Source organism: Micromonospora sp. SL1-18 (genome assembly GCF_047921505.1).
Lineage (GTDB): Bacteria > Actinomycetota > Actinomycetes > Mycobacteriales > Micromonosporaceae > Micromonospora.
In genome coordinates this window covers 54,970-111,015 of record NZ_JBLROA010000013.1, presented here as the reverse complement: position 1 = coordinate 111,015, position 56,046 = coordinate 54,970, and the positions used below count along the sequence as shown (strand labels likewise).

Sequence of the window (56,046 nt, the reverse complement as noted above, 5' to 3'; positions counted from 1 at the left end):
GGGCGACGCCGAACTCCTCGCCCTTCAAAAGTGCGATGACGGCCTGGAGATCGTCCTTCTTCTTGCCGGTGACCCGCAGCTGGTCGCCCTGGATCTGAGCCTGGACGCCCTTCGGGCCGTCCTCGCGGATCTTCTTGCTGATCGCCTTGGCCTTGTCCGAGTCGATGCCCTGGATCACCTTGGCGTCGATCTTGAAGACCTTGCCCGACGGGCGCGCGTCGCCGGCGTCCAGCGACTTGAGCGAGATGTTCCGCTTGACCAGCTTCTCCTTGAAGACGTCCAAGGCGGCCCGGACGCGCTCCTCGGTCTCCGCCTGCAGGCTGATCGCCTCCTCGCCCGACCAGGAGATCTCCGCGCCGGTGCCGCGGAAGTCGAACCGCGTCGCGAGCTCCTTCTCCGCCTGGCGGACGGCGTTGTCGACCTCCTGACGGTCGACCTTGCTCACGATGTCGAACGACGGGTTCGCTGCCATGCTCATGCTCCTGCTGTCCGGCGGTCTGTCCTGTTCCGTCCCCCACTGACCAGCGGTGGGACCCCCTGACGGTACCCGGTTGCGCCAGCCCCCGGGGCAACCGCTATTCTTGCTACCGCTGCCGCGCACAAGCGTGGTGGCAACGCCCTGGCGGGTTGCCCGAGCGGCCAATGGGAGCGGACTGTAAATCCGTCGCGAAAGCTACAGAGGTTCGAATCCTCTACCCGCCACCAGGTGCGAGAACGGCCCCTGACCAGCAGGAATGCGGTCGGGGGCCGATCTTGTTCGGTCCCACTGCGTCCCAGCAGTGCCGACTGTCGCTCAAAGTTCGGGGGCGTATCGGGGGGAGCCACGTGCTCGCTGCCCCGGCGCTGTGTGCCACCTCGGTACTTCTGCGAGGTTGTGACCGTTCCGCGGTTGACGACGCCGAGGCTTGCGGTAACGTCGAGACTGGCTGGGTCGTTACTCATCGCAGGTGAGGCGATGCGGTCAGTTGCGGACAAGGCGTGATGTCAGACCCTTCCCGTAGCGTTGAAAGCGTCAACCAGGCAACACCCCTCACCCTGGAAGGCGGAGAAGATGTCCCCAACCACAGCAGCAGTGGCGACCAACGACGAAGTACGGGCTTGGAGGCCCAGCAGATCCGAGTGGGACACCTTCGTTCAACGTGAGCTGGACAAGCTTGGCATCACCCGTGAGGAGCTTGAGAGGCAGGCCCGTGAGCGCGACTTTCAGTCGACTGACGCCCTGTCCCTCTGGATGATGATCGGGTGAGTGGACAGGACACACCGCGTTCTGTTGCTGAGGGGTTCGCGAAGGACCTGATCCGTCTACTTAACACCACCGTCTGTGACGACGCCTACATCGGCATAGTTGAGAGGCCGTTCGACGGCACCGTGTCCTTCGGTACTGGCTTGTGGCCAGGCACTGCCGTGCAGAACATCAGGATGCGGACAGTGGGGGATTGTGCGTGCTGGTTGCGAATCTCGGGCCTGCTGTTCCTCGATCCGGCCGGCTATCTGACCGTCTCCAAGTCCGCCTACGTGGTCTTGGCCGGCGACCCGGCAGTCGAGCTATTCCACTACGACTACGAGCGGGACAAGGCTGACTACCCGGACGCTCACATGCAGGTGTTTGCAGGCGGTGATGCGTGGGATGAGCTCTTGATTGCCTCAGGCAAGAGGGCGGACAGCTTGAGTAAGCTGCATCTGCCGGTCGGCGGGAAGCGGTACCGGCCAGCCCTTGAAGACATCCTCGAATCACTCATCGCCGAGGGCATCCTTGAGCCCAAGCCGGGATGGGAGCGGGTTCTGGACGACAGCCGGGCTGAGTTCCGCCGCCGGCAACTCAAGGCAGCAATCCGCCGAGATCCCGACACCGCCATGGCCGCGCTCCAAGCCCTTGGCTACAAGATCGTGGAGCCGGATCGCAGTGCCGACGTGCTGGAGTTCAGGAAGCCCAGCAAGCTGCGCAAGCAAAGAGGCCGTGGCCAACGGTTGTAGCCGTCCCGTTGCACAGGCAAGTGAAGCCTGCGGTTTACCAACTACCGTCAAGAAGGCCCCGGCCGACCTGGTCTATGGGGCCGAGCACGCATTGCCACCTGGGCAGACGTCGTCAGCAGTGGTGGTCGTTGGTCGCTCACAATCGGCCTCCGACGGCCTGGACCTGGTCCTCGTTGACCCGCCCGAAGCCGCGGGCCTCCGGCCTGCTCTGGCTTCTCGCTTACAAGCTCTGTGCGTCGCGTCCGCACGCGTCCGGGAACGGTCGCACGCTCGGAGCCTCGTCCATGCCAGCCTTCGTCAGCGTGCCGCCGTCCGGCGCCGTTGCTGTCAGCGTTGCTGTCGACAGCCGTTCCGCTCCCGACCCAGGTCGACCCCCGATGGGGGAAGGCCCCTCACGCAGGTGGGCACCCGTGAGCAGCGGCGAGCTGCTCCTCAGATAGCTTTAGCGGCCTCCCGCCGTTCACTCACAGGCTCCTCATCACCGTCCTGATCCTGGCTGCGCTTCACCAGCCGATCCAACTCCCACACGGCGCGCACCCGGGCCGGCGTCTGCCACCACCGACCGTCGAGGATCATCGCAATCTGTTTCGACAGATCATGAATCAGGCGCGCCTTGTCGTGGCGGGTACGGGTCGACAGCATGACCCCCTGCACGGTGCTGATGTACGACATAACCAGCTTCATCGATGGGCCGGGAAAGGTGCCGGCATGCCGGTCCATGGAGTCAACGAGCGCCTGCGCCTGGTCGCGCAACCGCTCGTATTGGCGTTTCCGCTCGGCGAGCAGGCTCTCCCTCACCTCACCCATGACGTCTTTCGGCATGTCGATGGAGAGGAATGCGGCGGGCAAAGCAATACTCGTGATGGCCGCCGACAGTTCCCGCCGGGAGCGGAGCGCTCCGAGGATTCGTTCTTTGCGGGCTTCGAGACGTGGTTTCGCCATATACTCGACGGCAAGGGTGACCAGGAGCGCAGTCACGGCGGATGTGGCGACGGTGTCCCAATTGATCGACGGCATGTGGGGAGTGTGCCGGTCGGAGCGCTTCCATGACCTGCGACACTCCCGTGCGAGACTGCTGCTGGCGGCGCCGTGTCGCCACGAGTCTTCATGGACATCCTCGGCCCCCTGGATCGCAGTGACCATGAACATGCACGGGCAAGCATGCCGGCGCTGCACTCCAACCCCCTGCCCGGTGGCCAGCCCGACCTCATCCTTGACCGCCGTTGGCGCTCGCCGGCGGAACCGACACGCAACCGGCACCCCCGGACCGCCCCGTGATGTCTAGCTTATAAGGCGATTTCGGCAAATATCGCAGCGTCCGCTGGTGTCCACGAGGTCCGGCCCGGAGGCGATATTCGTCCGCGCTGGTCCGGGCTGCCAGACGTCTCGTCTAGGTCGCGCAATGCCCCAACTCGAACCGGGCGCCGGGTTGCCTACTGAATCCACGCCGGCGAAGTCCTCGTTGTCGGAGAGGCGCGCTAGAGGATTCGCCGGGGTACAGTCCAGGACGGAAGCCCCTCCTTGGCAACGACGCGGCCGACGAGCCGTCCACTCGTAGTGGAGACGGTGACTTCGCCCGTATGGCTGATGTCCACCGTCAGTTCATCCTCGTGGAAGCCGGCGTCGATCGCCGCCCGACGGACGGCCAGCTCAGTGTCCCTGATCGCGTAGTTCCAATTGTCCTCGTTGGAGTCGGCGGAGATCTCGAACAGTGCTACGAGCTTCTCTTCTTGGGTCACCGGCAAATTTTGGCATGTCGCGACCTCGCCCGCTCTCTGGGCAGCCTCTGGGTCTGGTGGTCGACGCGTGGCCAGCCCGACAAGGCCCTGGACGCGGCCGACGCGCCATCGCAATCTACGAGCGGCCGTCTGACGCCAACCCGGACCGGCACGATCCCGACCTCGTCTATTCCCTCAACACTGCCGCAGTTCGGGGACCGACTAGCCCTTGTCGCCAACCATTACGGCCTTCGCCATCAGCTCTGCCTGACGGATGACAAGTTGGGTCGCAGCTTCTTGAGCGTTGGGCGGATAGCCATATCTTGCAAGGAGCCGACGAACAGTTCGTCGCATATCAGCTCTTACCGTTTCACGTTCAGTCCAATCCAGTGATGCCTTCGCCTTAATGCGATCGGATAGCTCCCGTGCGATCATCCTAAGCGCATCTTGCTGAAGAACCTCACGCGCCGACTCATTATCGGCGAGGGCGTCATAGAAGGCAACCTCCTCTTCGGTCAGCCCTGACTCCTCGCCCCGACTAACTGCCTCACGTACCGCACGGGCCAAGCTAATCAGCTCCTGCACGACTTGCGCGGTAGTAAGGGCGCGATTGTTATAGCGGACCAGCACTCCTTCGAGCGCCTCCCGAAACGTCCGCGACTGCACAAGATTGACGCGCTCACGCCCGGCAATCTGGTCGTTCAGCAGCTTGCGCAAGGTTTCTAGAGCCAGGTTCTGCTGCGGCATGGCCGCGAGACTGTCGAGAAATTCCTCGGATAGGATGCCAACGTCTGGCCGACGAATCCCCGCAGCACGAAACAGGTCGATCACACCATCCGACACAATGGCACCTGCAATCACTTGCCGGATTGCAGCCCGCGCATCCGTTTCCGGCGGGGGACCCTCGTCCGAAAGGCGCTTGCGGATCGCCGCTCGCACAGCCTGGAAGAAAGCAAGGGAGTCTCGGATGGCCTCGGCCTCCTCTCGCGGAACCGAGAGCGCAAAGGCCTTCGATAGGCCCGCAACGAGCCCCATGAACCGGCGCTTGCCGTCCCTTTGCTCGAACACCCAATCTGCGCCGGCGGCGACCGCCCGCAGTTGCTCCGCCTCGTCACCATTGGTAAAGCCGTTGTAGTCCAAGCCCTCGAAGAAATCCCGTAGCACCTCGTACTGACGCTCCATCACAGGAACAGCCGCGTCTTGAACACTCGCGACGGGAGCGCCGCTGCCGCCAGCTTGTGTATAGGTCTGAACCGCGTCTCGGAGTTGATCTGCGATCCCAAGGAAGTCGACGACCACGCCGCCCGGCTTCTCGCCGAAAACCCGATTCACCCGCGCAATGGCCTGCATTAGATTGTGCCCGGCAAGAGGCTTGTCTAGATAGATGGTATGCATAGGCGGACAATCGAAGCCCGTCAGCCACATATCGCAGACAATCACGAGCCGCAGATCGTCATCTGGATTCTTGAAGCGATCAGCAAGGAACCTTCGGCGCCCCTTCGAGCGGGCATGCCGTGCAATCCTGTCGCCCTCGCTCGAGGAACCAGTCATCACCACCTTTACAACACCGGAACTGTCGTCGTCTGAGTCCCACTGAGGCCGAAGGGCGACAATCTGGTCATATAGGTCCATGCAGATGCGGCGGTTCATGCACACCACCATTGCCTTGCCTTCGATCGCCTCGCGGCGCTTCTCAAAGTGCTCGACGATCTCCTTCGCCACGATCCTCAGCCGCCCCGCAGCCCCGATCAACTCCTCTAGCGGCACCGCGAAATCCTCGGAGAGGCTGTATCCCTGCCTTTCGGCATCTGTTGCGGCGCGAAGCTGCCGCTCGGCGTCAGCGATACCCTCTTCGTCGGGCAGGAGTTTTACGAGCCTCATTTCGTAGTAGATCGGAACCGTCGCGTTGTCTTCGACCGCCTGCCGAATATCATATGTATCGCTGTAATCGCCGAAGATGGCTGGCGTGCTCCGATCGTCACGCTCCAAGGGTGTGCCGGTGAAACCCACGAAGGTAGCGTTTGGAATGGCGTTCCGCATCCAGCGCGCGCCGCCCTCAAGAAAGCCGTATTGGCTGCGGTGCGCCTCATCCGCCAGTACGACGATGTTGTGCCGCTTACTTACCTCGGCGCCCCTCTCTTGAAACTTTTGGATGGTGGTGAAAACTACGCCGCCCGAAGCGCGGTTCAGCTTTGCCGCAAGGTCCTCCCGGCTTTCGGCCTTCTCGGGTGGCTGTCGTAGAAGTGCGTGGCCCGCAGCGAAGGTTCCGAAGAGCTGATCATCAAGGTCGTTTCGATCTGTGACGACAACAATGGTCGGATTGCCCAACTCCCGGTCGCCGATCAAGGCAGCAGAAAGCATTAGCATTGTCAGGCTCTTGCCGGAGCCCTGTGTGTGCCAGACGACCCCGCCACGTCCGTCCCCCGTTGGCTTGAGCGCCGCCTTGACCGATCGGCGTGCTCGCCGTACAGCTCGGAACTGATGATAGGCAGCTAGCTTCTTGACAATCGCACCAGTACGCGAGTCTTCATCGAAGGTCACACAATAGCGCAAATAGTCCAGCAACGAACCCAGCTTAAATAGGTCCTTGATTAGGACCTCAAGGTGTGAACGGTTCGATTGGTGCAGTTCTGAGATTGTTCGCCAAGGCGAAAACCAGTTCGAGTCTGCAGTTGTGGAGCCCACCCTCGTGGACTCGCCGTCGCTGATAACCATAATCTCGTTGTAGGCGAACAGTAGCGGGATGTCTTCCTTATACTCCTGGAGCTGCCGGTACGCCTTCCAAATGTCCGTCCGCTCATCAGTAAGGTCTTTGAGCTCTATGACGGCAATTGGCAAGCCGTTAAGAAAGACGACGAGGTCCGCGCGACGGGTCTTGCTACCGTTTCTTACGGTGAACTGATGGGCCACCATTAGGTCGTTGCGGTCCGGGTTATCGAAGTCAACCAGCCATGCTTTGGCGCCCCGGACTTCACCGTCCGCCGTTCGGTGCTCTACGTCCACCCCTTCGATGATCAGACGATGGAACCACCGGTTATTCTGCGCCAGCGTTGGCTCAGGCGGCCGCAACACCACACGCATTGCCTGCTCGATGGAATCTTCTGGAAGATCGGCGTTGATCTTCCGTAACGCCGCCTGAAGCCGTTTATCGAGGACAACGTCCTCGTAGGACCCCCGCAAGGGTGTCTCGGCACCAGGTGAGATATTCGCCCCAGTCTGGGTGTCGAAACCTAGCCACTCGAACCAACCAAGTGCTGCCTGTTCTACGACACTTTCGTTCATCACGAGCCCTCGGTAGGTTCAGCAGCAACGTTGTTTTGTTCCTGGTCCTGCCTAAACTGGACGAGTGCAGTGCGATACGCCTGAAAGTCCGTTCGGAACAGGGCTTCACTGGCAATCAGTGGTACGTCCAATACCTCAAAGGGTCCGTACTCGCCATCAATAAACTCGTCGAAATCTGGATGGTCACTATAGCGAAACCGCGAAAGCGGGTCGCGGCCTGCGGACTGGAGATGCGTCCTAAACAGTAAGCCGATCACGGCATCCGTCGCCCGAGCCATAATTTCGGCATAACGCGCGTCAAGGAGCGGCGAATACGCATCTGCGCCGTGAGCTGCCGACCCGTGGGCATTCCGAATTTCTACGATTCCCTGGGTTATGGAATTAAGGCCTCGGACGAGTGATTCTAAGCCGCTGCGCAACTTCGGATCTGCGACACCGTCCTCATCGTGGCCGAGTTTCAGGTATTTGAGGGACTCCTTTATTAGCTTAGGCGCTTCCCACTGGCTATCGATGCTAGCGCCGCGGTCGACGAGTATAGTTTTGCAAGTCGTCTCAATGATTGTCCGACAAAACGAGACGACTTGGCCGGGTCGGTCAGGCATGGCACTCTCGAGTGCCTCCACCTGCTCCCGGATACGGAGCGACTCAGAATGAGCATCAAGAAGTTCACGGCAGGCGATCAGGCGGAAGGGAACGCTGCCGGGATCACTATCCATTAGTGCTGCCCACCCTCGACGCTGGGCGCCCTAATTGCCCCCGAAAGCAACCTGGGAAGCATGGCATCTCGGGCCTCGGCCAGTAGAGACGACTCGGCTCGATTACTCGCGACCCTCAGGAATAACGGTTCGACTATCCGGACAAACGCGTCCCGAACCTCCTGGGGCGGTGCCACGATGAGCGTTCTCTCAAAATCCTTCGGACTTACCCGCTGGTGACTGCTCGAGGTCCCAGTCACCTTTTGGCGCAACTCCTCCCGGAATCGCCCGTTCGCGAATTGGCAGTATAGGTACCAGCGCGACCATCCCGGACGAGGCAGTGTTACAAGGAACTCGGTGGATGCGATCTGCCTTCTGCCTTGCTGTGCCGGGCTCGGGAGCCAGGTCCGCGCAATTCGCGGATTCAGCTTAGAGACCAGTACGGAATTTGGCGGCAGAATATACTTCGAGCTCTTGATCGATGCGCCGAGATCGGAGGCGGGTGACGGTCCCGAGTCAAACGCCGGAATGCTAAAATGCTCAAATACCTCGGTAGGATGACCTGCGGGATTGAGTGAGTCTCGGGATAGCGCCGCGATGTCGCCAATCTCCGCGACCTTCCACCCCGCCGGAATTGGTCCAATTTCGCTTTCGCTGAAGACGGCAGGCAGACTCTCGAAGACGTCTGAAGGTACGCCCCCAAAGCCGCCAGCGTCTATCGCCTTTGCTTTGACCGGGCCGAAGTCCACGAACCAGGCATTGAAGAGGGCCTGCGCAATGGCCTCAAGTGTGCTATTCGTTCGGGCATTCAACTCAATCTTGTCATCGAATGCGCCCAGGAAGTTGGCAATAGCGCGCTGCTCTTGGATGTCAAGCGGCACGCGAATACGCGCGAGATGCAGGTGATTTCGGTTGAGGCCCGGGACACTGCTCTTGTCGCTGTAAGCTAGGAAGTCCAGTGAACGTAGAAAGTATGAGATAAACCTCGGGTCGCTTCCCTTGAAGTCCTTTACATAGAGGGTGGTATTGAGGGGCCAAAAGTCCTCGACAAGATAATGAACTTCTCCCAGAGTTCCATACCGCCCGGTCACGACGCCGGGTCCCTTGACCTTGGCCTCTCTATGGCTGCCCGTAACCCCGGACGAAGAAACGACCGGGTATGGCCCAGGCTGCCGACTGGGTGTTGGCAAGTCGTACCCACGCTTCAACGTCAGTACTTCCCCGAGCGTGGTATCTATCCACTCACCCGCCATAGCCCAGGGCCTCCAAGCTAGACCGGATTCGCGCATCAAGCTGGTTCGCCTCTGCCAGCTGCTGGTTTAACTCCGAGGTCAACCGCCGCATCCTTGCTTCAAAGGGCTCGTCGTCCTCGTCAGCTTCCGCGGAGCCGACGTACCGCCCCGGCGTCAGGACATGGCCATTCGACCGGAGCTCTTCCAGGTTGGCCGACCTGCAGAAGCCGGGGACATCCTGGTATTCGCCGGCGCCGTCTTCGCCGCGCCAAGCGTGGTAGGCCCGGACAATCCGTCCGATGTCAGTGTTCGGCGTAGCCGGATAGCCGTTGACACCTGAAAGCACGCGCAATGTGCGTGTTTCCATGGTGCCCATTGCCCGCGCGTCGATGAAGAGGGTCTCACCTCGCCGGTCACGGCCACCCTTCTTCAAGTTCTTTCCTGTTTTGTCTCGAGTCACGAACCAGAGGCAAACCGGAATTCCAGTCGTCAGGAATAGCTGCGGAGGCATCGCGACGATGCAGTCCACTAGGTCGGCTTCGATGATGTTGGCCCGAATCTGGCCCTCGCCGCCTGTGTTAGATGAGAGTGAGCCGTTAGCCATGACGAAGCCGGCAATGCCACCGCCTCGGCCATCGGGCGGGGCGAGGTGGTGGATAAAGTGTTGGATCCAGGCGTAGTTTGCGTTGCCAAGCGGCGGCGTACCGAACTTCCAGCGAACGTCATTACGAACAAGATGGCCCGACCAGTCAGAAATGTTGAATGGCGGATTGGCGAGAATATAGTCAGCCTTAAGATCCTGGTGGAGGTCACGGACGAAGCTGTCCGAAGGCTGCTCGCCCAGGTTTGCCTCAATTCCTCGGATAGCCAGGTTCATGTGCGCCAAACGCCAAGTGGTGGGGTTGGACTCCTGGCCGAAGATTGAGATGTCGCGTTTGTTGCCGCCGTGGGCCTCAACGAACTTCTCCGACTGCACAAACATTCCGCCAGACCCGCAGCACGGGTCGTAGACCCGTCCCTCGTATGGCTCAATCATTTCGACCAACAGGCGGACAACCGATCTGGGAGTGAAGAATTCTCCCCCTAGCTTGCCCTCTGCAGCGGCGAACTTGCCCAGAAAGTACTCGTAGACGCGGCCGAGGATATCCTTTGCGCGTGCATGACGAGTGCCGATGGCGATGGAGGCGACTTGGTCAATCAGCCCCCCCAAACGCTCGGCAGCGATGCCACGACGAGCATAGTCTCTGGGCAGCTTGCCCTTGAGCTTTGGATTGTCCCGCTCGATTGCGTACATCGCGTCGTCGATGAGCCGGGCGATGTTGGGCTGCTTACCCTGCTCTTGGATACTGCTCCAGCGGGCCTCTCGTGGCACCCAGAAGACGCCTTCAGCGGTGTATTCGTCGCGATTTTCCAGCAGCGTCTCGGCTTGTTGGCCCGTGATGCCGTCAGATCTCAGCTCGTCGGCCAGCACCGCACGACGAGCTTCAAACGCATCCGAAATGTACTTCAGAAAGATCAGGCCTAGAACGACGTGCTTATACTCGGCCGCATCGATCGAACCACGCAGCTTATCTGCCGCCTGCCAGAGCGTTTCTGGATCAATGTCAAGCTCGCTGACGCCGCCGTCCGATGGCACCTCGGAGGTCTTAGCACTCAAAGACAAGTTCCACCCCTGTTGCAGGCCAAATCGCTATCACCTTGGATCTGGGGCCAAGCTTCGCCTGACACCTACGTGCACTCTTGATACGAATTTGCCAGAAAGGGTCCTATGAGACCCGCGATGGAGGGTGCGGGCTCGGTTCCCATGTGCTGCCATAGCCGTCAAGAGGCCATTCACAATAGTTCATCTTGCTGCCGTCCGCCGTCGCGCCATCCCGTATGCCGTCGACCCGCCCTCACGGGGAGCGGGCCGCCGCCCGACCCGCCACGTCAACCGGGCCTTGACGCACGTTCGGACGCTGGCGGGTCGGGCGGTGGTCTGCTCGGCTCGCCCGGGTCGATGGCAGGCGGGATGGCCTACCGCAACCACCCCCGGACCGTAACCCGCCGACGGAGCCCCGGCCATCCTGGAGCCGGAGCGCCCCCGCCGGAGGCGCTCTAACCGCAACCCCGCGACCGCCGCCAGCTCGCCGACGCGGCCGACGTGCCCTCCCCTACGCCGCGCGGGCTCGTGGCCGCGCGGCCCGGCCGGCTGTCGGCCCACCCCTCACCCGTCAACGCTCCTGTCGTTCTGCGGCGGCCCTCCGGGCTTCCCGCTCTCCGCGCCAGCCGCCGGGCATCAGGCGTGACGGCCGCAGAGCGACAGCGGCAGCGGCCGGCGCGCGCCCAGGCGGCGGCGCGTGCGGCCCGTCAAGGGCCGCCTTGAAGACGTACAGAAACTTTGAACCACTTCGCCGGCAGCCGGTCGGCTCGTACGTGTGTCCGAGTAGGCTGCTGCCGGTGGAGGTACGCGGGCGCTGGTGGAACGGGTCATGGGGTCGCATGGCCCGGCGGGACATCTGGCTGCTCTCCGACCGCCGGCTCTGGCGAGTCCGTGGCCGCCTCGGTGGTGACGAAGGGCAGGAGGTGTCGTACGACTTCCCGGACGAAGCCTCTGCCCGCTCGATGGTTGACCGGATGATGAAGACCTCGACCGGCACCTGGCGAGATCTCACGGAGGCGCTCCGGCAGGAGTCCAACCGTCGGCAGGCTCACTAGGTAGGCCGGTCGCCAGCCGGTAGCGCTCAACGGCAGGTATCAGGCCGAACGTGCACACCGCACCACGGCGGAAGGTCAGCGGCCCACACCCGCCAGCCGCCGGCGTCTCGCCGGGTCTCGAACCGCCATGGATGAGCTGTGCCGCTGAGGTTGATCTGTTCCTTCCACCAGGTCGGCTGGACCTGGGCCGTCACCGACGCGCGATCGCCGCCCTGGTGCTCGACGTCGATCGGTCCGACCGTCTCCAGCTTCGACGGAACATCGCCGCGCTGCATCTCGCCGCGGTACTGACGCCACTGCCGCAGCAAATCGTCATGACGCCTGCCGGCCAGCACCCGCGACAGGCCGATCTCCTCCCCACTGCTCATCTGTAGCACGTACACGTTTACGGCCGCGTCTGGCGTCGCCTCGCCTCGATCTGCCTCCGCCTGCTTCCAGACGGCCCAGGACATCGGCACGGCAACGATCCCTGTGCACAGAACAGCGACAACCGAGAGCACCACCCACGGCCAGTGACGCCGTGAACGAACCAGCGGCCTTCCGGACGCGGCACTGTGGCCTGGTAGAGCTAGCTCCTGCACCGGTCGCATGCCACGCAAGATAGGGCATATGTCGATCTTTGGCCACAGTGGCGGCTGAGGCCACAAGCTCAGACGGTCGACCTGAAGGAGAGATCTCGCAGAGCAACCGCTCGGGATTCGATGAGCTGCATGCGGAGCTTCCACTCCTCGGTTGCTGTCCAGTCGGCTTGTGCCGTGATCTGGTCGGGGTGCTTCCTGTACAGCAAGCCAGGTTCGGCGATGAAGAACCCGTCAGCGATGACTGAGGCCGCGAGCAACAGCCCTGTGTCCTCGCCCCCGGGCAGCGCCATCCAGCCGCCGAGGGCAAGCGCCAGCTCGCGCCGGATGCACAGGGTCGCTGGATGTACGGGCAGTCGGTAGCCGTTCTGCTGGAAGTAGCCCAGCACGTCATGCCGCCGCAGCGTTCCGCCGGGCGGGTCCGCGTGCTGCCATCCGACGGTCGTTCCGTCGGGCATCAGGTCCAGAACGCTCGACGTCGTCCATCCGACAGGTTGGCTGGTCAACGCCTCGATCTCGCGGGCCAACGCACCGGGGGTGAGTTGGTCGTCGGCGTCGAGAACGCGTAGCAGTGAACCGCTGCTACGCGCCATAGCCATGTTCCGGGCGACTCCCGGACCGCCCGGCTTTCCTGTCCCGACGAGCACGCGCGGGTCACGGGGTAGCGCGGCTTCCACGGCACCACTGAGGCCATCCTCCTGGACCAGCCATTGCCAGTCCCACCCGTCCGGCAACTGCTGCAACCGCAGAGACTCGTATGACTCCGCGAGGTACGGGATGCTGGGTGCATGCACCGGTGTGATGACGGAGATCAGGCCGCTCACTCAGACCACCGAGCCAGCTTGGTTGTGTAGACGAACTCGGTCCGGTCGCCGGGAAGTACCACGTTCGACACTTCGACCACGCGGTCGTTTGTGTCGATGGAGATCTTCCGAAGGATGAGCACTGACACGCCTGGCGGCAGGCTTAATGCCTCCGCTTCCTCAGGCCCTGGAGGGCGGGCGGAGATCTCGTCGACGATCCGGTCCAGTTCGATGCCGATGGTGAGTAGTTGGTGCTGGGTTCCGCCCGGCCAGGGCTCATTGTGGGCGTCGAGCAGCGCGGGGTTTTCCGCAGCCACGTCGTAAATCATGTATGAGGTGTTGAGGCTGAGCGGGACGTTCTCCCGGCGCGACCCGGTCCGGTAGATGCGTTGAAGCATCTTCGCGCCTGCCGGAACACCGAAGGTCCGCGCCAGGTCGGCGCTCGCGGGGACGGTGTGATACTCCGCCTCGAACTCCAAGTCCTGCATGGTCAGGCCGGTGTCGCGTTCCGTCGCACCGGTTCGGCGCCGCTGGGACTCGGGCAGCCGCGCGCGGTCCTTCTCCCACTGGTACCGATCGGGCGAGCGTCGTACGGGCTGACGTGGCGCTCGAACGAAGGTGCCTCGCCCGTGCAGTCGGTCAACCAGCCCTTCGGCTTCCAGAGTGTCCAAGGCCTGGCGGACAACCGGCAGGCTCACGCTGTACTCAGCCTTTAGCGCCTGCTCGTTTGGCAGCTTGGTGCCTGGCTGGAGTTCGCCGGCATGGATCTTTGCTCGCCAGTCTGCGGCGATCCGCTCCCACTTGGCCACGTCTCGACCCTCCCTCACGTCACTTACCAGTTTAGGTCTTCATGAAGTCTTGACGCAGCGCGCTGCGTCACCTTACGGTGTTCATGTCTTCATAAAGACATGAAGACGCCGGAAGTGCACCGATGTCCGGTGCCCCGAACGACAGGAGACAGGCGTGAAGCTGTACGTGGACACCAAGGCGAAGCAGGTGACGGTGTCGAAGGACCCGGAGCCGAAGAACGACCAGAACGGCAACCAGCGGTCGGAGAAGGGAACGGGCCGGCTCATGTGGTCCACCCAGGTCTTCGTTCTCGACGAGACGGGCGGTGAGGTCATCACCATCACCACGGCGGGTGAGAAGCCGGGCGTGATGGTGGGGCAGCTCATCGAGGTCGAGCAGTTGGAGGCTATTCCGTGGGCGACCAACGGGCGCAACGGCGTCGCGTTCCGTTCCGTGTCGCTGAAGCCGAAGGCTGGTTCGGCGGCCAAGTAGTCCTTCGCACAGCGTGCTGTGTGAAGCCTGCGGTGTCTCGCCTGAAGCGGCCCGAGGTCCGCTGACCTGAAACGAACGGTCCGGGAGTGGATCCGACTCCTACACTCCCGGCCTGGTCGCCACCTGTGGTGGTGACATCCCCGCAAAAGCTGGCGCGGGGTCGGTCCGACTCCTACATCGCCGACCCCGTGCCCTCCAACTCATCCACCCTCGTGCAAGGGAGGACTCGTCGTGTCCAAGTCTAGCCCTCGCCGCCCCTTCGGCGGGAAGTCCAGCGGAACGGTGACGGTCATCGAGGCCAGAGTCCACCGTTCCTCGGCGCGGAACGCCCGGCTGGCGTTCTACCTGACGGCGGTCATCGTCGGCCTGCTCTCGGCCGTGGTGGCCGCTTCCTACATGCACCCCATCGTGGCCCTGTTCGTGGGCGCTCTCATCGGCGTCCCGCTGGGCGTGTTCGTCTGGGTGCTGGTCCGTATCTGGCCGGTGCTGCGGCTGCTGTGGTGGTGGAGCACCGAGATCGTGTTCACCACCGGGGCCATCTCCTTCTGGGTGCAGCTGGCCAACCACACCGCCGCCCCGGTGACCGCCGGGGTGGTCGCCCTGGTCGTCGGCGTCCCGGCCGCTGTGCCGGTCATCCGCCGCACGGTGTTCGGCTGGTTCATGTGCCTGTTCGTGCGGCACCGGCTACGCGTGTGTTTCGCGCAGTTCATCATCTCCAACCGCTCCGGCAGCCTGCCGCTGATCCTTTGGGCCAAGCCCACCCCAGTCGGTGAACGGGTCTGGGTCTACCTGCGCCCCGGCCTCTCCCTGGCCGACCTGGAAGGCCGCCTCGACCGGATCGCGGTCGCCTGCAACGCCTCCACCGCTCTGATCGAGCGGGCATCGGACGGCAACGCCGCGTACCTGCGGTTCGACATCAAACGCCGCGAGGTGCTCACCGCAGAGGTGGGTTCCCCGCTGGTCGACGTCATCGACCCCGATAACACTCCGGCAACCGAGCGGATCACCGGCAGCGTGCCGACCGCTCTGGACCTGCCCGACGTCGACGTCCCCGCCGTCACCCTGCCGGCCCAACCGAAGAAGCCGCCGGCCACCACCGCCAACGGCAGCAAGCCCGCGGCTTCGACGTCGCCGGATGACGACGACGTCTCCGACTGGATCTGACCCATGACCCAGATCGAGTACGACGAGGCCACCGACGGCTTCTACTTCCACTGCTACGCCTGCGGCCGCGACGGACGGTCGCGGGACTACCGCCGTGACGCCGAGCTCGACGCCGACCGGCACGACGAGCAGCACGACGACGGCCTGATCTAACCCCGAACCCAACCCGGACGCGAGGAGCCCTGCGGGCTCGTTCGTGTGGCTTCTCGCGCCCACCAACGCCCAAGGAGGGCAACCATGACCGCCACGACACCCGCCCCGGCTGCCGGCATACCGGTGGGGCCTGGCCTGTCGATGTTCGACCCCATCTTCGTCGGCATCGACGAGTTCGGTCAGCACGTGAACATCACCCTCGCCTACCGCAACCTCCTCGCCGGCGGCGAACCCGGCGGAGGCAAGTCCGGCCTCCTCAACACCATCGCCGCCCACGCCGCCCTCTCCGTCGACAGCCGCTTGGTCCTGCTGGACGGCAAGCTAGTCGAACTGGGCCAGTGGGAGGACTGCGCCGATGCCTTCATCGGCCCCGACATCACCGCCGCTCTCACCGTGCTGAAGCGGCTGCAGGTCGTGATGAACAACCGCTACGCCTGGCTACGCGCCCACGGGCGCCGCAAAGTCACCGCCGCCGACGGCCTGTCCGTCATCACCGTCCTGGTCGACGAGATCGCCTTCTACTCCGCCACCGTCGGCTCCAAGCAGGAACAGGAAGAGTTCGTCGCTCTCCTGCGTGACCTGGTCGCCCGGGGCCGCGCCGCCGGCATCCCCGTCGTCGCCGCCACCCAGCGGCCGTCCTTCGACATCATCCCCACCAGCCTGCGGGACCTGTTCGGCTACCGCGCCGCCTTCCGCTGCACCACACCGAACAGCTCGAACATCGTGCTGGGCCACGGCTGGGCCGAGCAGGGCTACACCGCCACCGACATCCAACCCACCAACCAGGGCGCGGCCTACCTCATCGCCGAGGGCGGCATCCCCCGCCGCATCAAGGTCGCCTACCTGTCCGACGCCCAGATCGCCGGCATCGCTGACTACGCCGCCTGGATCCGCCGACCCCGGCCGTTACCGGCCCTCGTCCCCGACCTGATCCGTCTCGACGTGGGAGTAGCAGCATGATCAATCACCTGTCGGCACCACCGCACGAGTGCCACGAGTACGCCGAACTCGATGAAGCAGAGTACGGCGACCGTACCGACCGGGTTGAGGAAATCCAGTGGTGGCGGTGCAACTTCTGCGGAGGCGTCCGGAAGCAGATCTTCTGCTCCAACTACACCGAACTCGCCGACAGCATCGTCTACGACAACCACCACCCCCGCGAATGGCCGGCACTGAACGTCGTCGACATTTTCACCGACGTCATCAAGGCGCGAGCCACGGCAGACGACAACCACATCTGCCGAGACCACCTGCTCATCGAGTGGCGGGCCTACCTGCCCACCATCGGGGATCAGTACTACCTGCTCTGCTTCGTCTGCGGAAGTCGCGGCCTGGTCATCTGGCCCGACACCGACCCACTGCCACCCGCACCGCCCTACCCGTTGAGGCGGCCGGCATGACCACCCGGGAACGCGCCTACGCCCGCGCCAACAACCAACGGGCCGCGCAGTACACCGAGATGTGGATCGTCGGCAGTCCCGAGGACCTGGCCGCGATGCTCCACGCCGCCCGCAGTACCGGTCGGCTCGTCTACGTCTCCGCCCCGCACCAGATGGGCGGCGACGACACCCGACACCGCCGCTACCTGCGGCTCCGCACCCACTGATCGGCCGACAGGACCGGACTGGCCTCGCAAGCACGCCGGTCCTGCCGACCTTCGCCAACAGCCCTACCGAAAGGACGTGGCTGCCATGAAGGCTACCCACAACCCACCCTCTACCGCGCCGGTCACCCCTGCTGACCTGCTGCGGATGGCTGCCCTCTACCTGCGCCGGCATGGCTGGACCCAGGGCACCTACTACGCCACCGACGTTCCCGCCGGCCACCTGACGCCGCCGGCCTGTGCGGTCGGGGCCATCGGTATCGCCTGCGCCGGCCACCGGGTCAACCACTTCTCCGACCTCGACCTCGCCGACCAGCCCACCTACCTCGATGCCATCGCCGTCCTGACCGACTACCTCGATGAGCACTACCCGATCCCAGTCGTCGATGACGACGGCTACTGGATCAACGAGGTCGACGAGCACACCTCGCCCTACTCGTGGAACGACGACCCGCTCTGCACCGCCGAGCGCGTCATCGCCGCTCTAGAAGACGCGGCGAAGGACTGGGACCGCCTCCACACCCAGGGAGGCGAGAACCGATGAGCACCGTCAAGCCGACCTTGACGCCCTGCGTCCCCCGCCAGAAGCGGCGGGATGTCGTCGAGAACGACGAGTTCGCGGCCTTCGCCCGGCGCATCATCCGCGCCCACGGCCGCCGCGTCGCCACCGGCGACGTCGAAGCCCTCCGCGACCTGGTCGCCCTGTCGGCCAACCTCGACGACGCCATCGGTGAGGCCGTCATCGGTCTGCGGGCGTTCGGCTACTCGTGGGCCGAGATCGGCCAGCGGCTGGGGATCTCCCGGCAGGCCGCCCAGCAGCGCTGGGGAGGCCAGCCATGACCGCTGTCATCTATGACCCGGCCGGCACCCGAACCGGCTTTCCTACCTTCCCCTACCGGATGGCCCCTGACGGCCTGGCTACGCGTCGGCAACTGCGTGCCGCCGGCCTTCGCCCCGGAGGGCATGACCCGGTCGCGCAGATCGTCTGGTGGCGCGGCAAGCGCGTCGCCTACCTCTACCGCCTCGACCTCGCCGCACCCAAGCGGACCGCCACGCCCGCCCAGCGGGAGGCCATCGCCAAAGCCCTGCGCGCCCGGCGTACCTGCAGGCACTGCGGCCACGTCCAGCCCTTCTACATCCCTCGCCGTACCGGCTCCTGCCTCGACTGCACCCCGGGAGGTGCCCGATGACCATCGCCATCACCAACCTCGCCGCTGACGAGCGGATGACCCCGGACGACTACGCCGTGACCGCCCTCGCCGAATACTTCGCCGACCGCGGCCCCCTGTCCTACGAGCGGTTCCTGTCCGGCTACTACGCCGAATCCATCCGCCAAATCCAGGAAGCCCACCGCGCAGCCTGCACCGCCTCCGACGGCGAGCACTGCGCCACCTGCGACGCCATCCGCGTCGGCTGCGTCGGCCTGCTCGCCGAGCAGCGCACCGTCACCTCCGTCTACGAGAAGGCAGGCGACGATGTCCGCTACTGAACCCACCACCGGCACCCGTGTCGAAGGTGTCGTCCTGGTCCTCATCCTCCTCACCGTCGCCGGCTTCGCCGGTGCCGCCTCCTTCACCCACGTCAAAGACTGGACCCTTACCAACTCCCCGGACGGGACCGGGCAGTGGTTCGGCTGGGCCAACGCCGTCATCTCCGAACTCGTCCCCATCGCCTCCCTGCTGACCATCCGCCGACGCCGCCGCACCGGCGCATCCATCGGCTACCCGATGCTCCTGCTCATCGCCGCCGCCAGCCTCTCCCTCGCCGCACAACTCGCGGTCGCCAAGTCCGGACCATCCGGCTGGCTCCTCTCGGCCGTTCCGGCGCTGGCGTTCATGGCCCTGGTCAAGCTCGTTCTCGCTCCCGCACCGACAGTGCGGGAGGACACCGTGCCGCCGGCTGAGCCGGTCGCACCGATCCGCGTCCAGGTGGCCGAGCAGGTCACCGAGCCGGCACCGCCGGCCGCCATCACCCCCGCACCGCAACCGGCACCCGTCCCGGCCACCGAACCGACCATCACGCCGGCTGCCGCGCCGGAGCCTGTCACCGTGCCGGCCCCGGAGCCGGTCGACGTCCCTACCCATCTGCTGCCCATGGCCCGCTTCGCCGCCGTGCAGCACGAACAATCCACCGGCACCCCGATCACGCCGGCCGAGCTGGCCGACCGCCTGGATGTCGCCCCGGCCGTCGCCGGGCAACTCCTCACCACCCTGGCCGGTGGTGCCCGATGACCATCTACACCGTCGACATCGTGCACATCCTGCACACCTGCCCCGCCAACCCGGAGCCGCACCCGTACGACACCCGCCGGACCGTCGTCGACGTCATCCCCGGCGGACCCTGCCGGGCACCGGTCACCATCCGCTGCGGCCAGGTGACCACCACCGTCCCCTGCCACCAGCACGAGCCGGCCAAACGCCAATGCGGCGCCTGCCGGGTCATCGTGCGCGAGCGCACCATCACCACCCACCACCCTGACGGGGTGGCGGCTTGATGGCCTCGACGCTGGACCTCACCCCCCGCGCCTCCAAGGCCCGGGGGGTGGGCTCGAACGCCGATGTCCCGCCCGTCTACGGCTACACCGCCGCCGGCTCCGCCTTCGAACGCGCCACCCAACCCGACTACTTCGGCTGGATCGAGCACGTCCGCGCCGCCGCCGGCTGCACCCGCCCGATCCGGCTCGCCGGGCAGCTGCTCACCGTCGACCCCGCCACCGGCCGTGTCCTCGACCAGCGGCACACCGACGGCATGCCCGACGGCACGATCTACACCGCCTGCGGCAACCGCCGCGCCACCGTCTGCCCCTCGTGCGCGCAGACCTACCAGCGCGACGCCTTTCAGCTGCTCCGCGCTGGCCTGGTCGGTGGCAAGGGCGTCCCGGAGACGGTCGCCGAGCATCCGGCCGTGTTCGCCACGTTCACCGCACCGTCGTTCGGCACGGTCCACGCCCGCGTGGTTCGCAAGCACACCTGCGGCAACCGCAAGCGCTGCGACTGCCGCGCCGAACCATGCCACGCCCGCCGCGCCACCGACCCCACCGCCGGCCTCTGCCCCCACGGCCGACCCGCCGTCTGCTGGGCACGCCACGAGCCCGGAGACACCGTCCTCGGGCAGCCGTTGTGCCTGGACTGCTACGACCACGACCACCAGGTCGTCTGGAACCTCTCCTCCGGCGAGCTCTGGCACCGCACCAAGCAAGCCGCGGAACGCTGGTTGGCCAAACTCGCCCGCCGACGCGGCATCCCCAAGGTTGAGGTAGCCACCGCCTCCGGCAAGGTGCGAAAGGTCCCACCGGTGCGGCTATCGCCCGGGAAGGTCGCCGAACTGCAAGCCCGGGGAGCGGTCCACTTCCACGCCATCGCCCGCCTCGACGGCGTCAACCCCGACGACCCCGACGCCGTCGTCCCACCCCCGGCCGGGTTCACGGTCGCCGACCTCGTCGACGCGCTCCGCCACGCCGCCGCGCAGATCGCCTTCCACACCCCGCCACACCCCGACCGCCCCGAGGGCTGGCTCATCGCCTGGGGCGAGCAGGTCGACCTGGAACCGATCGCCACCGACGGCAGCGGTGAGGTCACCGATGGCATGGTCGCCGGCTACCTTGCCAAGTACGCCACCAAAAGCACCGAGGCCACCGGGCACACCTCCACCCGCCTCGACGCCGATTCGATCGGGGACTACGCCGACCCCGACGGCGACCACACCGCCCGCCTCATCGACGCCTGCTGGCGCATCGGCCGACCCACCAGCACCCCGCTCCCGCTCTCCGAGCGGCCCCGCCAGCCTCGACCCACGCCCGGCTTCGTCGACCGGTGGGAGTGCCCCGACTGCGGCACCCACACCCGCTACGCCGCCTGCCCCACCTGCGTCGCCCACCGTCAAGCCAGCCTTGACACCAAACCGACGAAACCAGCGACGACCAACCCCTACGCCCGGCTACGGCGATGGGCGCACATGCTCGGCTTCGGCGGCCATTTCCTCACCAAGGGCCGCCGCTACTCGGTGACCTTCCAACTCCTCCGCGACACCCGCATCGCCTACCGGCGGCACGAGGACCAGGCCCACGAGCACCGGGCCGCCAGCGGCCCACCCGCCGACCGCCTCGACGACGGCACGCCCCTGATCGTCGGCACCCTCACCTTCGCCGGAGTCGGCTGGCACACCACCGGCGACGCCCTCCTCGCCAACACCGCCGCCGCCATGGCCAGAGAGCGACGAACCACCGGCCGCGAAGAACTCGCCCACGAAACCGGATCCACCCCCGCCGCCGGCACGGTGCCGGCCGCCGCCTAGTAGCAAAGGAGGCAAGTTGAACAAGCTCCTCACGACGAAGGAGGTTCTCGTCCTGCTGGGAGATGTGCCACGGTCCACCTTTTATCGCTGGCGTCAGCTTGGCCTCGGGCCTCGGTCCATCAAGCTGCCTAACGGTGAGATCCGATACCGCCCAGCCGACGTCGACAAGTGGCTCCGCGACCACGAGGAGGTGGCCGCGTGAGCACCTACAACGTCAAGATCCATGACATCAGCAAGCGGGCTGACCGAGGGAAGAGCAAGGCCTACCGGGTTCGCTGGGCCGTTGCCGGCCAGCGCCGCGAGCGGTCGTTCATCACAAAGGCGCTCGCGGACCGCTTTCGGGCGGACCTCATGCAGGCGGTGAAGGTTGGCAGCCCATTCGACGAGGTGACCGGCCTGCCGGAGAAGTCCGCCGCCGAGCAGAGCCGCATGACCTGGTACGTGCATGCCTGCGATTACGTTGAGATGAAATGGCCGAGCTTAGCTGCGAAGTCGCGTCGCTCGGCTGTCGAGGCACTAGTGACCGTCACCGCCGCACTGGTCGCGGCAACCCGGGGCGCTCCGCAGCATGACATTCTTCGTGAAGCCCTTTACTCCTGGGCCTTCAATCCGAATCGTTCAAAGGATGCTCCACCGCCAAAGACTGCGGAGGCGCTGGCGTGGATTGGCAGGGCATCCCGTCCTGTCAGTGATCTTGCGAAGGCTGATGTCGTCCGACAAGCGCTGACTGCTTGTGCTCGCAAGCTTGATGGCAAGCCCGCAGCGGCCCGTACCGTCCAACGCAAGCGGGCGACCCTCTACAACGCGCTTCGCTTCGCAGTTGAGCGAGACCTCCTGGACTACAACCCCCTGGACAAGATCCAGTGGAAGGCGCCCGAGGTCGGCGAGACCGTTGACCGACGCGTCGTCGCCAACGCTGCACAGGTCGAGGCAATCCTGGCGGCAGTCCCAGACGTTGTTCGTGACGGTGGCAGGTTCGTAGCGTTCTTCGGCTGCCTCTACTACGCCGGCCTCCGGCCGTCGGAAGCGGCGAGCCTGCGCCAGATGGACTGTGCCCTTCCGTCAAGTGGCTGGGGCCGGATCGTACTGGTGGAAACCAACCCGTATGCCGGGCCGAGCTGGACGGAGACCGAAGACGGACGAGAAGTCCGAGGGCTGAAGCACCGAGGGCAGGGGGAGACCCGGACGATCCCGATCCCCCCAGAGCTGGTTCGGCTGATGCGCGAGCACCTGGAGCGCTACGGGACGACACCGGACGGGCGCTTGTTCCGGGGGCTGCGTGGCGGCCCGCTCGCCTCCTCAACGTACGACCGGGTCTGGAAGGAGGCGCGTGCCTATGCCCTAGCCTCCGAGATCACCGCCTCACCGCTGGCGCGGCGACCGTATGACCTTCGGCATGCTGCCGTATCGCTCTGGCTAAACGGGGGAGTGCCTGCAACCGAGGTCGCTCGCCGTGCCGGGCACAGTGTCGCCGTCTTGCTGAAGGTCTACGCCAACTGCATCGACGGAGAGGAGGAGACGGTCAATGACAAGATCAGTCGAGCGTTGTCGGCCAGCCGTGGACGGGGGCGCATCGGGGGGAAGAGTGCTCGCCCCCGCTCTGGTCGAAGCGGAAAGGCCCAGGTCAAGTGGGTCAGAAGTAGGCGGAACGGGGACGCCCTGTAAATCCGTCGCGAAAGCTACAGAGGTTCGAATCCTCTACCCGCCACCAGGTGCACAAAGAGGCCCCTGACCAGCACGAATGCCGGTCAGGGGCCTCTTTCGTTAGTCCCGCTCAGTCCCGCTCCAGCCCGCTCGATCTCGCTGGCTGTGTCGCAGAGATCATCGGGTGGCCGGGCGGTTCGTCAGGCGGCGTCATCGGTCGCCGTTGTGGCGGATTCGTCTGGCTATCCCGTGAGGTGCGGCGGCATGTCGTGGCGCGGTCCGGCGACACCGAGACGGGCAAGGTGCTGCGGTGGGAGTTCGCGACCGAGGAAGAAGCGCGTTCGATGGTTCAACGGCTCTTGCGGGACGGCGGCCAGTGGCGCGAGCAGCCAGCGAGGGAGCGCTAGCGGCGGCGGCTGGACCGGCTTACAACGAACCAGATGAGGCCGGCGAGCAGCGCCGCCGACGTGACAAGACAGCAGAGCACGGCGATGTGCCACGGCTTCAGTGCGCCCACGCTGCGGCACTGTACTGATCATCACTGGCCCGCGCCAGACAGCCTCGTGGCAGATGGGCGGCAACTACTCTCCGCCGAGTGCACGCTCCCAGCGAGCAACGGCTATGCATGTGGCTCGCGGCCACCGCAAGATCGATTTCGTGTAGCGTCCACATAGGGCCGTTGGCCGCGCCGTTCGCCACGGTGCAGGTGATAACCGAGGCGCCGTCGCAGGCCGCCGTTTCGAGTTCGGGGACGATCACCTACAGCAAGGCGTACCCGGCGAGCAACCCGGTGATGGAGTTGGTCATCTACTACAACAGCACGAACGGCGGCACCAACAGCGCCTGCGTCAACCACCTCGGTGCGGCGTACGGGAAGCCCGCCCGTACCTCGGTGGAGATCGCCCGGTGCGCACAGACCTCGGGTGAGAACAGGAGCTGCACGGCCACGGTGGTGTCCACCATTGACAACGGCATCTACTCGTACTACGCCGGCCCGCGCGGCGTCACCGGCACCGCCAACTACTGCGTGGCGGCGTACGGCGAATTGGACTGGAACGGCTACACGTACTACATCGCCAGCGGCACCCAGGGCTGCTGAGCGGCCGCGGTGACCGCGAGTGGCTGGCACCGCGCGCCGGGTGTGGGCGGACGATCCACGGGGCGTCCGCCCGCACCCGTCAGCTCGCTTACTCCAAACTCACCGCACACTTCTGGCCCGATGGGTCGAGTCTGAAGCACCTGCCGAGGTTGCGAGTTTTCCCTATCCGGGCCGTCCCTGTGGCCAGTCGGCCCCGGATCGGGGACAGGGTGTGACGGCTGGAGCTGGCTCTGGCCCACGGACGCCGGCAGCCTTCTTGGATTTGGTCCAAGCCAGGCCCCGTTTGGGCGAGAGAAGACCAGCTATGGTTGCCGATGGATGCTGGCCCAGAACAACCCCGCCGATAACCGTGAGTGATGGCTGCCTCGGCCTTGGCGTGAATCATTGATTGGCGGTATGACCGCCGTGATGTGATTTGGAAGGAACATCACTTTGGGCGAGGGGCGAGGGCCTAAGAGGACGCCCGCCCCGGTTGCCTGGCACGGCTCGGTTAAGGAACGGGGAACCCTGGCCGACGGCCGGACCGCACGGGCCTCTCTCGGCTTCCCCTGGGTTCCTATGGTGTGGCACCATCGTAGGAATTCAACTCCCGTGACACCTCTCTGACAGGAGTAATCATGTCTGGTCGAAGGCTGAGTCGACTGCTTGGCTCCCTCTTCATGCTCGCTGTCATCGCCAGCGTGGGCGTCCTCTCCACAACTGGCGACACGCCGGCCGACGTCATCTGGGGTGCGGGCACCTTTCGGTAGCCAGCGGTAGCCGTCACCGGGCCCGCGGAGCGGGCCACCGACGCAACCAGAGGGAGCCGCATGGCCAGGCGTGACACGCGACGTAGATCTACGGACTACGCCTGGCTCATCACAGGGCCGCTGGCTTTTGTCGCGGTTCTCTCCTGCACGGCTATCGGCATGATCTCCGACGAGGCCTTCGGGGAGTGGGGCCTGACGCTGGTGATCTTCCTGGCGATGGTCGGGGCCAGCATTCCAGTGCTGAATTTCATCGTCCGTCGCCAGTCGGTGGGTGTGACGCTGACCGAGATTCCGCTCGTTCTGGCACTGTTCTTTCTGCCGCCCCTGGCCGTGGTGCTGGCGTACACCCTCGCCTCGGTGGTTGTTTCAAGCGTCGTGCACCGACTCCCGCCGGCCAAGTTCTGGTTCAACGTGGCCAAGGCGGCGGCTGCCACGTCGCTGGCGAGCCTCATACTGCTCGCTCTCCCGCCCCTCGACAACATCAGACCTGGCGCGTGGGCCAGCCTCTTCCTCGCCGTCACCATCATCACCATGGTGAGCCTCACCTCGGTGGTTGGTGTCCACGTGCTCCTGCAAGGCTGGCAGGCGGGCAGGGAGGCGCTCCGGACGACTCCCTCCGTCCTTCTGACCATGGCTATCAACGCCGCCGCCGGCCTCCTCGTGCTGATCGCACTCCGGGCAACCTGGTGGTCGGTGCTGCTGCTTGCTGTCCTGTTCTCGGCGTTGGCGCTGGTCTACCGCTCGTACGCGCAGTTCTTCCGCCAGCACCGCACGTTGACTGGCATGTACGACCTGAGCAGGTTGATCACTACCAGTGGTCCCGAGAGCGCCTTGGTGGACGTGCTCCTCGACCGCGTCCGTGCCCTCATGCAGGCGGAGTACGCCACCCTCTGGCTCCCGCCTGAGCGGCGGCATCCAGAGGTCCTGTTGACCGCGCGGGTCGACGATCCCGGCCTGCTCGACGTCGCGCCGACGCCCGCGGCCTTCCGCGAACGGGCCCAGGAGTCGGGAAAGACGCTGACGGTCGGTAGGGCGTTGGGCGACGAGTCGGAGCTCCGCCGTTCCATGGGGGGAAACATCGTCAAGGACGCCATCGTCGTGCCGTTACGTTCCGGCCAAGCCGTGATTGGCACGTTGGAGGTCGCCAACCGGCTCAGCGACGTGGGTCACTTCACGCCCAGCGACATCCCCGTCTTCGAAACCATCGCCGCGCACGCTGCGGTCGCACTGGAGAATTCCCGGCTGGTCGACCGGCTGCGGCACGACGCCGACCACGACACGCTGACCAAGCTGCCCAACCGGCGGCGGCTGACCGCCGCGGTGGTTGAGGCGGTCAAGATCGGGGTGCCGGGCGAGGTGGTGGCGCTGCTGCTGTTCGACGTCGACCGGCTGCGCCAGGTGAACGAGTCGCTTGGCCACGCGGCCGGTGACAAGGTCCTCGTCGAGGTCGCCGAACGGCTGCGCGCCTGCGTACCCTCCTCGGCCCTGGTCGGTCGCGCCGGCGGCGACGAGTTCCTGGTGACGCTGCGGCTGGAGAGCGCCGAGGCAGCGCTCGAACTGGCCGGGCGGCTGCGGGAGCAGATTCGCGACGAGATGGTCTTCAACGCGCTCACCCTGGACGTGGACACGGCCGTCGGGGTGGCCGTACACCCGGACCACGGCAGCGACGCGGTGGCCCTGCTCCAGCGGGTGGACCTGGCGGCGACGGCGGCGAAGTCGGTCCCAGGCAGCGTCCAGCTCTACAGTCCGGCGTTGGAGTCCCGGTCGCTGCGTCGGTTGGGCCTCGCCGGCGACCTCCGCAGGGCCCTGGACGGCGGCGCGCTGGAGGTCTACTTCCAGCCCAAGGTGACGCTGCGGGACCGGCGCCTGGTCGGGGTGGAGGGCCTGGCCCGCTGGGAGCACGCCGCGCACGGCACGGTGGCCCCGGAGGACTTCGTGGCGGTGGCCGAGCACACCGGCCAGCTCGGCCGGCTCACCGAGTTCGTGCTCCGGGAGAGCCTGCGGCGCAGCCGGGACTGGAATCACGGCGAGCAGCCGCTCGCCGTCTCGGTCAACCTCGCCGCCCGCACCCTCATCGACCCGCATTTCCCCGCGCTGGTGCGGGAGCTGCTCGACGAGTACGGCGTGCCGCCGCTGCTGCTCACCCTGGAGATCACCGAGTCCGGTGTGCTGGACGGCACCGAACGTCCGATACCCACCCTGCGGCGCCTGCGTGACCTCGGTGTCCGGCTCTCGGTTGACGACTTCGGCACCGGCAACTCGTCCCTTGCCCAGCTGCGCCGGCTGCCGGTGAACGAGGTGAAGGTCGACCGGTCGTTCGTGCAGGGGATGGCGACCGATCCGGGTGACCTGGCCATCGTGAACGCGGTGGTGACGCTTTCTCAGCAGTTCGGCCTGGCCGTGGTGGCCGAGGGTGTGGAGAGCGAGCTGACCCTGGAGCTGCTCCAGGACATCGGCTGCGAGATCGGCCAGGGCTTCCTGTTCAGCCGGCCACTGCCGTACGAGCGGCTGGAGGCCTGGTTCGGCGCCCGGGCCGAGTCGGAGGCTGCGCCAGCCGTCGCGCCGGAAGAGATCTCCGCCGGCGAGCTGCCGCGCCTGCGCGTGGTGCCCTGATCTGCGTAGACGCGTCAATAGGGGATCCGATTTCACCTCGGCGGCGCGGTCGTGTACTGTTTCCCCTGCGCGACACCCCAACGGGGTGATCGGGTAGGCCCCCTTAGCTCAGTCGGCAGAGCGTCTCCATGGTAAGGAGAAGGTCTACGGTTCGATTCCGTAAGGGGGCTCAGCGGGTTCAGCTGGACCCACCTGCGGCGGTGTAGCTCAGTTGGCAGAGCAAGCGGCTCATAATCGCTGTGTCGCCGGTTCAAGTCCGGCCACCGCTACTCTCGTCCGCCGGGCCATCTCGGTGGTCGGTGGAATGGGCGCCATAGGCGCCCACTTTGCATGTCTACGCAGTAATCGCGTAGGCTGATGCGCCGTAGTTGTTACCCGTTAGCGAGGAAGGCACTCCGCCGTGGCGAAGGCGACCGATGTCCGGCCGAAGATCACTTTGGCGTGTGTGGAGTGCAAGGAGCGCAACTACATCACGCGCAAGAACCGTCGTAACGACCCGGACCGCATCGAGCTGAAGAAGTTCTGCCCGCGCGACGGCCGGCACACGGTCCACCGCGAGACCCGCTGATTCCCGGCCGGCCCAGCCGGCCCGGTCCCTGCAGCACGTCCAAAAGCCGATCCGCACGGCTGGCGGCCTCGAGCCGCCAGCCCGTACGGATCGGCTTTTGTGCCTTCCGTGTAGGTTCGCGGCATGTCCCTGGACCCGTCCTTCGTCGGCCGGACGTATCCGCCGACCGCCCCCTACCAGGTGGGCCGAGAAAAGATCCGTGAGTTCGCCACCGCCATCGGGGCCACCGAACCGGCCCACCACGACCCCGAGGCCGCCCGGGCGCTCGGTCACCCCGACGTGGTCGCCCCGCCGACCTTCCCGGTGATCGTGACCATGGCCGCCAGTCGGCAGATCGTCGAGGACCCGGCGCTCGGTGTCGACTACAGCCGGGTTGTCCACGGCGACCAGCGCTTCGCGTACACCCGGCCGGTTGTGGCCGGTGACGAGCTGGTCTGCGTGAACACCATCGAGGAGATCACCAACCGGGGTGGGCACGGCTTCCTGACCACCCGCACGGACGTGAGTACCGCCGCCGGCGAGCCGGTGGTGGCCGTCTGGTCCAAGATCGTCGTACGCGGGGAGGCCTGACCGTGGAACTGCCCACCCAGACGTTCCAGGTGACCCGCGCGGACCTGGTCCGCTACGCGGGCGCCTCGGGCGACTTCAACCCGATCCACTGGAGCGACCGCACCGCCACGAAGGTGGGCCTGCCCGGGGTCATCGCCCATGGCATGTTCACCATGGCGCTGGTCGGCCGGGCGGTGACTGCCTGGGCCGGTGCGCCGGACGCGGTGGTCGAATTCGGCGTGCGGTTCGCCCGTCCGGTGGTCGTGCCCGACACCGACGAGGGCACCGAGATCGTGGTCAGCGCGGTGGTCAAGGAGGTCACCGAGGCGGGCCTGACCAGGCTGGATATCACCGCGACCTGCCACGGGGAGAAGGTCCTGTCGCAGGCCCGGGCGACCGTCCGGACGCCCCGCTGACCAGCCTGTCGACGCGCGAGGGGTAGACCGGTTGGGAAAGTCGCCCGACTACCCGTACACTGGTCCGCCGTGGGGCAAGTGACCCCTGCCCGGCACTTCGTGTTCGGGTTGGGGTGAGTTGCCGCACAGGGGTGTAGCTCAATTGGCAGAGCAGCGGTCTCCAAAACCGCAGGCTGCAGGTTCAAGTCCTGTCACCCCTGCGCCTCAGGCCTGACCGTTCCCGTGGGTCGCGCCGCCGTACGGCGGTGCCCGGCCCGTGGTGGTGGCACCGGCGGGGTGGTTCCGAGGCATTCGGGCCCTCCCGGTCGGTCCACCGGCCGCGGCCCGTCGCGGGACGGTTGGTCCGGCCGGCGTGACCACACGCCGCGCACGCCGGATCGGCGTGCGACCCGAGATCCCGCACGGAGGGCGAAGTGGCCGAGAGTAAGCGGCGCGGCGAGGACGCCGGCGACGAGCGTCTGCCTGAGGACGCAGTCGTCGACGACACGGCCGAAGACGACGCCACCAGCGAGGACGAGCCGGTCTCCCGGGGCGGCACCGCCACCCGTGAGCGGGCCCGCGCCGAGTCGACTGAGGGCCGGAAGACGCGCAAGGACACCGAGCGGATCGGGCTCTTCGCCCGTATCGCGCGGTTCTTCCGCGAGGTCGTGGCCGAGCTGCGTAAGGTCATCTGGCCGACCCGCAAGGAGCTGCTGACCTACACGGCTGTCGTGGTCACGTTCGTCGCGGTGATGCTGGCGATCGTGGCCGGCCTGGACTACGGCTTCGCGAAGGCGGTGCTGTGGGTCTTCGGTAACCCCAGCTGACCGGCTACCAGCGATACTGACGGAAGTGAGCGAGCGTGCCTGAGTACGACGAGACCGCCGAGACCCCGGGCGAGCAGTCCACGGTGGCGACGGCGGCCAACAACGAGTCGGTCGAGGCCGCCAGCGAGCCGGAATTCCCGACCAGCGAGCCCGCGCCGGACGAGGAGTTCGACCCGGTCGCCGAGCTGCGCCAGAAGCTGCGCTACGCCCCGGGCGACTGGTACGTGGTGCACTCGTACGCCGGCTACGAGAACAAGGTCAAGACCAACCTCGAGACCCGGATCACCTCCCTCGACATGGAGGACTTCATCTACCAGGTCGAGGTGCCGACCCGGGAAGAGGTCGAGGTCAAGAACGGTAAGCGGTCGCAGGTCCAGGCGAAGGTCTTCCCGGGCTACATCCTGGTCCGGATGGAGCTGACCGCCGAGTCCTACTCCTGCGTCCGGAACACCCCGGGGGTCACCGGCTTCGTCGGCGCGACCGACCGGGCCGACCGGCCGGCGCCGTTGAGCCTCGACGAGGTGCTGAAGTGGCTGGCCCCGGCGGTCGAGACCGAGCAGAAGAAGGCCAAGCCCGAGGTCAAGGTCCTCGACTTCGAGGTCGGCGACTCGGTCACCGTCACCGACGGTGCCTTCGCCTCGCTGCCGGCGACGATCAGCGAGATCAACGCCGACCAGCAGAAGCTGAAGGTGCTGGTGTCGATCTTCGGCCGGGAGACGCCGGTCGAGCTCAACTTCAATCAGGTCGCCAAGATCTGACGTACGCCTCGCACCGGCGGTGGGCTTCCGGCCCGCCGCCGGTGCGTCGTTTCGCCGTCCCACCGGACCTCGCCGGAGGGGACGGTGGACGGCTGCGCTACCCTAGAACGTCGGCTGTCCGCATCGCGCTGACCGTGCGCGCCCGCGGGCGGGCGAAAATCCCAGTTCCAAGCCCCAGGAAGAGACATGCCTCCGAAGAAGAAGCTCGTCAAGACGTTCACGCTTCAGCTGCCGGCGGGCCAGGCCACCCCGGCGCCGCCGGTCGGCCCCGCGCTCGGCCAGCACGGCGTGAACATCATGGAGTTCTGCAAGTCCTACAACGCGCAGACCGAGTCGCAGCGGGGCGACATCGTCCCCGCCGAGATCAGCGTCTATGAGGACCGCACCTTCACGTTCGTCCTGAAGACCCCGCCCGCCGCCCGGCTGCTGGTCAAGGCCGCCGGTGTGCCGAAGGGCTCGGGCGTCCCGCACAAGGACAAGGTCGGCAGCGTGACCCGCGCCCAGGTGCGCGAGATCGCGGAGAAGAAGATGGCGGACCTCAACGCCAACGACCTCGACCAGGCTGAGAAGATCATCGCCGGCACCGCCCGGTCGATGGGCCTGAACGTCACCGACTGACCTCTCCGCATCGCTCCACCCGATCAGTTCGTGGGAGGGCCGCGGACGTCGTCGGCCCGCCATAGACCACAGGAGTAACAAGACATGCAGCGCAGCAAGAGCTACCGCAAGGCCGCCGAGGTCATCGACCGGTCGAAGCTCTACTCTCCCGCCGAGGCCGTCAAGCTGGCCAAGGAGAGCACCTCCGTCAAGTTCGACGCCACGGTCGAGGTCGCGATGCGCCTCGGCGTCGACCCCCGCAAGGCGGACCAGATGGTCCGCGGCACGGTCAACCTGCCGCACGGCACCGGCAAGACCGCCCGCGTGATCGTCTTCGCCGCCGGCGCGAAGGCCGAGGAGGCCGCCGCCGCGGGTGCGGACGAGGTGGGCACCGACGAGCTGGTCGCCCGTATCCAGGGTGGTTGGCTCGACTTCGACGCGGCGATCGCCACCCCGGACCAGATGGCCAAGATCGGCCGGATCGCGCGGATCCTGGGCCCGCGCGGCCTGATGCCGAACCCGAAGACCGGTACGGTGACCATGGACGTCACCAAGGCCGTGTCGGACATCAAGGGCGGTAAGATCACCTTCCGGGTGGACAAGCACTCCAACCTCCACCTGATCATCGGCAAGGCCTCGTTCTCGGAGACCCAGCTGATCGACAACTACGCGGCGGTGCTGGACGAGGTGCTGCGCTCGAAGCCGTCCGCGGCCAAGGGCAAGTACCTGAAGAAGGTCACCCTCACCACCACCATGGGCCCGGGCGTCCCCGTCGACCCGAACGCGGTGAAGAACCTGCGGGAGGGCCAGGCCGAGGCCTGAGCACGACTGCCCTGACGGGGCCCCGCCACCCACGTGGCGGGGCCCCGTTCGTCTCTCCGGTGTGGCAGGCTCGCCGCATGCGGCTGGAGGACGTCTGGTTGCGCTACCACCGGCGTGGTCCGTGGGTGTTGCGCGGCGCGGAGGTGCGGATCGGCCCGGGCGAGGTGGCGGTGGTGCTCGGGCGCAACGGCGTCGGCAAGTCCACCCTGCTCCAGCTCGCCGCGGGCGTGCTCCGGCCGACCCGGGGCCGGGTGGTCGACCGTCCAGCGGCCGTCGGCTGGGTCCCGGAGCGGTTCCCCGCCGACCAGCCGTTCACCGTGGGTGGGTACCTCACCGCGATGGGCCGGCTGGCCGGTCTCTCCGGCCCGTCGGCCGAAAGGGCGGTGCGGCACTGGGCCGACCGGCTCGGCCTGGCCCGGTTCGACGGGGTCCGGCTGCCCGAGCTGTCGAAGAGCACCGCCCAGAAGGTCGGGCTGGCCCAGGCGATGCTGCGCCCGCCCGGCCTGCTCGTCCTCGACGAGCCCTGGGAGGGGCTGGATGCCGCCGCCCGCGAGCTGGTGCCGGAGGTGATCGACGAGGTGCTGGCCGGCGGCGGTGCGGTGCTGGTCAGTGACCACCGCGGCGAGACGGCCCGGCTGCCCGGCGCGTCGCGCTGGACGGTCGCCGACGGCACGGTCACCGCGCAGGCGCCGACCGAGGGTGCGGCCATGGCGGTGGTCGAGCTGGTGGTGCCGGCCACGGGGGTGGCGGACGCCGTCGCCCGGTTACGCGCCGACGGCCACCATGTTCTCCGGGTACGCGACCACGCCGCCCCGCCTCCCGCCACGCGACCTGATCCGGGCCCGCCCGCCGTCGCCCCGGATGGCGACCCCGATGTGACGGCCCAGGGTGGCGCCGATGCCGACCCCGCCATGGGGGCCGACCACTCCACAGCGCCGGAGGTGGCCCGGTGACCGCGCTGGTCCGGCTGCGGCTGGCCGGCTTCCTGCGTACCGGACGGGCGCTGGCGCCGGTGCTGGCCGGCCTGCTGGCCCTCGGCGTCCTCTACGGCGGTGGCCGGGCCCGGCCGGCGGAGGCGTACGGCGTCTCGGCGGTGGTGCTGTTCCCGGTGCTGGCCTGGCAGACCAAGATCCTGCTGGACGTCGAGCCGGACGTGCAGCGCCGGCTGGCCCGGGTGGTGGTGGGCCCGGTTCGGGAGCGGGCCGCGGGCCTGCTGGCGGCGGCCGTGGCCGGGCTCGGCATGGTGGCCGTCGCGCTGATCTTCCCCTGGCTGGTCGGCGGGGTGACCGGCGAGACCGGGCCGGGGGACCGGTCAGTGGCCGCCGGAGTGGCTCTCGGCCTCTGGGCCCACCTGCTCGCCCTGCCGGCGGCCGTGGCGCTGGGCGCCCTGGCCAGCCGGGCGATCACCCGCAGCGCCGGGTACGGCGTGGCGGTGCTCTCGGTCGGCGCGGTGGGTGCCCTGGTTCTGGGGCTGAGCAAGTCGGTGGTGCCGTGGCTGGCGCCGCCGGTGATGCCGGCCGCCCGGGCTCTGACCGGCGAACTGACCGCCTCGACGGCATTGTTCCTGAGCGCCTGGGCGCTGGTCTGGGCGGTGGTGGCCCTGGCCGGCTACGCCTGGGGCCGCCGTACCCGCGCCTGAATCGCCCGCCGGTCCGGCCCAACCGGCAGGTACGCAAGTGATCGACTCGGTGTGCCGCACAGCGGCCTGTCCAGCTGTGGCGACGGCGCAATCTGCCGTGCCCCGAGTGGATCACGAGCCCGGGGTGAGGGTGACCGGCGGCACTCCGGGGGCGATTTGGAAGTAGCGGGGCACGTCGCGTAGCCTTATCGCGTAGTTCCACCCAGAGACCGCTGGTCACCGTGCCCTGGCACGGTCGAAGGTCCCGCGATGACGGGCGACCCGCGCAGGGCGGCAAGCGAAAATCGGTGCTGTGTGTGGTCCGCCGACCGCGCTCGTTGTGCCGGCCCTCGCCCCGCGCGCCCTGCGCCGGGGCTTTTCTCGTTGTCGTGATGCCTCCGTGCCGGCGCGAGCCTCCGCTCGTCGCCTGCGTACCAGCTCCGAGTAACGAGAGAGGAGGGACATGGCGGACAAGCCGATCCGGGCCGACAAGGCCACGGCCGTCGCCGAGCTGACCGAGAGCTTCCGCAACGCGGGAGCGACCGTGCTGACCGAGTACCGTGGGCTCACGGTTTCCCAGCTCACCCAGCTGCGGCGCTCGCTCGGCAAGGAGACCAGCTACACGGTCGCGAAGAACACGCTGGCGAAGCGTGCCGCGACCGACGCGGGCATCTCCGGCCTCGACGAGCTGTTCACCGGTCCTACCGCGCTGACTTTCGTTTCGGGCGACGTCGTCGAGGCGGCGAAGGGGCTTCGCGACTTCGCGAAGGCCAACCCGAAGCTCGTCATCAAGGGCGGTGTCTTCGAGGGCAAGGCCATTTCCGCGGCCGAGGTCACGAAGCTCGCCGACCTGGAGTCCCGCGAGGTGCTGCTGGCGAAGCTGGCCGGTGCCATGAAGGGCAACCTGAGCAAGGCCGCGGCCCTGTTCCAGGCTCCGCTCGCCAAGACCGCGCGTCTGGCGGCCGCCCTGCAGGACAAGCGCGAGAAGGAGGGCGCCGAGGCGGCCTGAGGCCCCGCGGCGCACCCACGTTCTTAGTTAAACCATTCAGGAAAGGACGCCAGACATGGCGAAGCTCAGCACCGACGAGCTGCTCGACGCGTTCAAGGAGATGACGCTGATCGAGCTCTCCGAGTTCGTGAAGCAGTTCGAGGAGACCTTCGAGGTCACCGCCGCCGCTCCGGTCGCCGTCGCCGGCCCGGCCGGCCCGGGTGGCCCGGCCGCCCCGGCCGAGGAGGAGAAGGACGAGTTCGACGTCATCCTCGACGCCGACGGTGGCAAGAAGATCCAGGTCATCAAGGTCGTGCGTGAGCTGACCGGCCTGGGCCTGAAGGAGGCCAAGGACCTGGTCGAGGCCGCGCCGAAGGCGGTCCTGGAGAAGGCCAACAAGGAGACCGCCGAGAAGGCCAAGGCCAAGCTCGAGGGCGAGGGCGCCAAGGTCACCCTCAAGTGATTTGAGGCCGACCTGACGCGTGTCCGGCTCACGTGAGTCGCGGCACACCGCGTCGTGGCGGGCGGTGATCCGAACTCGGATCGCCGCCCGCTGTGGTTCGCGGGGCCCTGGTGGCAGCGACGTGAGCAGGGCATCCAGCGTCAGGCGTAGGGGTCGGCAGTGGCACCTGCCGGTAGTCCGTCGGGGGGAAAGCCATCTCGATCGGTAACCGGCCCTTGACGCGACACAGGGCTGCCAGGCACGCTGGCACCAGCAAGACCTTCCGCGCTTGCAACGGCCACCTCTCGGATATGGCAGCGGCAGCACCACCGGCCGCGGCACCCGAGCGGCCCGGCAGGAACGTCGCGTTCCGAGCGGCCCGGCAGACCCGTTTTTGCGGGTGCCGAGGCAAGTTCCGCGACGACCTGCGGGGTGGGCTGGACAGCGGTTAGCCTCTCGGCTACACTGCTAGTTTGCGCTGCCTTCCGAATTTACCCCTGCTCGGAAATGTCCGTTTACGGCTATTTTCTGGTGGGGTCATTGGAGTGCGCGCATACCAGCCGTTCTGCAGCACCGGTCCTCGGAAGGACGCATCTTGGCAGCTTCCCGCCCTGCGAAGACCAGTCGTACGTCGAGCGCTTTCGCGCCCCGCCGAGTTTCTTTCGGCAGGATCACCGAACACCTCGAGGTCCCCAACCTCCTCGCCATCCAGAACGAGTCCTTCGACTGGCTCGTCGGCAACGAGGCTTGGCAGGGCCGGTCGGCGGACGACCCGCACGCACGATCGGGTCTCGCGGAGATCCTCGACGAGATCAGTCCCATTGAAGACTTCTCCGGCACCATGTCGCTCTCCTTCTCGGCACCGCGCTTCGACGAGGTCAAGGCCTCGATCGAGGAGTGCAAGGAGAAGGACCTGACCTACTGCGCCCCGCTGTTCGTGACCGCGGAGTTCACCAACAACACCACCGGCGAGATCAAGAGCCAGACGGTGTTCATGGGTGACTTCCCGATGATGACGCCGAAGGGCACCTTCATCATCAACGGCACCGAGCGCGTGGTGGTCAGCCAGCTCGTCCGTTCGCCGGGCGTCTACTTCGACAAGCAGCCGGACAAGACCTCCGACCGCGACCTCTCCAGCGTCAAGGTCATCCCGAGTCGGGGTGCCTGGCTCGAGTTCGACATCGACAAGCGCGACACGGTCGGCGTACGTATCGACCGTAAGCGCCGGCAGGCCGTCACCGTCCTGCTCAAGGCCATCGGGTGGTCCGCGGAGCAGATCCGCGAGAAGTTCGGCTGGTCCGAGCTGATGATGACCACGCTCGAGAAGGACCACATCGCCGGCCAGGACGAGGCGCTGCTCGACATCTACCGCAAGCTCCGCCCTGGCGAGCCGCCGACCCGCGAGAACGCCCAGACCCTGCTCGACAACCTCTTCTTCAACCCGAAGCGGTACGACGTCGCCAAGGTCGGGCGGTACAAGTTCAACAAGAAGCTCGAGGTGGGCGTACCGATCACCACCGGGACGCTGACCGAGGACGACATCGTCGCCACCGTGGAATACCTCTGCCGGCTGCACGCCGGCGAGGAGGGCTACGAGGCCGACGACATCGACCACTTCGGCAACCGTCGCCTGCGTACCGTGGGTGAGCTGATCCAGAACCAGGTCCGGGTCGGCCTGTCCCGGATGGAGCGCGTCGTCCGCGAGCGGATGACCACCCAGGACGTCGAGGCGATCACCCCGCAGACCCTGATCAACATCCGCCCGGTGGTGGCGGCGATCAAGGAGTTCTTCGGCACCTCGCAGCTGTCCCAGTTCATGGACCAGACCAACCCGCTGGCGGGCCTTACCCACCGGCGCCGGCTGAGCGCGCTCGGCCCGGGTGGTCTGTCCCGGGAGCGGGCCGGCTTCGAGGTCCGCGACGTGCACCCGTCCCACTACGGCCGGATGTGCCCGATCGAGACGCCGGAAGGCCCGAACATCGGTCTGATCGGCGCGCTCTCCACCTTTGCCCGGGTCAACCCGTTCGGCTTCATCGAGACGCCGTACCGGAAGGTCGTCGACGGCCGGGTCACCGACCAGATCGACTACCTGACCGCGGACGAGGAGGACCGGTTCGTCAAGGCGCAGGCCAACGCCCCGCTGAAGTCCGACGGGTCGTTCGCCGAGGACCGCGTCCTGGTCCGCCGTAAGGGCGGTGAGACCGAGGACGTGCCGCCGGCGGCCGTGGACTACATGGACGTCTCGCCGCGGCAGATGACCTCCGTCGCGACCGCGATGATCCCGTTCCTCGAGCACGACGACGCCAACCGCGCGCTCATGGGCGCGAACATGCAGCGTCAGGCGGTGCCGCTGGTCAAGGCCGAGGCCCCGCTGGTCGGTACGGGCATGGAGTACCGGGCGGCCGTGGACGCCGGTGACGTGGTCGTCGCCGAGGTCGGCGGTGTGATCGAGGACCTCTGCGCGGACTACATCACGGTCCACCAGGACGACGGCCACCGCCGGACGTACCTGCTGCACAAGTTCCGCCGCTCCAACGCCGGCTCCTGCGTCAACCAGAAGCCGGTCATCTTCGAGGGCGACCGCGTCGAGGCCGGCCAGGTCATCGCCGACGGTCCGTGCACCGACGACGGCGAGATGGCGCTCGGGCGCAACCTGCTCGTGGCGTTCATGACCTGGGAGGGCCACAACTACGAGGACGCGATCATCCTGTCGCAGCGCCTCGTGCAGCAGGACGTGCTCACCTCGATCCACATCGAGGAGCACGAGGTCGACGCCCGGGACACCAAGCTCGGCCCGGAGGAGATCACCCGCGACATCCCGAACGTCAGCGAGGAGATGCTCGCCGACCTCGACGAGCGGGGCATCATCCGGATCGGCGCCGAGGTCGTCACCGGCGACATCCTGGTCGGCAAGGTCACCCCGAAGGGTGAGACCGAGCTGACCCCCGAGGAGCGGCTGCTTCGCGCGATCTTCGGTGAGAAGGCGCGCGAGGTCCGGGACACCTCGCTGAAGGTGCCACACGGTGAGACCGGCACGGTCATCGGCGTGCGTACCTTCTCCCGTGAGGACGGCGACGAGCTGCCCCCGGGCGTCAACGAGCTGGTCCGGGTCTACGTGGCCCAGAAGCGCAAGATCCAGGACGGTGACAAGCTCGCGGGCCGCCACGGCAACAAGGGCGTCATCTCCAAGATCCTGCCGATCGAGGACATGCCGTTCCTGGAGGACGGCACCCCGGTCGACATCGTGCTGAACCCGCTCGGTGTGCCGTCCCGGATGAACATCGGCCAGGTCCTGGAGACCCACCTCGGGTGGGTGGCCAAGACCGGCTGGAGCGTCCAGGGCGACGACGCCGAGTGGAAGCGCCAGCTCCGCTCGATCGAGGCGCACGAGTCCGTGCCGGAGAGCAACGTGGCCACCCCGGTCTTCGACGGTGCCCGGGAGGAGGAGATCTCCGGTCTGCTCGCGTCGTCCCTGCCCAACCGGGACGGCAAGCAGCTGATCGGTTCCTCCGGCAAGGCGCAGCTGTTCGACGGCCGCTCGGGCGAGCCGCTGCCGGACCCGATCGCGGTCGGCTACATCTACATCCTGAAGCTCAACCACCTGGTCGACGACAAGATCCACGCCCGGTCGACCGGCCCGTACTCGATGATCACCCAGCAGCCGCTGGGTGGTAAGGCGCAGTTCGGTGGCCAGCGCTTCGGTGAGATGGAGTGCTGGGCGATGCAGGCGTACGGCGCCGCGTACGCCCTGCAGGAGCTGCTGACGATCAAGTCCGACGACGTCCTCGGCCGGGTGAAGGTCTACGAGGCGATCGTCAAGGGCGAGAACATCCCCGAGCCGGGCATCCCGGAGTCGTTCAAGGTGCTGCTCAAGGAGCTGCAGTCGCTGTGCCTCAACGTCGAGGTGCTCTCCAGCGACGGTGTGGCCCTGGAGATGCGCGAGACCGACGACGAGGTGTTCCGGGCCGCGGAGGAGCTGGGCATCGACCTGTCCCGGCGCGAGCCGAGCTCGGTCGAAGAGGTCTGAGGTGAGCGGTCGGGAGCCGGTCCGCCGGCTCCCGACCCCGCCCGTTAGCTAAGCAGTACAGACGACGACATAGGGGACATAGTGCTCGACGTCAACTTCTTCGACGAGCTGCGCATCGGCCTCGCCACCGCCGACGACATCCGTCAGTGGTCCCACGGCGAGGTCAAGAAGCCCGAGACCATCAACTACCGCACCCTGAAGCCGGAGAAGGACGGGCTCTTCTGCGAGAAGATCTTCGGTCCTCAGCGGGACTGGGAGTGCTACTGCGGTAAGTACAAGCGGGTCCGGTTCAAGGGCATCATCTGCGAGCGCTGCGGCGTCGAGGTGACCCGCTCCAAGGTTCGCCGGGAGCGGATGGGTCACATCGAGCTGGCCGCTCCGGTGACCCACATCTGGTACTTCAAGGGCGTGCCGAGCCGGCTGGGCTACCTGCTGGATCTCGCCCCGAAGGACCTCGAGAAGATCATCTACTTCGCCTCGTACGTCGTGACGAGCGTGGACGCCGAGGCGCGTCACCGTGACCTCTCGACCATCGAGAACGAGATCCTGGCCGAGAAGCGGCAGGCCGAGAACAGCCGCGACTCGGAGATCGAGAAGCGGGCCGCCAAGCTCGAGGCCGACCTGGCCGAGCTGGAGGCCGAGGGCGCGAAGGCGGATGTCCGGCGCAAGGTCAAGGAGGGCGGAGAGCGCGAGATGCGCCAGATCCGCGACCGCGCCCAGCGCGAGATCGACCGCCTCGACGAGGTCCTCGACACCTTCCGCAAGCTCGAGCCGAAGCAGCTGGTCACCGACGAGCTGCTCTACCGCGAGCTGCGCGACCGCTTCGGTGAGTACTTCACCGGCAGCATGGGCGCCGAGGCCATCAAGGCGCTGGTCCAGAACATGGACCTCGACGCCGAGGCCGAGAGTCTGCGCGAGACCATCCGCTCCGGCAAGGGCCAGCGGAAGATCCGGGCGCTGAAGCGGCTGAAGGTCGTCGCGGCGTTCCAGAACACCCGCAACTCGCCGCTCGGCATGGTGCTGGACTGCGTCCCGGTCATCCCGCCGGACCTGCGCCCGATGGTGCAGCTGGACGGTGGCCGCTTCGCGACCTCCGACCTGAACGACCTGTACCGCCGGGTGATCAACCGGAACAACCGCCTCAAGCGGCTGATCGACCTCGGCGCGCCCGAGATCATCGTCAACAACGAGAAGCGGATGCTCCAGGAGGCCGTCGACGCGCTGTTCGACAACGGCCGTCGCGGCCGGCCGGTCACCGGTCCGGGCAACCGTCCGCTGAAGTCGCTCTCCGACATGCTCAAGGGCAAGCAGGGCCGGTTCCGCCAGAACCTGCTGGGTAAGCGCGTCGACTACTCCGGCCGTTCGGTCATCGTGGTCGGCCCGAAGCTCAAGCTGCACCAGTGCGGCCTGCCCAAGCAGATGGCGCTGGAGCTGTTCAAGCCGTTCGTGATGAAGCGGCTGGTCGACCTCAACCACGCGCAGAACATCAAGTCCGCCAAGCGGATGGTCGAGCGGCAGCGGCCGGTCGTGTGGGACGTGCTGGAGGAGGTCATCGGCGAGCACCCGGTCCTGTTGAACCGGGCGCCGACCCTGCACCGGCTGGGCATCCAGGCGTTCGAGCCGCAGCTGGTCGAGGGCAAGGCCATCCAGATCCACCCGCTGGTCTGCACCGCGTTCAACGCCGACTTCGACGGTGACCAGATGGCGGTCCACGTGCCGCTGTCCGCCGAGGCCCAGGCCGAGGCGCGGATCCTGATGCTGTCGTCGAACAACATCCTCAAGCCGGCCGACGGCAAGCCGGTCACCATGCCCACCCAGGACATGGTCATCGGTCTCTACCACCTCACCCACCTCACCCCGGGTGGCAAGGGCGAGGGGCGGGCGTTCAGCTCGGACGCCGAGGCGCGGATGGCGTACGACAACGGCGAGCTGCACCTGCAGACTCCGGTCAAGATCCGGCTGCGCGGCATCGTCGGGATCGACAACGGTGCCGGCGTCGGGCCGTGGGCCGCGCCCGAGGGCTGGGTCGAGGGCGAGCCGGTGACGGTGGAGACCACCCTGGGCCGGGTCCTGTTCAACGAGACGCTGCCCCCGGGCTACCGCTTCGTGAACTACGAGATCCGCAAGGGCCAGCTCTCCGCGATCGTCAACGACCTCGCCGAGCGCTTCCCGAAGGTGGCCCTCGCGGCCACCCTGGACGGGCTCAAGGAGGCCGGTTTCCACTGGGCCACCTGGTCCGGCGTCACCATCGGCATGGAGGACGTCATCGCTCCGCCGCGTAAGCGGGAGATCCTGGATCGGTACGAGAAGGAAGCCGACCGGATCGACAAGCAGTACCAGCGTGGTCTGATGACCGCCGAGGAGCGTCGCGGCGAGCTCATCGAGATCTGGACCAAGGCGACCAACGAGGTTGCCAAGGAGATGGACACCGCGCTGCCGCAGGAGAACCCGCTGTGGAAGATGATCAACTCGGGTGCCCGCGGTAACCTGCTCCAGCTCCGGCAGATCGCGGCGATCCGTGGTCTGGTGGCCAACCCGAAGGGTGAGATCATCCCGCGGCCCATCAAGGCCTCGTACCGGGAGGGTCTGTCCGTACTGGAGTACTTCATCTCCACGCACGGTGCCCGGAAGGGTCTCGCGGACACCGCCCTGCGTACCGCCGACTCGGGTTACCTGACCCGTCGTCTGGTGGACGTCTCGCAGGACGTCATCATCCGCGAGGAGGACTGCGGCACCGACCGGGCCATCCCGATGCAGGTCGGCCAGCGGGTCGACGGCAAGCTGGTCGTGCACGAGCACGCCGAGACCAGCGTGCACGCCCGTACCCTGGCCGACGACATCAAGGGGCCGGACGGCACCGTGGTGGCCGAGCGGGGTCAGGACATCAACTCGATCGGGGTCGACAGGATCGTCGCGGCCGGGGTGGAGAACGTCCGGGTGCGCAGCGTGCTCACCTGCGAGTCGAAGCTGGGCGTCTGCGGTGCGTGCTACGGCCGCTCGCTGCCGACCGGCAAGACCGTGGACGTCGGCGAGGCGGTCGGCATCATCGCCGCGCAGTCGATCGGTGAGCCGGGTACGCAGCTGACGATGCGTACCTTCCACACCGGTGGTGTCGCGGGTGAGGACATCACCCAGGGTCTGCCCCGTGTCCAGGAGATCTTCGAGGCCCGGATCCCGAAGGGCAAGGCGCCCATCGCCGACACCCCGGGCCGGATCCGGATCGAGGACGGCGAGCGGTCGCGGAAGATCATCGTGGTGCCGGACGACGGCAGCGACGAGATCGTCTACGACAAGATCTCCAAGCGGGTCCGGCTGCGGGCCCACGACGGCGACCACGTCGAGGTCGGCGAGAAGCTCACCGAGGGCACCATCGACCCGCACGAGCTGCTGCGCATCCTCGGCCCGCGGGCGGTTCAGGTCCACCTGACCCAGGAGGTCCAGGAGGTCTACCGTTCGCAGGGTGTGCTCATCCACGACAAGCACATCGAGATCATCATCCGGCAGATGCTGAAGCGGGTGACGGTCATCGACTCCGGCTCGACCGAGTTCCTGCCGGGCGTGCTGGTTGACCGGGCGCTCTTCGAGTCGGAGAACCGCCGACTCGTCTCCGAGGGCGGCGAGCCCGCCGCGGGTCGCCCGGTGCTGATGGGTATCACCAAGGCCTCGCTGGCCACGGACTCCTGGCTCTCGGCGGCCTCCTTCCAGGAGACCACCCGGGTGCTGACGGACGCGGCGATCCACGCCCGCAGCGACTCGCTGATCGGCCTCAAGGAGAACGTGATCATCGGTAAGCTCATCCCGGCCGGTACGGGCATCAGCAAGTACCGCAACATCCGGGTCGAGCCGACCGAGGAGGCGAAGGCCAAGGTCTACTCGATGACCGGCTACCCGGAGACCGACTACGGCTTCGGGCCGGCCAGCGGCCAGGCGGTGCCGCTGGACGACTTCGACTTCGGGTCGTACCGCTAAGCACCAGCAACGACGAGGCCCCCGGCACCCGCCGGGGGCCTCGTCGCGTATCCGGCCTTCTGGTTCCGCGATCCGCCTGGCATCCGGTTGGAGGTCTGCTCCTACTGAGCATCGGGTGCGGCGGGCCGTCGGGGCATGATGGTGGGCATGACGACCGCGCCCGGGCAGGTGCCCGTCGCCCAGCAGGGGCCACGCCATCCGTTCGATCCCGAGCCGGTCCGCTCGACGAAGGCTCGCGCGGTCTTCGCCCTGGGGCTGATCGGGGCGTTCACCGGGCTCTTCGTCGGCGGCGTGGTGCCGTCGATCATCGCCCTGCGGCTCGCGCGGCAGGCCCGGCGGGAGGCGTACGCCTCGGGCGGGTTTCTCACCGGCGCGGACCGGCTGCGGCGCGGGGAGCGGCTGGCCTGGACGGGGCTGGTCCTGGTCGCGGTCGCGGTGGTCGCGGCCGTGGTGATCGGGGTGGTCAGGCTCGCCGATGCTCCCTTCGGGCACGACTACGCCCCGAACATCGACTGACCCGGCGGGGGAAGCCGGCCGCGCCCGGCCCCGCCGCCGGGATCCGCGGCGGTAGCCTGGCCCGTGTCCGCCGCGCGGCGGGCGAGCCACATCGACAGGAGGCGCTCGTGACGGAACCGGCCCCGCCGCCGGGAGATGATCCGAACCGGGCCGCAATCGGGCCGGACCCCGCCGCGTCGACGCCGGGTACCGGGCTCTCTGGGTCCACGCCGGACAGCGTGCCATCGGGGGCCGGGCCGGGCGCTGGGCCCGCGGGGTCCACACCGGGCGGTGCCGGCCCTGCCAGCCCCTGGGCCGCACCGGGGGCCGGGCCGGACGAGGAGCCGAGCGTCCCGCCGGAGGTCGCTCCCACGGGGTACGCCCCGCCGCCGGTCACCCCGCAGCCCGCGCTGCCGGGGCCCTGGCCGCCCGCCGGGCCGTACCCGCCGGGCCGGCCGGAGGGCGTCCCGCCGGGGCAGCCACCGGCACCGCCTGGCGTTCCGCCCCACTATGTCGGGTACCCCCAGCCGACCGGACCCGGGCCGCACTACGCGCCGCCGGCTCCCGCCGGCTGGGGGACGTTCGGGGCGTACCCGGGGAATCAGCCGGCGCCCGGCGGGGGGTGGGCGGCACCGGGGAGCGCGCCGGCGGGCGGTGGCTGGGCCCCGGCACCGCCGGTGGCCGGTGCCCGGCCGGGGCAGATGCCGCCGCCCCCGCGCGAGGCCCCGCGCCCACCGAGGTGGGTGGACCCGGTGCCCGGCACCCCGTTCGGCGTGGTCCACCTCGACGTGCCCCCGGTGACCTCGGGCCTCGCCGTCGGGTCGCTGGTGAGTGGGATCGCCTCGATCCTGGTCTCGCTGCTCGTCTTCTGCTTCGGCGTTTCCGGGCCGAACCTCGGGGGCGCCTGGGCCGCCGGGGCCTTCACCGTGCTCGGTGCGCTCGCCGGCACTGCCGCGATCGCGGCCGGCCTGCTGGCCCGCCGGCAGATCCGGCGGGCGGCACCGCCGCCGGCGGTGCGATTCACCGGGCGTGGCCTGGCGGTGGCGGGTCTCAGCTGCGGGGGAGGCGGGCTGCTGCTCAGCCTGGTCGGGCTCGCGCTGGCGCTGGTGCTGCAATTCAGGTGATCTGTGTCACCCTGCGCTGGGCGCGATGCGCTGCCTGCGGCCCGGAGCGCCTCGGGGTCCGGCAGGCCCCGGGGCGGAACCAGGGCCGCCGGGTCCCTCGGTGGTCAAGCCGGTACACTGGTGGCCGTAGGTGCCCATCGGGGGCGAGCAGACACGACGTGATCGGCCGGTGGACCGCGAAGCGGTTCTCCCAGGCTGCTCCGTTTTGACCTGCGCGGCTGTGGTAGGTACTCTTTTCGCTTGTGCCCGGGCTGGCCCGGGCAATGCGTGCGTGCGCTGGAACCGGTCGCCCGGTGATCGCGCGGCGGCACGACCACAGCCCAAGATCCGGCACGCGAGCGCCGTGTGCCGGTGACAGAAATCCGGTACGACGTGCGAGCGGCGTGCCGGGACCGTGAACCGGGCGACACGCCCGACCGCGGGTGCTGGGACTTCCGCCAGGTGGTCCTGGTTGGAATGTAAGAGAGCCGTCCATCAGGCCGGCTAGAGCAGACGGCGCGGTCGCTTCGCGGCGGCCGAAGGGAGCGGAGAAGCCCGGTGCCCACCATCCAGCAGCTGGTCCGAAAGGGCCGGCAGGCCAAGACGACCAAGACCAAGACCCCGGCGCTGAAGGGTTCGCCTCAGCGGCGCGGTGTGTGCACCCGCGTGTACACCACCACCCCGAAGAAGCCGAACTCGGCGCTGCGCAAGGTCGCCCGCGTCAAGCTCAGCAGCCAGATCGAGGTGACCGCGTACATCCCGGGCGTCGGCCACAACCTGCAGGAGCACTCGATCGTGCTCGTCCGCGGCGGCCGGGTGAAGGACCTCCCCGGCGTGCGGTACAAGATCGTCCGCGGCTCGCTGGACACCCAGGGTGTCCGCAACCGCAAGCAGGCGCGCAGCCGTTACGGCGCGAAGAAGGAGAAGAGCTGACATGCCGCGTAAGGGACCCGCTCCGCGGAAGCCGCTGGTCGCTGACCCGGTGTACAACTCGCCGCTGGTCACCCAGCTGGTGAACAAGATCCTCCTGCGCGGCAAGCGTCAGCTGGCCGAGCGCATCGTGTACGCCGCCCTGGAGGGCTGCCGCGAGAAGAGCGGCACCGACCCGGTCGTCACCCTCAAGCGCGCGATGGACAACGTCAAGCCGACGCTGGAGGTGCGCAGCCGCCGGGTCGGTGGCGCCACCTACCAGGTGCCGGTCGAGGTCCGTCCGGCCCGGGCGACCACGCTCGGTCTGCGCTGGCTGGTGACGTACTCCAAGGCCCGTCGTGAGAAGACCATGGTCGAGCGGCTGATGAATGAGCTGCTGGACGCGAGCAATGGTCTGGGTGCCGCCGTCAAGCGGCGCGAGGACACCCACAAGATGGCCGAGTCCAACAAGGCCTTCGCGCACTACCGCTGGTAACACCCTGGTTCCGGCGCCCATGAGGCGCCGGAACCGCCACCAGTTGTGTCTAGACGACGATAAGTAGGGATTGAAGTGGCCGCCGCAGACGCGCTCGCCAACGTACGCAACATCGGCATCATGGCGCACATCGATGCCGGTAAGACCACTACCACCGAGCGGATCCTGTTCTACACGGGCATCACGTACAAGATCGGCGAAACCCACGAGGGTGCCGCGGTCATGGACTGGATGGAGCAGGAGCAGGAGCGCGGTATCACCATCACTTCCGCCGCCACCAAGTGCGAGTGGAAGGGCCACACGATCCAGATCATCGACACGCCCGGCCACGTCGACTTCACGGTCGAGGTCGAGCGGTCGCTGCGCGTTCTGGACGGTGCGGTCGCGGTCTACGACGGCGTAGCCGGCGTGGAGCCGCAGACGGAGAACGTCTGGCGTCAGGCCGACAAGTACAACGTCCCGCGGATGTGCTTCGTCAACAAGATGGACCGCACCGGTGCCGACTTCTTCCGCTCCGTGCAGATGATGATCGACCGGCTCAACGCGACTCCGCTGGTGCTCCAGATCCCGATCGGGGCCGAGGCCGACTTCATCGGTGTCATCGACCTGATCGGCATGCGGGCCCTCACCTGGCGCGGGGAGACCCAGAAGGGTGAGGACTACGCGGTCGAGGAGATCCCGGCCGACCTGGCCGACAGCGCCGCCGAGTGGCGGGAGAAGCTGCTCGAGACCCTGGCCGACGTCGACGACGCGGTGATGGAGAAGTACCTCGAGGGCGAGGAGATCTCCGTCGAGGACATCCACGCCGGCATCCGCCGCGCCACCATCGGGGGCAAGGCCAACCCGGTGTTCTGCGGCACCGCGTTCAAGAACAAGGGCATCCAGCCCATGCTCGACGCGGTGGTCGCGTACCTGCCCTCGCCGCTGGACGTCCCGGCGATCGAGGGCACCGCGACCGACGGCGAGACTCCGATGCAGCGGAAGCCGTCGACCTCGGAGCCGTTCTCGGCGCTGGCCTTCAAGATCCAGACCGACAAGCACCTGGGCAAGCTGACCTACGTGCGGGTCTACTCGGGCACGATCGAGTCCGGTATGCAGGTGGTCAACTCCACCAAGGACCGCAAGGAGCGGATCGGCAAGATCTACCAGATGCACGCCAACAAGCGGGAGGAGCGCGGCTCCGCCAAGGCTGGCGACATCATCGCGGTCCAGGGTCTGAAGCAGACCACCACCGGTGACACCCTGTGCGACCCGGCGAACCCGGTCATCCTGGAGTCGATGACCTTCCCGGAGCCGGTCATCGAGGTCGCCATCGAGCCGAAGACCAAGGCCGACCAGGAGAAGCTCAGCACCGCCATCCAGCGGCTGGCCGAGGAGGACCCGACCTTCCGCGTCAAGCTGGACGAGGAGACCGGCCAGACGGTCATCTCCGGCATGGGCGAGCTCCACCTGGACATCCTGGTCGACCGGATGCGCCGCGAGTTCAACGTCGAGGCGAACATCGGTAAGCCGCAGGTGGCGTACCGCGAGACCATCCGCCGCGCGGTGGAGAAGGTCGAGTACACCCACAAGAAGCAGACCGGTGGTTCCGGCCAGTACGCCAGGGTCATCATCAGCGTGGAGCCGCTGCCGCTGGACAACGACTCGCCGACCTACGAGTTCGCGAACGCCGTCACCGGTGGCCGCATCCCCAGGGAGTTCATCCCCTCTGTGGACGCGGGTGCCCAGGACGCCATGCAGTACGGCGTGCTCGCCGGCTTCCCGCTGGTGGGTGTCAAGCTGACGCTGGTGGACGGCCAGTACCACGAGGTCGACTCGTCCGAGATGGCGTTCAAGATCGCCGGCTCGATGGCGATGAAGGAGGCGGCCCGCAAGGCCGATCCCGCGCTGCTCGAGCCGATGATGGCCGTTGAGGTCACCACTCCTGAGGAGAACATGGGTGACGTCATCGGCGACCTCAACTCCCGGCGCGGCATCATCCAGGCGATGGAGGAGCGTCACGGCGCCCGCATCGTCCGGGCCCTGGTGCCGTTGTCGGAGATGTTCGGCTACGTCGGCGACCTGCGGTCGAAGACCCAGGGCCGGGCTAGCTACAGCATGCAGTTCGACTCCTACGCCGAGGTTCCGGCCTCGGTGGCCAAGGAGATCATCGCCAAGGCGACTGGTGAGTGACGCTCGCCTGAGCTGATCCGATGAGCCGGGGCCGGCCGCGGGAGGAATCCCGCCCGCGGCCACCTCGGTCGGGTTGTGTGATTCCGGGCCTGTAGGCTTCATCGCCGCAGAACCCACAAAGGCTCTCCGGCCGCCAGGCCGGAAAGGCTGTCGACAGAGTCCTAAGCGCCGACCCGGCGCGCCGGGGCGAACGAACCAAGAAAGTCCACAGGAGGACACCAGTGGCGAAGGCGAAGTTCGAGCGGACTAAGCCGCACGTCAACATCGGCACCATTGGTCACATCGACCACGGTAAGACGACGCTGACGGCGGCCATCACCAAGGTCCTGCACGACCGTTACCCGGACCTGAACCCGTACACGCCGTTCGATCAGATCGACAACGCGCCGGAGGAGAAGGCGCGTGGTATCACGATCTCGATCTCGCACGTCGAGTACCAGACCGAGAACCGGCACTACGCGCACGTCGACTGCCCCGGTCACGCCGACTACATCAAGAACATGATCACCGGTGCCGCGCAGATGGACGGCGCGATCCTGGTGGTGGCGGCGACCGACGGCCCGATGCCGCAGACCCGCGAGCACGTGCTGCTGGCCCGCCAGGTCGGCGTGCCGTACATCGTCGTGGCGCTCAACAAGAGCGACATGGTCGACGACGAGGAGCTCCTGGAGCTCGTCGAGCTCGAGGTGCGCGAGCTGCTCTCCTCGCAGGAGTACCCGGGTGACGACCTGCCGGTCGTCCGGGTCTCGGCGCTGAAGGCACTCGAGGGCGACCCGGAGTGGACCGGCAAGCTCCTCGACCTGATGAGCGCCGTCGACACCGCGATCCCGCAGCCGGAGCGCGAGACCGAGAAGCCGTTCCTCATGCCGATCGAGGACGTCTTCACCATCACCGGTCGCGGCACCGTGGTCACCGGTCGCGCGGAGCGCGGCATCCTCAAGCCGAACGAGGAGGTGGAGATCGTCGGCATCCGCGAGAAGTCGATGAAGACCACCTGCACCGGCATCGAGATGTTCCGCAAGCTGCTGGACGAGGCCCGGGCCGGCGAGAACGTGGGTCTGCTCCTCCGCGGTATCAAGCGCGAGGACGTCGAGCGCGGCATGGTTGTCATCAAGCCGGGCACCACGACCCCGCACACGGAGTTCGAGGCGACGGTCTACATCCTCTCCAAGGAGGAGGGTGGCCGCCACACCCCGTTCTTCCAGAACTACCGTCCGCAGTTCTACTTCCGGACCACGGACGTCACCGGCGTTGTCACGCTGCCCGAGGGCACCGAGATGGTCATGCCGGGCGACAACACCTCGATGACCGTCAAGCTGATCCAGCCCATCGCGATGGAGGAGAACCTCAAGTTCGCGATCCGGGAGGGTGGCCGTACGGTCGGCGCGGGTCGCGTCACCAAGATCATCAAGTGAGCTGGGTAACCCCGATTAGCGTCGCCGCCGGTCGTGCGGCATACTAGTCAGGTTGCGTAACGACGGTCAGTCGTCCGCGTCCGGTGCATGCTGGACCTCCGGGTGACCGACGGTCTCGCGTAGGGTGGTTGGTCGCCACTGGCGGTCAACCACCCTCGCGCGGCGTCCAGGTCGCGGCAACGCGATCGGCGCCATGACCCACCGCGTGGTCAGAGAATCGCTTCGGAGTCCCGGGGCGAAGTCTGACCCACGGGCGCGACACGCCCGACCGCGGGGGTCGGCGGAAGTGGGCCTGTGCCAGCCGGTACAGGCGCCCGCAACACAGCGGCATCGAGAGAAGGAACAGAAGCCACCATGGCGGGACAGAAGATCCGCATCCGGCTCAAGGCCTATGACCACGAGGTCGTCGACTCCTCGGCTCGGAAGATCGTCGAGACGGTGACGCGTACCGGGGCGCAGGTCGCTGGCCCGGTGCCGCTGCCCACGGAGATCAACCGTTTCTGCGTTATCCGCTCGCCGCACAAGTACAAGGACTCGCGCGAGCACTTCGAGATGCGTACGCACAAGCGTCTGATCGACATCATCGACCCGACCCCGAAGACGGTCGACTCGCTCATGCGCCTCGACCTGCCGGCTGGCGTCGACATCGAGATCAAGCTGTAGGGACCGGACAAATGGACAGGCAAGTCAAGGGGATCCTGGGCGCAAAGCTCGGCATGACCCAGGTCTGGGACAACAACCGCGTTGTTCCGGTGACCGTGGTTCAGGCCGGCCCGTGCGTCGTGAGCCAGGTTCGTAGCGCCGACAAGGACGGCTACTCCGCGGTCCAGCTGGCGTACGGGGCCATCGACCCGCGCAAGGTCAAGAAGCCGCTCGCCGGGCACTACGCCAAGGCGGAGGTCGCGCCGCGCCGGCACATCGTCGAGCTGCGCACCATCGACGCCGCGGACTACTCGCTGGGCCAGGAGGTCACGGTCGAGGAGTTCCCGGCCGGCACCACCATCGACGTCACCGGCAAGACCAAGGGCAAGGGCTTCGCCGGCGGTATGAAGCGGCACGGCTTCCACGGTCTGCGCGCCAGCCACGGTGTCGAGCGCAAGCACCGCTCGCCGGGCTCCATCGGCGCCTGCGCGACCCCGGGCCGCGTCTTCAAGGGCACCAAGATGGCCGGTCGGATGGGTGGCGTGCGCTACACCGTCCAGAACCTGACCGTCCAGGCGGTCGACACCGAGAACAACCTCCTGCTCGTCCGCGGCGCCATTCCCGGCCCCAAGGGCGCGCTGGTCCTGGTCCGCACCGCGGCCAAGACCAATGCGAAGAAGGGCGGTGTGGCCAAGTGACCACCGTTGACGTCCTCAGCGTCGAAGGCACCAAGAGCGGCTCCGTCGAGCTGCCGGCCGACATCTTCGACGCCCAGGCCAACATCGCGCTGATGCACCAGGTCGTGGTGGCTCAGCTCGCGGCGGCCCGGCAGGGCACGCACAAGACCAAGACCCGCGGCGAGGTCTCCGGTGGAGGCAAGAAGCCGTACAAGCAGAAGGGCACCGGTCGTGCCCGCCAGGGCTCGACCCGCGCGCCGCAGTTCGCCGGCGGTGGCGTGGTCCACGGCCCGGTGCCGCGCGACTACAGCCAGCGCACCCCGAAGAAGATGAAGGCCGCCGCCCTGCGTGGTGCCCTCTCCGACCGGGCCCGCGCCGGCCAGGTGCACGTCATCGAGGGTTTCGTCGCCGGCGAGAAGCCGTCGACCAAGGCCGCGCTGGCCACGCTGGCGAAGCTGACCGACGCCCGGCGCGTCCTGGTCGTGCTGGGCAGCACCGACGAGCTGAACTGGGTGTCGCTGCGCAACGAGCCGCGGGTGCACCTGATCGAGGCCGGCCAGCTCAACACGTACGACGTGCTGGTGGCCGACGACGTGGTCTTCACCAAGGAGGCCCTGGACGAGTTCCTGGGCGTTCCCGCCGAGACCACCGAGGAGGGTGGCAAGTGAGCACGATCGCCGATCCGCGCGACATCATCGTCGCGCCGGTCGTCTCGGAGAAGAGCTACAGCGAGCTGAACCGCAACTGGTACACCTTCCTGGTGCACCCGGACGCGAACAAGACCGAGATCAAGATCGCTATCCAGCAGATCTTCAACGTCCGTGTCCTGACGGTCAACACGCTCAACCGCGAGGGCAAGCGCAAGCGCACCCGCACTGGGTTCGGCAAGCGCAAGGACACCAAGCGGGCGATGGTGAAGCTGGCTGACGGTGACCGTATCGAGGCCTTCGGCGGCCCGGTCAGCTGAGGGGTGTAGACAATGGCTATCCGTAAGTACAAGCCGACGACGCCGGGCCGGCGTGGCTCGAGCGTCGCCGACTTCGCCGAGATCACCCGGTCGACGCCCGAGAAGTCGCTGCTGGCTCCGCTGCCGAAGAAGGGCGGTCGCAACGCCCACGGCCGGATCACCACGCGGCACCACGGTGGCGGCCACAAGCGCCAGTACCGTCTGATCGACTTCAAGCGGGTCGACAAGGACGGCGTGCCGGCGAAGGTCGCCCACATCGAGTACGACCCGAACCGCACCGCGCGGATCGCGCTGCTGCACTACGCCGACGGCGAGAAGCGCTACATCATCGCGCCGAAGGACCTGAAGCAGGGCGACACGGTGGAGTCGGGCGCGGGCGCCGACATCAAGCCGGGTAACAACCTGCCGCTGCGCAACATCCCGGTCGGTACCACGATCCACAGTGTGGAGCTGCGTCCGGGCGGTGGCGCCAAGCTGGCCCGTTCGGCCGGCGTCGGCATCCAGCTGCTCGGCCGTGAGGGCGCGTACGCGACCCTCCGCATGCCGTCCGGCGAGATCCGGCGGGTCGACGTGCGCTGCCGCGCCAGCATCGGCGAGATCGGCAACGCCGACCAGTCGAACATCAACTGGGGTAAGGCCGGCCGGATGCGGTGGAAGGGCAAGCGCCCGACCGTCCGTGGTGTCGCCATGAACCCGGTCGACCACCCGCACGGTGGTGGTGAGGGTAAGACCTCCGGTGGTCGCCACCCGGTCAACCCGCAGGGTAAGCCCGAGGGCCGCACCCGTCGTAAGGGCCAGCCGAGCGACCGGCTGATCGTCCGCCGCCGCTACGCCACCCGCAAGCGCGGCTAACAGGAGAGCTGACAGATGCCTCGCAGCCTGAAGAAGGGCCCGTTCGTCGACGACCACCTGCTCAAGAAGGTGGAAACGCAGAACGACAAGGGCACGAAGAACGTCATCAAGACCTGGTCGCGGCGCTCGACGATCATCCCCGAGATGCTCGGGCACACGATCGCCGTGCACGACGGACGCAAGCACGTCCCCGTGTTCGTGACCGAGGCCATGGTCGGGCACAAGCTCGGCGAGTTCGCGCTGACCCGCACGTTCAAGGGTCACGAGAAGGACGACCGGAAGAGCCGCCGGCGCTGACGCCGCGGGCATACGGATAGAGGAACAAGGGGTTACAGCGATGCCAGGAAAGGGCGACGCTCCGGTGCTTCCGGGCGCGCGGGCGGTTGCGCGGCACGTGCGCATCTCGCCGATGAAGGCGCGCCGGGTGGTCAACCTCGTCCGCGGCCTGCCCGCGAAGGAGGCGCTCACGGTGCTGCAGTTCGCGCCGCAGGCTGCGAGCGAGCAGGTGTACAAGGTGCTCGCGAGCGCGATCGCCAACGCGGAGAACAACGAGCGGCTGGACCCCGATGCGCTGCTCGTCAGCGAGGCGTTCGTCGACGAGGGCCCGACGATGAAGCGGTTCCAGCCGCGGGCGCAGGGCCGGGCGTACCGGATCCGCAAGCGGACCTGTCACATCACAGTGGCGGTCGAGGCGGTCGCGCCGGCCGCGCCGAAGAAGTCGGCGAAGAAGGCCGCGCCGGCCAAGCAGGCCGAGGGCGCCGATGGGCAGAGCACGACGGAAGGTGCCGAGTAATGGGTCAGAAGGTTCACCCCACTGGGTTCCGGCTCGGCATCTCGACCGACTGGAAGTCCCGCTGGTTCGCGGACAAGCTCTACAAGGACTACATCGGCGAGGACGTCAAGATCCGCCGGATGATGTCCAAGGGCCTGGAGCGCGCCGGCATCTCCAAGGTCGACATCGAGCGCACCCGGGACCGGGTCCGCGTCGACATCCACACCGCCCGGCCGGGCATCGTCATCGGCCGTAAGGGTGCGGAGGCCGACCGGATCCGGGGCGAGCTGGAGAAGCTCACCGGCAAGCAGGTCCAGCTGAACATCATCGAGGTGAAGAGCCCCGAGTCGGACGCGCAGCTGGTCGCCCAGGGCGTCGCCGAGCAGCTGTCCAGCCGGGTCAGCTTCCGTAGGGCCATGCGCAAGGCGATGCAGTCCGCGATGAAGAACCCGGTCTGCAAGGGCATCCGGGTGCAGGTCTCGGGCCGCCTCGGCGGCGCCGAGATGAGCCGGACCGAGTTCTACCGCGAGGGCCGGGTTCCGCTGCACACGCTGCGGGCCAACATCGAGTACGGCTTCTTCGAGGCCCGTACCACCTTCGGCCGGATCGGCGTGAAGGTCTGGATCTACAAGGGCGACGCGGTCCCGGGCCGGGAGGCTCCGGCCGAGGCCGGTCCGTCCCGCCCGCGCCGTGAGCGCGGCGACCGCCCTGAGCGGCCGCGCCGTGGCCGGTCGGGTTCGTCCGGCACGACCGCCGGTGGCACCGAGGCCGGCCGCGCTGCCGCGACCACCATCGCGCAGCAGGCCGAGACGCCGAGCGGCGAGTCGGTTGACGCCGGCGCCGTCGCCGCGGCCGTCACTCAGCCGGCAGAAACGCAGCAGGAGGGCTGACAGATGCTGATGCCGCGCAAGCCCCCGAAGGGCTTCCGCAAGCCGCACCACCCGGACCGCCACGGCGCGTCCAAGGGCGGTAACCGGGTGGTGTTCGGCGAGTTCGGGATCCAGGCTCTCGAGCCGGCGTACGTGACCAACCGCCAGATCGAGTCGGCGCGTATCGCGATGACCCGCCACATCAAGCGTGGTGGCAAGGTCTGGATCACGATCTTCCCGGACCAGGCCCTCACCAAGAAGCCGGCGGAAACCCGGATGGGTTCCGGTAAGGGTTCACCCGAGTGGTGGGTCGCCAACGTCAAGCCCGGGCGGGTTCTCTTCGAGATGTCCTTCCCGAACGAGCAGATCGCGCGAGAGGCGATGCGTCGCGCGATCCACAAGCTCCCGATGAAGTGCCGCATTGTTACGCGCGAAGTGGGTGAATCCTGATGGCAGCGGGCGTCAAGGCCTCCGAGCTGCGTGAGCTCTCCGAGGAGGAGCTGGTCACGAAGCTGCGCGAGGCGAAGGCGGAGCTGTTCAACCTCCGCGTGCAGGCCGCAACCGGGCAGCTGGACAACAACCGGCGGCTGCAGGTCATCCGTCGGGAGATCGCCCGGATCTACACGATCATGCGTGAGCGTGAGCTGGGTCTCTCGGCCGCGCCGACTGAGGTGACTGCATCATGAGTGAGAACACCACCACCGCCGCCGCGCGGGCCCGCCGCAAGGTGCGTGAGGGCCTCGTGGTCAGCGACAAGATGGAAAAGACCGTCGTGGTCGAGGTCGAGGACCGAGTCAAGCACGCGCTGTACGGCAAGATCATGCGCCGGACCAGCAAGCTGAAGGTGCACGACGAGCAGAACTCGGCCGGCATCGGCGACCGGGTCCTGATCATGGAGACCCGGCCGCTGTCCGCCACCAAGCGGTGGCGGCTCGTGGAGATCCTCGAGAAGGCCAAGTAGCGAAGGCTCGAGCTCGGCCGGCATCGGTCGGGCGCAGGTTCCGCCAGGCTCCGGCCGCCCGTGAAGGCGGCCGGAGAACCGGCAGACATAGGAGATAGACGTGATTCAGCAGGAGTCGCGACTGCGCGTCGCCGACAACACGGGTGCCCGGGAGATCCTGTGCATCCGGGTTCTCGGTGGCTCCGGTCGGCGCTACGCGAGCATCGGCGACGTCATCGTGGCCACGGTCAAGGACGCGATCCCCGGTGCCGGTGTGAAGAAGGGCGACGTCGTCAAGGCCGTCGTTGTTCGCACCGCCAAGGAGAAGCGGCGGCCGGACGGCTCGTACATCCGCTTCGACGAGAACGCCGCCGTCATCATCAAGGACGGTGGGGACCCGCGCGGTACCCGTATCTTCGGCCCGGTCGGTCGGGAGCTGCGGGACAAGCGGTTCATGAAGATCATCTCTCTCGCGCCGGAGGTGTTGTGACCGTGAAGGTCAAGAAGGGCGACACGGTCGTCGTCATCGCCGGCAAGGACAAGGGTGCCAAGGGCAAGGTCATCGCGGCCTACCCGCGGCAGGACAAGGTCCTGGTCGA

61 protein-coding genes and 4 tRNA genes (2 of these 65 cut by a window edge) are annotated in these 56,046 nt (G+C 67.3%); 55 read left to right on the top strand and 10 right to left on the bottom strand.

The window, feature by feature from the left end; genetic code table 11:
- Positions 1–472: the 5' portion of a YajQ family cyclic di-GMP-binding protein gene (locus ACNAW0_RS09130; RefSeq protein WP_416287288.1), read on the bottom strand. The gene continues 23 nt to the left of window position 1, outside the view; 472 of the gene's 495 nt are visible here — the first part of the coding sequence; the start codon lies at positions 470–472; its stop codon lies beyond the left edge, outside the window.
- Between the two features lie 149 nt (positions 473–621).
- Between ACNAW0_RS09130 and ACNAW0_RS09125 the strand changes: the two genes are divergently transcribed.
- Together ACNAW0_RS09125 and ACNAW0_RS09120 are read left to right on the top strand one after the other, a co-directional pair.
- Positions 622–705 (top strand) — tRNA-Tyr (locus ACNAW0_RS09125).
- Between the two features lie 537 nt (positions 706–1,242).
- On the top strand, positions 1,243–1,974 hold the full coding sequence (locus tag ACNAW0_RS09120; protein ID WP_416287287.1) for a hypothetical protein: 732 nt from the start codon (positions 1,243–1,245) through the stop codon (positions 1,972–1,974).
- Between the two features lie 432 nt (positions 1,975–2,406).
- Here ACNAW0_RS09120 and ACNAW0_RS09115 read toward each other — a convergent pair whose 3' ends face one another.
- The 6 genes from ACNAW0_RS09115 to ACNAW0_RS09090 form a co-directional block, all read right to left on the bottom strand.
- On the bottom strand, positions 2,407–2,991 hold the full coding sequence (locus ACNAW0_RS09115) for a hypothetical protein (protein WP_416287286.1): 585 nt from the start codon (positions 2,989–2,991) through the stop codon (positions 2,407–2,409).
- Positions 2,992–3,452: 461 nt separating this feature from the next.
- A complete protein-coding gene (locus tag ACNAW0_RS09110; protein ID WP_416287285.1) occupies positions 3,453–3,713 on the bottom strand; it encodes a hypothetical protein in 261 nt (86 codons plus the stop codon).
- Between the two features lie 201 nt (positions 3,714–3,914).
- Positions 3,915–6,974 carry a type I restriction endonuclease subunit R gene (locus ACNAW0_RS09105; protein ID WP_416287306.1) on the bottom strand — a complete coding sequence of 1,020 codons (3,060 nt, stop codon included), beginning with the start codon at positions 6,972–6,974 and terminating at the stop codon, positions 3,915–3,917.
- A complete protein-coding gene (locus tag ACNAW0_RS09100) occupies positions 6,974–7,690 on the bottom strand; it encodes an abortive infection family protein (RefSeq protein ID WP_416287284.1) in 717 nt (238 codons plus the stop codon). The genes ACNAW0_RS09105 and ACNAW0_RS09100 overlap by 1 nt, the downstream gene beginning before the upstream one ends.
- Positions 7,690–8,922, bottom strand: coding sequence for a restriction endonuclease subunit S (locus ACNAW0_RS09095; RefSeq protein WP_416287283.1), 1,233 nt, complete (start codon positions 8,920–8,922; stop codon positions 7,690–7,692). Before ACNAW0_RS09095 ends, ACNAW0_RS09100 begins: the two co-directional genes overlap by 1 nt.
- Positions 8,912–10,558, bottom strand: coding sequence for an N-6 DNA methylase (locus ACNAW0_RS09090; RefSeq protein ID WP_416287282.1), 1,647 nt, complete (start codon positions 10,556–10,558; stop codon positions 8,912–8,914). The genes ACNAW0_RS09095 and ACNAW0_RS09090 overlap by 11 nt, the downstream gene beginning before the upstream one ends.
- 782 nt (positions 10,559–11,340) lie before the next feature.
- On the opposite strand from ACNAW0_RS09090, the gene ACNAW0_RS09085 reads away from it, so the two are divergent.
- Positions 11,341–11,598 (top strand): hypothetical protein, encoded by a 258-nt coding sequence (locus tag ACNAW0_RS09085; RefSeq protein ID WP_416287281.1) that lies wholly within the window; start codon positions 11,341–11,343, stop codon positions 11,596–11,598.
- A 26-nt stretch (positions 11,599–11,624) separates the two neighbouring features.
- Here the strand turns inward: ACNAW0_RS09085 and ACNAW0_RS09080 are convergent, their stop codons facing one another.
- The 3 genes from ACNAW0_RS09080 to ACNAW0_RS09070 all read right to left on the bottom strand — a co-directional run bounded on the left by ACNAW0_RS09080 (position 11,625) and on the right by ACNAW0_RS09070 (position 13,788).
- The gene (locus tag ACNAW0_RS09080; RefSeq protein ID WP_416287280.1) at positions 11,625–12,056 is read right to left on the bottom strand and encodes a hypothetical protein; all 432 of its coding nucleotides are present in this window, start codon (positions 12,054–12,056) and stop codon (positions 11,625–11,627) included.
- 191 nt (positions 12,057–12,247) lie between these two features.
- Positions 12,248–13,000 carry a glycosyltransferase family 2 protein gene (locus ACNAW0_RS09075; protein ID WP_416287279.1) on the bottom strand — a complete coding sequence of 251 codons (753 nt, stop codon included), beginning with the start codon at positions 12,998–13,000 and terminating at the stop codon, positions 12,248–12,250.
- Complete coding sequence (locus ACNAW0_RS09070) at positions 12,997–13,788, bottom strand: GntR family transcriptional regulator (RefSeq protein ID WP_416287278.1); 792 nt, start codon at positions 13,786–13,788, stop codon at positions 12,997–12,999. Before ACNAW0_RS09070 ends, ACNAW0_RS09075 begins: the two co-directional genes overlap by 4 nt.
- Before the next feature lie 154 nt (positions 13,789–13,942).
- Here ACNAW0_RS09070 and ACNAW0_RS09065 point away from each other — a divergent pair, with 154 nt between their 5' ends.
- From ACNAW0_RS09065 to rplX, 52 genes are all read left to right on the top strand, one after another.
- Positions 13,943–14,260 (top strand): hypothetical protein, encoded by a 318-nt coding sequence (locus ACNAW0_RS09065; protein WP_416287277.1) that lies wholly within the window; start codon positions 13,943–13,945, stop codon positions 14,258–14,260.
- A 231-nt stretch (positions 14,261–14,491) separates the two neighbouring features.
- The gene (locus ACNAW0_RS09060) at positions 14,492–15,424 is read left to right on the top strand and encodes a hypothetical protein (RefSeq protein ID WP_416287276.1); all 933 of its coding nucleotides are present in this window, start codon (positions 14,492–14,494) and stop codon (positions 15,422–15,424) included.
- A gap of 3 nt (positions 15,425–15,427) precedes the next feature.
- On the top strand, positions 15,428–15,577 hold the full coding sequence (locus ACNAW0_RS09055) for a hypothetical protein (RefSeq protein WP_416287275.1): 150 nt from the start codon (positions 15,428–15,430) through the stop codon (positions 15,575–15,577).
- An 84-nt stretch (positions 15,578–15,661) separates the two neighbouring features.
- Entirely contained in the window at positions 15,662–16,537 is an 876-nt protein-coding gene (locus tag ACNAW0_RS09050) for an FtsK/SpoIIIE domain-containing protein (RefSeq protein WP_416287274.1), read from the top strand.
- A complete protein-coding gene (locus tag ACNAW0_RS09045; protein WP_416287273.1) occupies positions 16,534–16,977 on the top strand; it encodes a hypothetical protein in 444 nt (147 codons plus the stop codon). The genes ACNAW0_RS09050 and ACNAW0_RS09045 overlap by 4 nt, the downstream gene beginning before the upstream one ends.
- The gene (locus ACNAW0_RS09040) at positions 16,974–17,183 is read left to right on the top strand and encodes a hypothetical protein (RefSeq protein WP_416287272.1); all 210 of its coding nucleotides are present in this window, start codon (positions 16,974–16,976) and stop codon (positions 17,181–17,183) included. Before ACNAW0_RS09045 ends, ACNAW0_RS09040 begins: the two co-directional genes overlap by 4 nt.
- Before the next feature lie 85 nt (positions 17,184–17,268).
- Positions 17,269–17,724 (top strand): DUF6197 family protein, encoded by a 456-nt coding sequence (locus tag ACNAW0_RS09035; RefSeq protein WP_416287271.1) that lies wholly within the window; start codon positions 17,269–17,271, stop codon positions 17,722–17,724.
- Positions 17,721–18,020, top strand: coding sequence for a hypothetical protein (locus ACNAW0_RS09030; RefSeq protein WP_416287270.1), 300 nt, complete (start codon positions 17,721–17,723; stop codon positions 18,018–18,020). The genes ACNAW0_RS09035 and ACNAW0_RS09030 overlap by 4 nt, the downstream gene beginning before the upstream one ends.
- Positions 18,017–18,370, top strand: a complete 354-nt coding sequence (locus tag ACNAW0_RS09025) for an RRQRL motif-containing zinc-binding protein (RefSeq protein ID WP_416287269.1) — start codon at positions 18,017–18,019, stop codon at positions 18,368–18,370. Before ACNAW0_RS09030 ends, ACNAW0_RS09025 begins: the two co-directional genes overlap by 4 nt.
- Positions 18,367–18,669: a hypothetical protein gene (locus ACNAW0_RS09020; protein ID WP_416287268.1), complete on the top strand. Its 303-nt coding sequence runs from the start codon at positions 18,367–18,369 to the stop codon at positions 18,667–18,669. Before ACNAW0_RS09025 ends, ACNAW0_RS09020 begins: the two co-directional genes overlap by 4 nt.
- Complete coding sequence (locus ACNAW0_RS09015; RefSeq protein ID WP_416287267.1) at positions 18,656–19,411, top strand: hypothetical protein; 756 nt, start codon at positions 18,656–18,658, stop codon at positions 19,409–19,411. The genes ACNAW0_RS09020 and ACNAW0_RS09015 overlap by 14 nt, the downstream gene beginning before the upstream one ends.
- Entirely contained in the window at positions 19,408–19,674 is a 267-nt protein-coding gene (locus tag ACNAW0_RS09010) for a hypothetical protein (protein ID WP_416287266.1), read from the top strand. The genes ACNAW0_RS09015 and ACNAW0_RS09010 overlap by 4 nt, the downstream gene beginning before the upstream one ends.
- Positions 19,674–21,473, top strand: coding sequence for a replication initiator (locus tag ACNAW0_RS09005; RefSeq protein WP_416287265.1), 1,800 nt, complete (start codon positions 19,674–19,676; stop codon positions 21,471–21,473). The genes ACNAW0_RS09010 and ACNAW0_RS09005 overlap by 1 nt, the downstream gene beginning before the upstream one ends.
- 16 nt (positions 21,474–21,489) lie before the next feature.
- Positions 21,490–21,675, top strand: coding sequence for a helix-turn-helix transcriptional regulator (locus ACNAW0_RS09000; protein ID WP_393439673.1), 186 nt, complete (start codon positions 21,490–21,492; stop codon positions 21,673–21,675).
- Positions 21,672–23,138: a tyrosine-type recombinase/integrase gene (locus tag ACNAW0_RS08995; protein ID WP_416287264.1), complete on the top strand. Its 1,467-nt coding sequence runs from the start codon at positions 21,672–21,674 to the stop codon at positions 23,136–23,138. The genes ACNAW0_RS09000 and ACNAW0_RS08995 overlap by 4 nt, the downstream gene beginning before the upstream one ends.
- Before the next feature lie 658 nt (positions 23,139–23,796).
- Positions 23,797–24,216, top strand: a complete 420-nt coding sequence (locus ACNAW0_RS08990; protein WP_416287263.1) for a hypothetical protein — start codon at positions 23,797–23,799, stop codon at positions 24,214–24,216.
- An 809-nt stretch (positions 24,217–25,025) separates the two neighbouring features.
- The gene (locus tag ACNAW0_RS08985; RefSeq protein WP_416287262.1) at positions 25,026–27,578 is read left to right on the top strand and encodes a putative bifunctional diguanylate cyclase/phosphodiesterase; all 2,553 of its coding nucleotides are present in this window, start codon (positions 25,026–25,028) and stop codon (positions 27,576–27,578) included.
- Positions 27,579–27,675: 97 nt separating this feature from the next.
- Positions 27,676–27,748 (top strand) — tRNA-Thr (locus ACNAW0_RS08980).
- Positions 27,749–27,774: 26 nt separating this feature from the next.
- A tRNA-Met gene (locus tag ACNAW0_RS08975) sits at positions 27,775–27,847 on the top strand.
- A 131-nt stretch (positions 27,848–27,978) separates the two neighbouring features.
- Entirely contained in the window at positions 27,979–28,146 is a 168-nt protein-coding gene (gene rpmG, locus ACNAW0_RS08970) for a 50S ribosomal protein L33 (protein WP_007073056.1), read from the top strand.
- 123 nt (positions 28,147–28,269) lie between these two features.
- The gene (locus ACNAW0_RS08965; protein ID WP_416287261.1) at positions 28,270–28,716 is read left to right on the top strand and encodes an FAS1-like dehydratase domain-containing protein; all 447 of its coding nucleotides are present in this window, start codon (positions 28,270–28,272) and stop codon (positions 28,714–28,716) included.
- A gap of 2 nt (positions 28,717–28,718) precedes the next feature.
- Entirely contained in the window at positions 28,719–29,111 is a 393-nt protein-coding gene (locus ACNAW0_RS08960) for a MaoC family dehydratase (RefSeq protein WP_416287260.1), read from the top strand.
- Positions 29,112–29,238: 127 nt separating this feature from the next.
- Positions 29,239–29,311, top strand: a tRNA-Trp gene (locus ACNAW0_RS08955).
- 213 nt (positions 29,312–29,524) lie between these two features.
- Positions 29,525–29,917: a preprotein translocase subunit SecE gene (secE, locus tag ACNAW0_RS08950; RefSeq protein WP_416287259.1), complete on the top strand. Its 393-nt coding sequence runs from the start codon at positions 29,525–29,527 to the stop codon at positions 29,915–29,917.
- Between the two features lie 35 nt (positions 29,918–29,952).
- Positions 29,953–30,675 carry a transcription termination/antitermination protein NusG gene (gene nusG / locus ACNAW0_RS08945; RefSeq protein WP_416287258.1) on the top strand — a complete coding sequence of 241 codons (723 nt, stop codon included), beginning with the start codon at positions 29,953–29,955 and terminating at the stop codon, positions 30,673–30,675.
- A gap of 186 nt (positions 30,676–30,861) precedes the next feature.
- Positions 30,862–31,293: a 50S ribosomal protein L11 gene (rplK, locus tag ACNAW0_RS08940; RefSeq protein ID WP_416287257.1), complete on the top strand. Its 432-nt coding sequence runs from the start codon at positions 30,862–30,864 to the stop codon at positions 31,291–31,293.
- Positions 31,294–31,377: 84 nt separating this feature from the next.
- Complete coding sequence (gene rplA / locus ACNAW0_RS08935) at positions 31,378–32,094, top strand: 50S ribosomal protein L1 (protein WP_416287256.1); 717 nt, start codon at positions 31,378–31,380, stop codon at positions 32,092–32,094.
- 77 nt (positions 32,095–32,171) lie between these two features.
- Complete coding sequence (locus tag ACNAW0_RS08930) at positions 32,172–33,047, top strand: ABC transporter ATP-binding protein (RefSeq protein ID WP_416287255.1); 876 nt, start codon at positions 32,172–32,174, stop codon at positions 33,045–33,047.
- Complete coding sequence (locus tag ACNAW0_RS08925) at positions 33,044–33,733, top strand: hypothetical protein (RefSeq protein WP_416287254.1); 690 nt, start codon at positions 33,044–33,046, stop codon at positions 33,731–33,733. Before ACNAW0_RS08930 ends, ACNAW0_RS08925 begins: the two co-directional genes overlap by 4 nt.
- Before the next feature lie 442 nt (positions 33,734–34,175).
- Complete coding sequence (gene rplJ / locus ACNAW0_RS08920; protein WP_046567232.1) at positions 34,176–34,721, top strand: 50S ribosomal protein L10; 546 nt, start codon at positions 34,176–34,178, stop codon at positions 34,719–34,721.
- 55 nt (positions 34,722–34,776) lie between these two features.
- On the top strand, positions 34,777–35,163 hold the full coding sequence (gene rplL, locus ACNAW0_RS08915; RefSeq protein WP_416287253.1) for a 50S ribosomal protein L7/L12: 387 nt from the start codon (positions 34,777–34,779) through the stop codon (positions 35,161–35,163).
- Between the two features lie 574 nt (positions 35,164–35,737).
- Positions 35,738–39,169: a DNA-directed RNA polymerase subunit beta gene (locus ACNAW0_RS08910; protein WP_416287252.1), complete on the top strand. Its 3,432-nt coding sequence runs from the start codon at positions 35,738–35,740 to the stop codon at positions 39,167–39,169.
- Between the two features lie 81 nt (positions 39,170–39,250).
- Entirely contained in the window at positions 39,251–43,138 is a 3,888-nt protein-coding gene (locus ACNAW0_RS08905; RefSeq protein ID WP_416287251.1) for a DNA-directed RNA polymerase subunit beta', read from the top strand.
- A gap of 147 nt (positions 43,139–43,285) precedes the next feature.
- Positions 43,286–43,654 (top strand): hypothetical protein, encoded by a 369-nt coding sequence (locus ACNAW0_RS08900; protein ID WP_416287250.1) that lies wholly within the window; start codon positions 43,286–43,288, stop codon positions 43,652–43,654.
- A gap of 722 nt (positions 43,655–44,376) precedes the next feature.
- Entirely contained in the window at positions 44,377–44,757 is a 381-nt protein-coding gene (locus ACNAW0_RS08895; protein WP_416287249.1) for a hypothetical protein, read from the top strand.
- Positions 44,758–45,294: 537 nt separating this feature from the next.
- Entirely contained in the window at positions 45,295–45,669 is a 375-nt protein-coding gene (gene rpsL / locus ACNAW0_RS08890) for a 30S ribosomal protein S12 (protein ID WP_007465318.1), read from the top strand.
- Position 45,670: 1 nt separating this feature from the next.
- Positions 45,671–46,141 (top strand): 30S ribosomal protein S7, encoded by a 471-nt coding sequence (gene rpsG, locus ACNAW0_RS08885; protein WP_091079418.1) that lies wholly within the window; start codon positions 45,671–45,673, stop codon positions 46,139–46,141.
- 75 nt (positions 46,142–46,216) lie between these two features.
- Positions 46,217–48,313: an elongation factor G gene (fusA, locus tag ACNAW0_RS08880; protein WP_416287248.1), complete on the top strand. Its 2,097-nt coding sequence runs from the start codon at positions 46,217–46,219 to the stop codon at positions 48,311–48,313.
- A 221-nt stretch (positions 48,314–48,534) separates the two neighbouring features.
- Positions 48,535–49,728: an elongation factor Tu gene (gene tuf, locus ACNAW0_RS08875; protein WP_416287247.1), complete on the top strand. Its 1,194-nt coding sequence runs from the start codon at positions 48,535–48,537 to the stop codon at positions 49,726–49,728.
- A 354-nt stretch (positions 49,729–50,082) separates the two neighbouring features.
- Entirely contained in the window at positions 50,083–50,391 is a 309-nt protein-coding gene (rpsJ, locus tag ACNAW0_RS08870; RefSeq protein WP_007073037.1) for a 30S ribosomal protein S10, read from the top strand.
- 11 nt (positions 50,392–50,402) lie between these two features.
- The gene (gene rplC / locus ACNAW0_RS08865; RefSeq protein ID WP_416287246.1) at positions 50,403–51,068 is read left to right on the top strand and encodes a 50S ribosomal protein L3; all 666 of its coding nucleotides are present in this window, start codon (positions 50,403–50,405) and stop codon (positions 51,066–51,068) included.
- Positions 51,065–51,715, top strand: coding sequence for a 50S ribosomal protein L4 (gene rplD, locus ACNAW0_RS08860; protein WP_416287245.1), 651 nt, complete (start codon positions 51,065–51,067; stop codon positions 51,713–51,715). The genes rplC and rplD overlap by 4 nt, the downstream gene beginning before the upstream one ends.
- The gene (gene rplW / locus ACNAW0_RS08855; protein ID WP_076466668.1) at positions 51,712–52,014 is read left to right on the top strand and encodes a 50S ribosomal protein L23; all 303 of its coding nucleotides are present in this window, start codon (positions 51,712–51,714) and stop codon (positions 52,012–52,014) included. Before rplD ends, rplW begins: the two co-directional genes overlap by 4 nt.
- Positions 52,015–52,026: 12 nt before the next feature.
- Entirely contained in the window at positions 52,027–52,866 is an 840-nt protein-coding gene (gene rplB / locus ACNAW0_RS08850) for a 50S ribosomal protein L2 (RefSeq protein WP_416287244.1), read from the top strand.
- A 15-nt stretch (positions 52,867–52,881) separates the two neighbouring features.
- Positions 52,882–53,163, top strand: a complete 282-nt coding sequence (gene rpsS, locus ACNAW0_RS08845; protein ID WP_161685909.1) for a 30S ribosomal protein S19 — start codon at positions 52,882–52,884, stop codon at positions 53,161–53,163.
- A gap of 40 nt (positions 53,164–53,203) precedes the next feature.
- Complete coding sequence (rplV, locus tag ACNAW0_RS08840; protein ID WP_416287243.1) at positions 53,204–53,659, top strand: 50S ribosomal protein L22; 456 nt, start codon at positions 53,204–53,206, stop codon at positions 53,657–53,659.
- The gene (gene rpsC / locus ACNAW0_RS08835; RefSeq protein WP_416287242.1) at positions 53,659–54,528 is read left to right on the top strand and encodes a 30S ribosomal protein S3; all 870 of its coding nucleotides are present in this window, start codon (positions 53,659–53,661) and stop codon (positions 54,526–54,528) included. Before rplV ends, rpsC begins: the two co-directional genes overlap by 1 nt.
- 3 nt (positions 54,529–54,531) lie before the next feature.
- Positions 54,532–54,957, top strand: coding sequence for a 50S ribosomal protein L16 (gene rplP, locus ACNAW0_RS08830; RefSeq protein WP_073834927.1), 426 nt, complete (start codon positions 54,532–54,534; stop codon positions 54,955–54,957).
- Complete coding sequence (gene rpmC / locus ACNAW0_RS08825) at positions 54,957–55,193, top strand: 50S ribosomal protein L29 (RefSeq protein ID WP_007073028.1); 237 nt, start codon at positions 54,957–54,959, stop codon at positions 55,191–55,193. The genes rplP and rpmC overlap by 1 nt, the downstream gene beginning before the upstream one ends.
- Positions 55,190–55,468 (top strand): 30S ribosomal protein S17, encoded by a 279-nt coding sequence (gene rpsQ, locus ACNAW0_RS08820; RefSeq protein WP_073834926.1) that lies wholly within the window; start codon positions 55,190–55,192, stop codon positions 55,466–55,468. The genes rpmC and rpsQ overlap by 4 nt, the downstream gene beginning before the upstream one ends.
- A gap of 100 nt (positions 55,469–55,568) precedes the next feature.
- Positions 55,569–55,937, top strand: coding sequence for a 50S ribosomal protein L14 (gene rplN, locus ACNAW0_RS08815; RefSeq protein WP_007073026.1), 369 nt, complete (start codon positions 55,569–55,571; stop codon positions 55,935–55,937).
- Positions 55,934–56,046: the start of a 50S ribosomal protein L24 gene (rplX, locus tag ACNAW0_RS08810; RefSeq protein ID WP_013288626.1), read on the top strand. Its footprint extends 208 nt past the window's final position; the window shows 113 of its 321 coding nt (coding positions 1–113); the start codon lies at positions 55,934–55,936; its stop codon lies beyond the right edge, outside the window. The genes rplN and rplX overlap by 4 nt, the downstream gene beginning before the upstream one ends.

What these genes read in the sequence shown, in the direction of transcription:
- ACNAW0_RS09040 (WP_416287272.1), top strand. Translation starts at nt 16,974, where the DNA reads ATGACCACCCGGGAACGCGCCTACGCCCGCGCCAACAACCAACGGGCC.
- rpmC (WP_007073028.1), top strand. Translation starts at nt 54,957, where the DNA reads ATGGCAGCGGGCGTCAAGGCCTCCGAGCTGCGTGAGCTCTCCGAGGAG.
- rpsJ (WP_007073037.1), top strand. Translation starts at nt 50,083, where the DNA reads ATGGCGGGACAGAAGATCCGCATCCGGCTCAAGGCCTATGACCACGAG.
- ACNAW0_RS09105 (WP_416287306.1), bottom strand. Translation starts at nt 6,974, where the DNA reads ATGAACGAAAGTGTCGTAGAACAGGCAGCACTTGGTTGGTTCGAGTGG.
- ACNAW0_RS09025 (WP_416287269.1), top strand. Translation starts at nt 18,017, where the DNA reads ATGACCGCTGTCATCTATGACCCGGCCGGCACCCGAACCGGCTTTCCT.
- rpsC (WP_416287242.1), top strand. Translation starts at nt 53,659, where the DNA reads ATGGGTCAGAAGGTTCACCCCACTGGGTTCCGGCTCGGCATCTCGACC.
- ACNAW0_RS08965 (WP_416287261.1), top strand. Translation starts at nt 28,270, where the DNA reads ATGTCCCTGGACCCGTCCTTCGTCGGCCGGACGTATCCGCCGACCGCC.
- rplL (WP_416287253.1), top strand. Translation starts at nt 34,777, where the DNA reads ATGGCGAAGCTCAGCACCGACGAGCTGCTCGACGCGTTCAAGGAGATG.
- ACNAW0_RS09010 (WP_416287266.1), top strand. Translation starts at nt 19,408, where the DNA reads ATGACCATCTACACCGTCGACATCGTGCACATCCTGCACACCTGCCCC.
- rplB (WP_416287244.1), top strand. Translation starts at nt 52,027, where the DNA reads ATGGCTATCCGTAAGTACAAGCCGACGACGCCGGGCCGGCGTGGCTCG.
- ACNAW0_RS09015 (WP_416287267.1), top strand. Translation starts at nt 18,656, where the DNA reads ATGTCCGCTACTGAACCCACCACCGGCACCCGTGTCGAAGGTGTCGTC.
- ACNAW0_RS09050 (WP_416287274.1), top strand. Translation starts at nt 15,662, where the DNA reads ATGACCGCCACGACACCCGCCCCGGCTGCCGGCATACCGGTGGGGCCT.
- rplV (WP_416287243.1), top strand. Translation starts at nt 53,204, where the DNA reads ATGCCAGGAAAGGGCGACGCTCCGGTGCTTCCGGGCGCGCGGGCGGTT.
- ACNAW0_RS08900 (WP_416287250.1), top strand. Translation starts at nt 43,286, where the DNA reads ATGACGACCGCGCCCGGGCAGGTGCCCGTCGCCCAGCAGGGGCCACGC.
- rplA (WP_416287256.1), top strand. Translation starts at nt 31,378, where the DNA reads ATGCAGCGCAGCAAGAGCTACCGCAAGGCCGCCGAGGTCATCGACCGG.
- rpsS (WP_161685909.1), top strand. Translation starts at nt 52,882, where the DNA reads ATGCCTCGCAGCCTGAAGAAGGGCCCGTTCGTCGACGACCACCTGCTC.
- ACNAW0_RS09115 (WP_416287286.1), bottom strand. Translation starts at nt 2,991, where the DNA reads ATGCCGTCGATCAATTGGGACACCGTCGCCACATCCGCCGTGACTGCG.
- ACNAW0_RS09020 (WP_416287268.1), top strand. Translation starts at nt 18,367, where the DNA reads ATGACCATCGCCATCACCAACCTCGCCGCTGACGAGCGGATGACCCCG.
- ACNAW0_RS09005 (WP_416287265.1), top strand. Translation starts at nt 19,674, where the DNA reads ATGGCCTCGACGCTGGACCTCACCCCCCGCGCCTCCAAGGCCCGGGGG.
- rpsQ (WP_073834926.1), top strand. Translation starts at nt 55,190, where the DNA reads ATGAGTGAGAACACCACCACCGCCGCCGCGCGGGCCCGCCGCAAGGTG.
- rplK (WP_416287257.1), top strand. Translation starts at nt 30,862, where the DNA reads ATGCCTCCGAAGAAGAAGCTCGTCAAGACGTTCACGCTTCAGCTGCCG.
- rplP (WP_073834927.1), top strand. Translation starts at nt 54,532, where the DNA reads ATGCTGATGCCGCGCAAGCCCCCGAAGGGCTTCCGCAAGCCGCACCAC.
- ACNAW0_RS08930 (WP_416287255.1), top strand. Translation starts at nt 32,172, where the DNA reads ATGCGGCTGGAGGACGTCTGGTTGCGCTACCACCGGCGTGGTCCGTGG.
- ACNAW0_RS09035 (WP_416287271.1), top strand. Translation starts at nt 17,269, where the DNA reads ATGAAGGCTACCCACAACCCACCCTCTACCGCGCCGGTCACCCCTGCT.
- rpsG (WP_091079418.1), top strand. Translation starts at nt 45,671, where the DNA reads ATGCCGCGTAAGGGACCCGCTCCGCGGAAGCCGCTGGTCGCTGACCCG.
- ACNAW0_RS09055 (WP_416287275.1), top strand. Translation starts at nt 15,428, where the DNA reads ATGACCCAGATCGAGTACGACGAGGCCACCGACGGCTTCTACTTCCAC.
- ACNAW0_RS09045 (WP_416287273.1), top strand. Translation starts at nt 16,534, where the DNA reads ATGATCAATCACCTGTCGGCACCACCGCACGAGTGCCACGAGTACGCC.
- ACNAW0_RS09100 (WP_416287284.1), bottom strand. Translation starts at nt 7,690, where the DNA reads ATGGATAGTGATCCCGGCAGCGTTCCCTTCCGCCTGATCGCCTGCCGT.
- ACNAW0_RS08985 (WP_416287262.1), top strand. Translation starts at nt 25,026, where the DNA reads ATGGCCAGGCGTGACACGCGACGTAGATCTACGGACTACGCCTGGCTC.
- rplJ (WP_046567232.1), top strand. Translation starts at nt 34,176, where the DNA reads ATGGCGGACAAGCCGATCCGGGCCGACAAGGCCACGGCCGTCGCCGAG.
- ACNAW0_RS09095 (WP_416287283.1), bottom strand. Translation starts at nt 8,922, where the DNA reads ATGGCGGGTGAGTGGATAGATACCACGCTCGGGGAAGTACTGACGTTG.
- ACNAW0_RS09030 (WP_416287270.1), top strand. Translation starts at nt 17,721, where the DNA reads ATGAGCACCGTCAAGCCGACCTTGACGCCCTGCGTCCCCCGCCAGAAG.
- rplC (WP_416287246.1), top strand. Translation starts at nt 50,403, where the DNA reads ATGGACAGGCAAGTCAAGGGGATCCTGGGCGCAAAGCTCGGCATGACC.